The organism is Amycolatopsis sp. NPDC006125 (assembly GCF_040614195.1).
Classification (GTDB): Bacteria; Actinomycetota; Actinomycetes; order Mycobacteriales; family Pseudonocardiaceae; genus Amycolatopsis_E; species Amycolatopsis_E tucumanensis.
In genome coordinates this window covers 1-55,042 of sequence record NZ_JBEXTZ010000018.1, presented here as the reverse complement: position 1 = coordinate 55,042, position 55,042 = coordinate 1, and the positions used below count along the sequence as shown (strand labels likewise).

Genomic DNA, 55,042 nt, shown 5'->3' with positions numbered 1-55,042 from the left:
CAGACCAGGCCGAGCAGCATCAGCCCGAACATCACGATCTTGTAGATCAGGCTGGACGGCCCAGCGGCACGCACCTTGACCGGCGTGCGCCGATCGGCCGGCGGCGTGTAAGCCGTCTTCTTGCGGACCTTGGACTTGGGCATCGGAACCTCGCGGTGTTCGGGTTTGGCCAGGTGGTGCGCATCCACCTCCTACCTCACACGTTAACGTAAGCGTCCCCGAGAGAGGAGCGCGCGTGGCAGTCCTCGACGCCCCGCCACCGCAGAAGTCCGGTGGCGGTTTCGCCAGGACCGTGCGGACGTTCGGCGAACTGCTGATCACCGCCGGACTCGTCGTGCTCCTGTTCGTGGTCTACGAGCTCTACGTCACGGACCTGTTCTCCGCGCGCAAGCAGGCCAGCGCGACGGTGGCGCTGGACCAGGACTGGGCGCAGGGCCGCACGCTGCACGCCGACCTGATCGACGGCGAGGCGTTCGCGAAGATGTACATCCCGAGCTTCGGCGCGGACTACCACTTCACGATCCAGGAGGGCACCGACGCGAAGGCGCTCGAAGTCGGGCCGGGGCACTACAAGGGCACCGCGCTGCCGGGCGAGCCGGGGAACTTCGCCGTCGCCGGGCACCGCGTCGGCAAGGGCGCCCCGTTCAACGACCTCGACCTGCTCGCCTCGTGCGACGCGATCGTGATCGAGACCCAGAGCGACTTCTTCGTCTACCGCGTCCTGCCGCACTCCGACGAGCTCGCGAACTGGAACGCGGACAAGGCGGCGCGGCCGCAGTGCGCGAACGTCGGCACGCTGCGCACCGACGCGGCGGACGGCGGCCCGTACGGCCGCACCTTCGGCCGGGAGATCGTGCGGCCGGACCAGGGCGAGGTGGTCGCGCCGGTGCCGCACCAGACCGCCGACGTGCTGCCGACGGCCCAGCAGGTCGCCCTGCTCACGCTGACCACCTGCCACCCGCGGTTCTCCGACAAGCAGCGGCTGATCGTGCACGCGGTGCTGACCAACCAGTACCCGAAGACCCCGGGTGCCACCTACGAACAGCTGCTGCAGGCGATCGGAGGCGTGTGATGTACGGCTGGATCTGGCGCAAGCTGCCCGGACCGGTCGCGGTCCGGGCCCTGATCGCGCTCGTGCTGGTGCTCGGCGTGATCGCGTTGCTGCTGTTCGTCGTGTTCCCCTGGCTGGAGCCGATGCTCCCGTTCAACCAGGTGTCGGTGAACTAGCCGCGCGAGACGCGGATCATCTCCTCGCGCTCCACGACCTTCACGCGCTCACGGCCCTGCGGCTCGCCCAGGGCGCGTTCGTGCGCGTCCAGCTTGCCCCAGCCTTCCCAGGTGGTGAACGGGACGCCGCGGTCGGCGAGGAACGACGTGATCGCGTCCGGGTCGGCCTGCTTCGGCGCGGTCAGCTGGTCCGCGTCGGCCAGCAGGTTGCGGATCGTCTCGGCCGCGTCGCCCTTGGTGTGGCCGATCAGGCCGACCGGGCCGCGCTTGATCCAGCCGGTCACGTACACGCCCGGCACCTGGTCGCCGTCGATGTCCAGCACCCGGCCGCCCTCGTTGGGGACCGTGCCGCTGTCGTGGTCGAACGGGATCTCCGGCAGCTCGGACGACAGGTAGCCGACCGCGCGGTACACGGCCTGGACGTCCCAGTCGTGGAACTCGCCGGTGCCGCGGACGTTGCCGTCGCCGGTCAGCTCGGTGCGCTCGGTGCGCAGGCCGGTGACCCGGTCGTCGCCGAGGATCTCCGTCGGCGAGTGGAAGAAGTGCAGGTGCAGCCGCTTCGGCCGGTCGCCCTGGTCGCGGATCGCCCACTCCTGGAGCGTCTTGACCACCATGTCGACCTGCTTGGAGGCGCGGATCGCGGCGATCGAGCCGTCGTCGAACTCGATGTCCTCGGGGTAGACGATGACCTCGACGTTCGGCGAGTGGTCCAGCTCGCGCAGTTCCAGCGGGGTGAACTTGGCCTGGGCGGGCCCGCGGCGGCCGAACACGTGCACGTCGGTGACCTTGCTCGACTTCAGGCCCTCGTACACGTTCGGCGGGATGTCGGTGGTCAGCAGCTCGTCCGCGGTCTTCGCGAGCACCCGGGCGACGTCCAGCGCGACGTTGCCGACACCGAGGACGGCGACGCTGGTCGCGTCCAGCGGCCAGGTGCGCGGGACGTCCGGGTGGCCGTCGTACCAGGACACGAAGTCCGCGGCGCCGTAGCTGCCGGGCAGGTCGACGCCCGGGATGTTCAGCGCGCGGTCGCTCATCGCGCCGGTGGCGAAGATGACCGCGTCGTAGAACTCGCGCAGGTCGTCCAGCTTGATGTCGGTGCCGTAGTCGACGTTGCCGAGCAGGCGGATGCCGGGCCGATCGAGCACCTTGTGCAGCGCGGTGACGATGCCCTTGATGCGCGGGTGGTCGGGCGCGACGCCGTACCGGATCAGCCCGAACGGCGCCGGCATGCGTTCGAAGATGTCGATGCTGACGTCGGCGTCGGACTTGTCGAGGATGTCGGCGGCGTAGATGCCGGCGGGGCCGGCGCCCACGATGGCGACGCGAAGAGGACTACGGCTCACCCTTGCCACGGTAAAGATAGGTGACCCTTACTTTCACTGTGATATGAATTGCGGTCCACCATGTGGACGCCGGTACGCTGGGCGGCATGCGCGTATTGGTCGTCGACAACTACGACAGCTTCGTCTACAACCTGGTCCAGTACCTGGCCCAGCTCGGCAACGAATGCACTGTCTGGCGCAACGACGTCGTCGACCTCGACCGCGTGCCGGAGTTCGACGGGGTGCTCGTCTCGCCCGGCCCCGGCACCCCGGAGCGCGCCGGCCAGAGCATCGACGTCGTGCGCAAGTGTGCCGACACTCACACCCCGATGCTCGGCGTCTGCCTCGGCCACCAGGCGATCGGCGTGGCGTGGGGCGCGACGGTGGACCGCGCGCCGGAGCTGCTGCACGGCAAGACCAGCCAGGTGCACCACGAGGGCAGCGGCGTGCTGGCCGGCCTGCCCGACCCGTTCACCGCGACCCGCTACCACTCGCTGACCGTGCTGCCGGAGACGATCCCGGACTCCTTCGAGGTCACCGCGCGCACCGAGTCCGGTGTGGTGATGGGCATGCGGCACCGCGAGCTGCCGGTCGAGGGCGTGCAGTTCCACCCCGAGTCGGTCCTGACGCAGGGCGGGCACCGGATGCTGGCGAACTGGATGGCGACCGCCGGGCACCCGGTCCAGGCGCCGGTGGTCGACGCGCTGGAGCGTGAGGTCGCGGCGTTGCAGAAGGCCGCCGCTGCGTGATCCGGCTGCTGGGGGTCGGCAAGCGCTACGGTGACGCCCCGGTGCTGACCGGGGTCGACCTCGACGTGCGCCCCGGGACCGTGGTCGGCATCGTCGGCGCCAACGGCTCCGGCAAGTCGACACTCCTGCGGATCCTCGCCGGACTGTCCCGGCCCACGTCCGGCACGATCACCGGCCGCCCGCGCGTCGGGTACGTGCCCGACCGGTTCCCGGCGTCGACGCGGATGAGCGCGCTCGCCTACCTGCGGCACCTCGGCCGGATCTCCGGAGCATCCGAAGTGGACCCGCGGGCGCTGCTGGACCGGCTGGCGCTGGCCGGTGGCCCGCGCGCCCCGTTGCGGCAGCTGTCGAAGGGCAACGCGCAGAAAGTCGGGCTGGCCCAGGCGTTGCTGACCGAACCGGACCTGCTCGTGCTGGACGAACCGTGGTCCGGGCTCGACCCGGACGCGCACGGCGTGCTGGCCGAGATCATCGCCGAGACCAGCGCCCGCGGGGCGAGCGTGGTGTTCACCGAGCACCGCGACGAGCGCGCCCACGCCCACGCGACCGAGGTCTTCCGCCTGACCGACGGCGTGCTGCGGGTGGTGGACCGGGCCGCACGCGTGGTGCTGCGCGGCTCCGGCGCGGTGGACCTGCCCGGGGTGCTCGCCACCCACCACGACGGCGACCACGTCGAACTGACCGTCGCCGCGGGGAGTGCGGACGAACTGCTGCTCAAGGCGCTGAGCGGCGGCTGGTCGGTGGTGCGGGTCGACACCCCGGAGGCACGCCGGTGATCCGCTACCAGCTCGCACTGCTCGGGCATTCGCAGCGCTGGCTGCCGCCGTCGCTGGCCTACCTGGTCCTGCTCGCCGTCCTGTACAACGATCCGACGGCGCCGGTTCCGCCGGAGTTCGCCGTCAGCGCGGGCGGTCTCACGGTCGTGGCGTGCTGGCTGACCATCGCGCTGGTGGACGCCGAGGACCCGGTTCAGCGGCTCATCACGCTGGTCCACGCCCGCCGGCTGTCCACTGTGCTCGCCGGGTTCGTGGCCGCGGCCGCGCTCTGCTGCGTGGTGCTCACCGCGGTGTCCCTGGCGTGGGCGGCCCTGGTGCACCACGGTCTGCCCGCCGCCGTCCTGACCGACGGGGTGGTAGCGCACGCGGCCTGCGCGGCGGCCGGAATCGCGCTCGGCTTGCCCTGCTCGCGGCTGCTGCTCCCGCGGATCGGCTACACCGTGCTGGCCGCGCTGGCGCTGCTCGGGGTCGTGCTGCTGGTCCGGTGGGTGCCGGTGGTGAACCCGATGCTGAGGTCCTTGACCGGCGCGGGCTCCCACAGCGGCGCGGTGGCGCTCGGCCTGCTCGGTGGCGCGCTGCTGCTGGTGGTCAGCGCCGCGGCCACGGGCTGGCTCGTGCACCGGCGGGCTTGAGTATCGTGCCGGAACACCGGTTTGGGGGTGTTCGTGGCGTCGGTGATGTTGGTTGAGGACGACGAAGCACTGGCGGAGGCGTTTTCGCTCGCGCTCGGCGGGCTCGGGCACGACGTGGTCGTTGCGGAGTCCGGCGAGAGCGCGCTGGCGGAGTTGTTCGACGGCGCACGCGTGGTCGACCTGATCCTGCTGGACGTCATGCTGCCGGACGTCGACGGTTTCGAGGTCTGCCGTCGCATCCGGGCCCGCAGCCTGGTGCCGGTCATCATGCTGACCGCGCGCGGCGACCCGGTGGACGTCATCGTCGGGCTGGAGGGCGGCGCGGACGACTACGTGGTGAAACCCGTCGAACCGCGGGTCGTCGACGCCCGGATCAAGGCGATCCTGCGGCGCGGTGCCGCGCCGTCCACCCCGAAGTTGCAGGTCGGTCACCTCGAGGTGGACACCGACGGCCTGACGGTGCGGGCCGACGGGGCGGAGCTCAACCTCACCGCCACCGAGCTGAAACTGCTCGTCGAGTTCGCGAACCACCCGGGGCAGGTGCTGAGCAGGCAGATGCTGCTCAAACGGGTCTGGGACTACGGCTACGTGGGCGATTCGCGCATGGTCGACGCCGCCGTGGCCCGGCTGCGGGCGAAGATCGAGAAGGATCCCGCGCATCCCGAGCTGATTCGGACCGTACGCGGCCTCGGGTACCGGCTGACCAGGCCATGAGGCCGCACTTCGGTCTGCGCGCACGCATCGCGGCCGCGGTCGTCGTGGTGACGGTGGCAGCGACGGCGGCGATGGCGCTGGCGGCCTACCAGCTCCAGTCGAACGACACCACGCGGCGCTTCCACTCGGCGTCGCGCGCCGACTTCGCGTCGGATCTCGCCCAGGTGCGGTTCGTCGCTCAGAACTTGTCCACCGACCGGGTGATCGACTACATGTCGCGCGAACACGCGGTCGCGTGGAGCGTGTTCGACTACACCGGCGAGCAGGCGGTACTGCACGGCGCCGAGCCACCGGTGGCGGTGCCGGGATGGCTGCTGTCCGCCGCTCGCGCGGGGGACGAGCCGCTGGGCACCGAGCCCGAGAACTCACCGTTCCTGGTGCTGGCCGGGTCGCCCGTCAAGCACGTTGTGCTCGTCGAGTACTACACCCTGGACGCGCTGCGGGCGGACCTGTCGAAGTTGCGGCGCAACCTCGCCGGTATGGCGTTGCTGGTGACGGTGCTCGGGATCGCGGGCGGGATGGTGGCCGCCAAGCGGATCCAGCGGCCGGTGCGGGCGGTCGCGAACGCCGCGATCCGGCTGGGCGGGGGTGAGCTCGACACGCGCCTGGTCGTTCGGGGAGGCGACGAGCTCGCGGACCTGGCCGGGTCGTTCAACGCCATGGCCGAGCAGGTCGGGCGGTCGATCGCGGAGCTGCGCGCGAAGGAGGAACAGCAGCGCCGTTTCGTCGCCGACGTCGCACACGACCTGCGCACACCGGTGGCGACGGTGGTCGCCGCCGCCGACGGAGTCGACAGCGAGAACCCGGACGCCCGCCAGCGCGCCGCCCGGCTGCTGTCCGTGCAATCGCGGCGCCTCGCGAACCTCGTCGAGGACCTGCTGGAGATGTCGCGGTTCGACGCGGGTGTGGCCGACTTCCATGCCGGCCCCCTGGACCTGGCCGACCTGTGGGCGGAGGCGATCGACCTGGTCGGTGGCGCTGACGGCACCACCCTTCACACGGTCGGCGACGTGACGGTGTGCGCCGATCCGCGGCGGGTGCACACCATCGCCCGCAACCTCTTGACCAACGCGCTCACCCACGGTGCCGCGCCGATCACCGTCACCATCGACGGAACGCGGCCCGGGGTGGTCACGGCCGAAGTGGCCGACTCCGGTCCGGGTGTTCCCGAGGATCTCCGCGAGCTGGTCTTCGACCGCTTCGCCCGCGGCGACCGGGCGCGCACGGCGACCTCCGGCAGCGGACTCGGACTGGCGATCGCCCAGGAGAACGCCCGCATCCACGGCGGCCGCATCACGGTTTCCGAACAGCAGGACGGTGCGGTGTTCACCGTGGTCTTGCCGCGGGGTCAGTGAAGTCCGAGCGTCGTCTGTCCCGGTGCCAGCGTGTCACCGCACTGCCGCAGGCCCCACGCGTTGATCCGGCTCTCCGTCACCGGGATCGTCTCCCGGGCGTACTCCCGTGCCGCGTCGAGCAGCACCGGGTCGCCCGCCACGTCACGGCGCACGAAGTCGCCGCCGTACTCGGCCGGGAGCGGGTACTCGTAGAGCGGCACGTAGTCGCGTGCGAGTCGTGGATCGCCGGCGAGTCCGGTGACTCCGCCCCAGTACAAGCGGAAGTGCACGAACGTCGGCTGGACCGTCTCGAACACGTGGTCGCGCAGTCCCGCCATGTCCCCGTCGTGGTAGAAGTCCGCGATCTTCGCGTCCACGAGACCGGCCAGGTCGACCACGTGCAACCGGCTGGTCAAGGCCGTGCCCCCCAGGTCGGGTTCGAGCACCGAGCCCTCCTGCACGCCCAGGATGTCCGCGTACTGGTTGAACATCCGCCCGAACCGGTCTGCGATGAAGCACATCGGCAGTGTCGGCGTCCGGCTGAACTTCTCGCCCGCCTCCGCGAGCACCACACCGGACGGCAGCAGCGTCGCGACGAGCGCGACTGTGATCAGTGCGCGGCCACGCGCTCGCGCGGCTCGGAAGACCTCCACCGTCGTGAGCGCGGCGATCAACGCCAGCAGCGCCCACACGGGTGTGGCGAACCGGAACTGGCCCATCCAGTCCGGTTCGAGCACCGCGTACGCGAGCGACGCGAGACCGAGCGGCACCAGCAACGCGACCAGGCCGTCTCGCCACGACGAGGAGCGGGCGAGGGCGAGCCCGATCAGGACGACCAGCACGAGCACGGCCGGCGCCCCGAGGTACTGCACCAGGTCACCGGCGCGGGTCAGCTGCTCGATCTCCGGCACGCCCTGCTTCTTCGCCACGGCGGTGTTCGGCACCATCCGCCCGAACTCGGCGTAACGCCACAGGAGGTACCCGCCGTACGGGACCGCGAACGCCGCGACCGAGACGAGGACGTGCCGGACGCTCGACCACAGCACCGGCCCGCGCAGGTGGATCAGCAACACCAACGGGTAAACCGCCGCGTAGACCGCGCCCTCCGGCCGGGTCAGGGCCGCCGCCGCAGCGAGTACCCCGGCCGCCGCCGCGACCCCCCGCGTCCGCAACCGCCCGGCCAGGACGGCTCGGAAGACCGTCACCGCGAGCGCGACGACCACCAGCGCGTACAGCGAGTTCTCCAGACCGGAGAACGACCAGATCACGAACGACGGCACGGACGCGAGCGCAACCCCGGCGACCAGGGTCACCACCCAAGGCCGACGCCCCACGACCGTCGCCGCCGAGTGGACCGCGGCGAGGATGCCCGCACAGCACACCAGCGCCAGCGCCTTCGGGAACAGGACGTAGTCCGGGATGCCGAGGATCGCGCCCCGGTCGAACAAGCCGAGCAGCTTGCCGATCGCCAGCAGCGCGGTCCACGTGGGATTCGAGTACCCCTCCACGGCTTCCGCGCCGGGCTGCACAACCGGCCCCAGACCTTCCGCGAAACCGCGGGCGTAGCCGAACGTGATGGCGGCGTCGTCGACGATCCAGTTGCCGTACCGCGCGGCTTGTGCCGCGATCAGGGCGGTCCCACCGGCCACTGCCACGACCGCCTGCCATCGCTTGCCGCTCTCGATCGGCTCGCGCGAGGCGAGATCGGGTTCCCGAATCCGGGCAGGGGGTATCGGCGGAGCGGAGACCATGTCCGCACGCTATTCGCGTTGTGTGCCAGTTCTGTCACAGCCACTCGCTGATCGTGTGCCAAACGAAAGGGCCCGCCTCCCCTGGGGGAAGCGGGCCCTTCGTCATGCGCGTGGATCAGCCGTTGTTGCGACCGGTCGGGAAGATCCCTCCCGGAGTCGTCGGCGTCGTGCTGTCGTTGCCACCGCCGCCGCCGCCGTCGGAGTCGCCGATCAGCAGCGTGATCGTCTCGTTCTTCTTGATCTGGCTGCCCGCCGTCGGCACGCTGCCGGTGACCTTGCCGTCCATGTCCTCGTCGGACAGCTTGTCGGACTGGTAGTTCACCTGGCCGTCCCAGCCGAGCTGCTGCATCCGCTGCAGCGCCTCGTTCTGGGTCAGGCCACGCAGGTCCGGCATCGAGATCCTCTGCTCCGACCCGTTCGACACCGTCAGGGTCACGGTCGAGCCCTCGCGCTGCTGGCCCGCGTTCGGCTTCTGGTTGAGGACCTGGCCCTCCGGCTGGTCGGAGTCGGCCTCCTGCTTGCTGACCCTGAACCCGAGCGCCTCCAGGCCGGCCTTCGCGACGTCGTACTGCTGGCCGGTGTAGTCGGTGACCTCCACCATGTTCGGCGTCTTGCCGATCTTGATGGACACCGTGCTGCCCTGCGCGATCTGCGTGTTCGCGTTCGGGTTCTGGCTCTGGACCTTGCCGTACTGGTCTTCGTCGTTGACGTCGACCTCCTGGACGTTCGGGTCCAGGAGCAGCCCGACCTGGTTGAGCAGGGCCAGGGCCTCCTCCCGGGTCTTGCCGAGCACGCTCGGCACCGCGACGTTCGCCGGCGCGCGTCCGATGTACAGCGTGATCTTCTGGTCGAGCGCGACGCTCACGCCGGCGGCGGGATCGGTGTTGATCGCCTTGCCGATCGCGTCGGCCGAGCAGGTCTCGACGCCGTTGGGCTGGCGCACGCACGGCTTGTCCGCGAGCACGATGTTGGTGAAACCCTTGTCCCGCAACGTCGCCTCGGCCTGCGCCTGCTGCTGGCCGTTGACCTCGGGGATCATCGCGGTCGCCGGCTTCGACTCGAACGCGCCCGCCAGCCACATGATGAACGCGATCAGCCCGAGGGCGATCAACGTGAAGATCACCGCGGCCGTGACGCGCCTGCGCTTCCGGCGCTTCTCGTCCTCTTCGACCGCGTCGGGGTCGTAGTCGTAGTCGGCCGCGTGGCCCGGCGCCCCGCCGATCACCTGCGTCCGCTCGTCGGCGGTCATGACCATCGGCGCCGACGGCCGCTGCCCGGACAGCGTCCGCACCAGGTCGGCGCGCATCTCGGCGGCCGACTGGTACCGGTTGGCCGGGCCCTTGGCCAGCGCCTTCAGCACGATCGCGTCCAGCTCCGGCGACACCGCGGGGTTGACCGCCGACGGCGCCTTCGGGTCCTCCCGCACGTGCTGGTAGGCCACCGCGACCGGCGAGTCACCGGTGAACGGCGGCTCGCCGGTGATCAGCTCGAACAGGACGCAGCCCGCGGCGTAGACGTCACTGCGGGCGTCCACACCCTCGCCGCGCGCCTGCTCCGGCGACAGGTACTGGGCCGTGCCGATCACCGCGGCCGTCTGGGTCATCGCGGCCTGGCCGTCGTGCATCGCGCGGGCGATGCCGAAGTCCATCACCTTGACCGCGCCCTGGTCGGTGATCATCACGTTGGCCGGCTTCACGTCCCGGTGCACGATTCCGTGCCGGTGCGAGAAGTCGAGCGCGGCGCAGACGTCGGCCATGACCTCCATGGCCCGCTTCTGCGACAGCGGCCCCTCGGTCTTGACGATGTCGCGCAGCGTCCGGCCGCGGACGTACTCCATCACGATGTAGGGCAGCGGACCGTACTCGGTCTGCGCCTCACCGGTGTCGTACACGGCGACGATCGCCGGGTGGTTCAGCGCCGCGGCGTTCTGCGCCTCGCGGCGGAACCGCTCCTGGAACTGGGGGTCGCGGGCGAGGTCGGCACGCAGGATCTTCACGGCGACCTCGCGGCCCAGCCGGACGTCCGTGCCGTGGTGGACCTCGGACATGCCGCCGTAACCGAGCGTGTCGCCCAGTTCATAGCGGTTGGACAGCATCCTGGGTGCAGTCATCGGAGAAAGCCGTTCCGTTCCGTCCAAGGTGTGCTCATCATGCCTCGTAGGTCGTCTCTTCGGGGGGAGGGAGTTGCCGCGTGCCGGGAACCATGTCGGTCGTGCCGACCTGACCGCCCGGGACGCGGCCGGTTCCGCTGTCGCCGCCCCAGTCGGGCAGGAGCACCAGCAGAACCACCACGATCCCGGCCACCAGAACGGCCAGCAGCACCCACACGGCGATCGGCACCCGCCGCCGCGGTGGCACCGGCATCGGCAGCACCCCGCTCGGGTGCGGCATACCGGGTGGGCTCACCGGCTGCATCGCCGGCTGCGAAACCGGGCCGACGGCAGCCACCGGGCCGACGACCGGGGCATAAGTCTGCACCAGTCCGGACGGCGTCGGTAGCGCGTGCCCGTTGCGGACCGCGGCGATGGCGGCCGCGAACTCGCCGCCGCTGTTGTAGCGCTGCCGCGGGTCCTTGACCAGGGTCGCCTCGATGACCGCGCGGGCGTGCGGTGGCACGTCCGGCGGCAGCGGCGGCGGCAGGTCGCGGATGTGCATCATCGCGACCGTGACCGCGTTCTCGGACAGGAACGGCCGGTGCCCGGCCAGGCACTCGTAACCGCACACGGCCAGCGAGTACACGTCGCTCGCCGGCTCCGCGTCGTGGCCGAGCGCCTGTTCCGGCGCGATGTAGTGGGCGGTGCCCATGACCATGCCGGACCTGGTCACCGGTGCCGCGTCGGCCGCCTTCGCGATGCCGAAGTCGGTGACCTTCACCGTGCCGTTCGGGGTGACCAGGATGTTGCCCGGCTTGACGTCCCGGTGCACCAGACCGCGTTCGTGCGCGGCCTGCAGCGCGTTGCCCGCCTGCTCGAGGATGTCCAGCGTCCGGTCGGCCGCCAGCCTGCCCTCGCGCATCAGGATCCCGGCCAGCGGCTCGCCGTCGACGTGCTCCATCACGAGGTAGGCGATCGCGTGCTCGCCCGCCACCGTTTCGCCGTAGTCGTGCACGGCCGCGATGCCGGGGTGGTTCAGCGACGCGGTCGTGCGCGCCTCGGTGCGGAAGCGGTGCAGGAACTCCGCGTCCTGGGACAGCTCGGCCTTGAGCACCTTCACCGCGACGATCCGGTCCAACCGGGTGTCGCTGGCCTGCCAGACCTCGCCCATCCCGCCGACGGCGATGCGGTGGACGAGACGGTAGCGATCGGCCAGCAGCTGACCGGTGGACAGCATGCGCTACCCACCCCCGAGCTGGGCGTTGATCGCGGCGCGGCCGATCTCGGCCGCCACGGTGCCACCGGTGGCCTCCAGGCCGCGGTTGCCGCCGGACTCGACGATGACCGCGACGGCGATCTGCGGGTCGGCGGCCGGCGCGAACGCGGTGTACCAGGCGTGCGGCGGCGTGGCCTTCGGGTCGGTGCCGTGCTCGGCGGTGCCGGTCTTGGACGCGATCTGGATGTTCGCGCGCTTGCCGCCGCCCTTGGTGTTGGCCTCGGAGGCGATCATCATGTCGCGCAGCACGGCCGCGTTCTCCGCGGACAGCGCCGGCGTGCCGGTCAGCTCCTGCGGCGAGAAGGTCTCCAGGTCGGACAGGTCCGGCGCGAGCAGCTTCTTGATCAGCTGCGGCTTCATGGCCATGCCGCCGTTGGCGATCGTGGCGGACAGCATCAGGTCCTGCAGCGGGGTCAGCCGCACGTCGCGCTGGCCGATGCCGCTCTGGTACAGCGCGGCCTGCGAGTCCATCTCACCGAGGCTGGACGGCGCCACGTTCATCGGGATCGACAGCGGCGTGCCGATGCCGAAGTTGACCGCGATCTGGTTCAGCTTGTCGGCGCCCAGCTGGCCGGCGAACGTCGCGAACGGCACGTTGCAGGAGTGCGCCAGTGCTTCCTTGAACGTGGTGCCGGGGCAGGCCGCGCCGCCGTAGTTCTCCAGCGTGACCCGGGTGCCCGGCAGCTGCACGTTCGGCGCGTTGCTCACCGGGGTGTCGGCGGTGGCGCCGTTCTCCAGTTCGGCGGCCGCGACCAGCAGCTTGAACGTCGAGCCCGGTGGGTAGGTCTGCGAGATCGCCCGGTTGAGCATCGGCTCCTTCGGGTCGTCCGTGAACCGCGTCCACGCCTCCTGCTGGGCCGTGCTGTCGTGCGAGGCCAGCGCGTTCGGGTCGTAGGACGGGGTGGAGACCATCGCGAGGATCTCGCCGGTCTTCGGGTTCATCGCGACCGCGGCGCCGGTGTAGCCCTTCGACGTCATCGCGTTGTACAGCGCCGACTGGACGGCCGGGTTGATCGTCAGCTGCACGTTGCCGCCGCGCGGGTCCCGTCCGGTGACCATGTCCGACAGGCGGCGCACGAACAGCCGCGGGTCCTCGCCGTTGAGGATGTCGTCCTCGGCGCGCTCCAGGCCGCCGGAGCCGTAGCGCACCGAGTAGTAGCCGGTGACCGGCGCGTACATCGGGCCGTCGGTGTAGCGGCGCTCGAACTTCAGCTTGTCGTTCGTCGCCACCACGTCGGCGAGCACCTGGCCGTCGTACTGCGACACGATGCTGCCGCGCTGCCGGGAGTACTGGTCCAGCAGCACCCGCTGGTTGCGCGAGTCGGTGCGGTAGTCGTCGGCCTTCACCACCTGGATGTAGGTGATGTTGACCAGCAGCAGCACCACCATGGTGATCATGGCGATGCCGACGCGGCGCATGGGCTTGTTCATGCCGTCGGTTCCCCTGTCGGATTGCCCCCGGCCGGCGGCCGCTGCACCATCACCGTGTGCGCCTCGGCCAGCGGAGCCTGCTGCTGCGGCTGCTTGGGCCGGGGTTTCTGGGCGGGCCGCCGCGCCGCGTCCGAGATGCGGAGCAGCAGGGCGACCAGGATGTAGTTGGCCAGCAGCGACGAGCCGCCGTAGGACAGGAACGGCGTCGTGATGCCGGTCATCGGGATCAGCTTGGTGACCCCGCCGACGATCACGAACACCTGCATGACGATCGCGAACGACAGGCCGCAGCCGAGCAGCTTGCCGAAGGTGTCCCGCACCGCCAGCGCGCTGCGCATGCCGCGGGTGGCCAGCAGCAGGTAGATCATCAGGATCGCGGCGAGCCCGACGAACCCGAGCTCCTCGCCGAGGCCCGCGGTGATGAAGTCGGTGTTGGACTCCGGCACGATCTCCGGGCGCCCGGCGCCGAGGCCGGTGCCGCCGACGCCGCCGGTGCCGAGGCCGAACAGGCCCTGCGCGATCTGGTAGCCGCCGCCAGGGTCGGAGTAGGTCGCCAGCGGGTCGATCCAGTTCGCCACGCGCTGCTCGACGTGCGTGAACAGCTGGTAGGCGATCAGGCAGCCGACGATGAAGAAGCTCAGCCCGGTGACCACCCAGATCGCGCGCTCGGTGGCGACGTAGAGCATCACCAGCACGATGCCGAACAGCAGCAGCGAGGTGCCCAGGTCCTTCTCGAACACCAGGACCAGCAGGCAGACACCGGCCGCGATGAGCAGCGGGCCCAGGTCACGCGCGCGGGGCAGCTCGACGCCGAACACCTTGCGGCCCGCGATCATGAACAGGTCGCGTTTGGCCACCAGGAAGGACGCGAAGAAGATCATCAACAGGATCTTCGAGAACTCCGCCGGCTGGATGGAGAAGCCCGGCAGCTTCAGCCACACCTTCGCGCCGTTGACCTCGGACAGCGAGCTGGGCAGCACCGCGGGCAGCGCCAGCGCGACCATGCCGACCAGGCCGGCGGTGTAGCCGTAGCGGGTCAGCGTCCGGTGGTCCTTGACCAGGATCAGCACGGCGAGGAACAGCACCAGCGCGAGCGCGGTGAACAAGACCTGCTTCGGCGCGTCCGCGGTGAAGTCCTTGCTGGCCTGCGTCGCCTTCTCGGCGTTTGCCAGGTCGATCCGGTAGATCATCACCAGGCCGAGGCCGTTGAGCAGCGCGACGCACGGCAGGATCAGCGGATCCGCGTACGCCGCCCACTTGCGCACGGCGGCGTGGGCGACCGAGAACAGCCCCAGGTAGGCCAGCCCGTACCAGACGATCGACCAGGACAGCTCCTGCTCCTGGTTCGCCTGGACGAGCACGAACGCGCAGGTCACGATGAACGCGGCGAAACCCAGCATGGCCAGTTCCGTGCCACGCCGGGTCGGCATTTCCCGCGGGGGGTTGGTCGCGTAGATGGAGGCTGCCTGGTCCGACAGCGGTGGCTGGCTCATCAGCCACCGCCACCTGGCACCGTCGTCGTCGCGCAGTCCCTCCCCGCCTGCTGGCTCGTCGATTCGCTCGGCAGCGTCGGCACGCCGGGAATGGTGGTCTGGGTGCAGTCCCGCAGCGTCTTGTAGCGCAGGAAGTTGTCGATGTAGTCGCGCGCGTCGGCCAGGCTGTCCTTCTTCACGCCGTTGCGCACCGCGGCCTGCGCGTCCTGCTGCAGCTGCGGCACGGTCAGCTCGTCGCACACCTGGTCGCCGGACGGGCACGAGCCCTCGGCCTGCTGGTGCAGCGGGATGCCGAGGATGCTGCCGGGCACGCCGCGGAAGATCGCGACCTCCGAATTGGCGCCCTCGCCGACGTAGTACTGGCTGAGCACGAAGTAGCGGGTCGCGATCGCGCCCGCGCCCAGCACCACCAGCACCAGCAGGACGCCCACGATCCAGCGCCACTTGCGGCGCTTCTTCGGCTCCTCCGGCGGCGCGATCATCTGCGGCGGCGGAGGCGGCGGCTGGGTCAGCGCGCGTGCCCTGGCCGCGGGGGAGTCGCCCTGGTGGTCGTACTGGTCGCTGCCGTCGCCGGCCGCGCCGCCCACGATCGGGGCATTTTCGCCGTAGTCGACGTCCACCACGTCCGCGACGATGACCGTCACGTTGTCGGTGCCGCCGCCCTTGAGCGCGAGCTCGATCATCCGGTCGGCGCAGTCCTGCGGGTCCGGGATGCGGATCGCCTCGGCCAGCGTCTCGTCGCTGACCATGCCGGACAGGCCGTCCGAGCACAGCAGGTAGCGGTCGCCCGCGCGGGCCTCGCGCACGGTCAGGCTCGGCTCCACCTCGTGCCCGGTGAGCGCCTTGAGCAGCAGCGAGCGCTGCGGGTGGGTCGCGGCCTGGTCCGCGGTGATGCGGCCCTGTTCGAGCAGCTCGTTGACGAAGCTGTCGTCGCGCGTGATCTGGGTGAGCTGCCCGTTGCGGAACAGGTAGGCGCGCGAGTCGCCGACGTGCACCATGCCGAGGCGCGAACCGGAGAACAGCATCGCGGTGAGCGTGGTGCCCATCCCGTCGAGGTCCGGGTCGTTCGCCACCAGTTCGCTGATGGCCGCGTTGCCGCCGGCCACCGCGTCTCTCAGCATGGTCAGCAGGTCGTCGCCGGGCTCGTCGTCGTCGAGCGGGGCGAGCGAGGCGATCACGACCTTGCTGGCCACCTCACCCGCGGCATGGCCACCCATGCCGTCGGCGAGTGCGAGCAGGCGGGGGCCCGCGTACACCGAGTCCTGGTTGCTGGACCGCACCAGGCCACGGTCGCTGCGGGCCGCGTAGCGAAGAACGAGTGTCATGGGCGAAGCTCGATCACCGTCTTGCCGATCCGGATGGGGACACCGAGTGGAACTCGGAGGGGTGCAGTGACCTTAGCCCGGTCCAGATAAGTCCCGTTGGTCGATCCCAGATCTTCCACGTACCAGTCCGTGCCGCGCAGCGACAGCCGGGCGTGCCGGGTCGAGGCGTAGTCGTCGTCCAGCACCAGGGTGGAGTCGTCGGCCCGGCCGAGCGTGATCGGCCTGCCGTCGAGGGTGATCCGCGTGCCGGCCAGCGCCCCGTGGGTGACGAGCAGCTGGCGGGGCGTCTTGGCGTTGCCCCGCGGCTTCTTCTGCTCCTTGGCGCGGCGCAACCCGGGCATCGCGACCTTCAGGCCCGACGCCGCGTACAGGTCCGAGCGCACCACCCGAAGGGCAGCCAGCACGAACAGCCAGAGCAGCACGAGAAAGCCCACTCTGGTGAGTTGAACGACCAGCTCCGGCACGTGTCTCCGCCTTCTGTTCTCCCGACCGTGGCACGCGTGCGCCGCGGCGTCCCGCAGGGGTCATTCTGCGGGACACGGGATTTCGGGTGCGAACCCGGTCAGGCGCAGGTTACCGGCGCGCGTGTCAGCCCTGCGTGCGGAACACCAGCGACGAGTGGCCGACCCGGATCACGTCGCCGTCCGCGAGCTGCCACGTCTGCACCGGCGTGCCGTTGACCGTGGTGCCGTTCGTGGAGCCGATGTCGGCGAGCGTCGCGCTCTGGCCGTCCCAGGTGATCTCCAGGTGGCGGCGGGAGACACCGGTGTCGGGCAGGCGGAAGTCGGCGTCCTGGCCGCGGCCGATGACGTTGCCGCCCTGCTTGAGGGTGTAGTTCCGGTTCGAGCCGTCGTCGAGCTGGAGGACGGCCTGCAGCTGACGGCCCGCGCCCGGCGCGGCGGGCGGCGGAGCGTAGCCCTGCTGCGCGTACGGGTCCGGAGCGCCCTGCGGCGGGCCGTAGCCACCCGGCGGGGTGCCGTAGCCGGGCTGCTGCCCGTAGCCCTGGTCGTAACCGGGCTGCTGGCCGTAGCCCTGGTCATAGCCGGGCTGCTGGCCGTAACCCTGGTCGTAGCCGCCCTGCGGCTGGCCGTAGCCCTGGTCGTAGCCGGGCTGCTGCTGCCCGTAACCCTGGTCGTAACCCGGCTGGCCGCCGTAGCCGGCGCCCTGGTCGTACCCGGGCTGCTGGCCATAGCCCTGGTCGTACCCGGGCTGCTGGCCGTAACCCTGGTCGTAACCCGGCTGGCCATAGCCACCCTGGTCATAACCGGGCTGTCCCTGCTGTCCGTAGCCGTACTGGCCCTGCTGGCCGTACGGGTCACCCTGGTCGTATTGGCCTTGGCCGTAGCCGGGGGGCTGGCTCATTGCTGGGTCTCCTGCGTTGCTGGGTCGTGCTGACCGTCCTGCACCCGCGACGTTACGCGCGCTGACGTCGGGGTCGACGGATGAACGGGTCTTGAATTGTCCAGTATGCAGCGCGTCGTTGCGCTCGAGCGAAACTACGACGTCACCATAGGTGTCCCAACCGTGTTCGGCGAGGTGCTCCTTGACGGCTTCTGTGAGCACCCTGGTGACGCGCAACTCATCGCCGGCCATCCGGTCGTAGTCAGTCGGCCCCAGTGACACGATGTAGTGGTTGGGGGCGAGCAGCCTGCCACCGGCCAGCTCACGAACGTTGTCCTCGCCTTCGCGTTCCAGGGCCTGCGCCACTTCTTGCGTGACGACGTTGCCGCCGAACATGCGTGCGAAGGTGTTTCCCACCAGGGATTCCAGGCGTCGATCGAAGCGCTCAACGCGACCCACGGAACCCCTCACCCTCCTTCGCACCATGTGCTTTCGCATCGATCCTATCGGGATCCGCGCCCTTCGACACGACCCCCGGTGAAGGGCCCCGAAACGGCCTGCTAGAGTTCTCTTCGCTGTCGCAGGCAACTCGGGCGAGTGGCGGAATGGCAGACGCGCACGGTTCAGGTCCGTGTGTCCGAAAGGACGTGAGGGTTCAACTCCCTCCTCGCCCACCCGATGACCCGGGCTCTGGATCCCAGAGCCCGGGTTTTTTCGTTCCACGTATCTCACCCGGCCGCGGTGCGGAGCGCTCCCGCGAGGTGGTGGGCGTTCTGATGCACAACGACGGGGACTGTCACATGCGTGACCGCGTCGACGGGACAACCTGAACGTGGCCGCGGCGGGGCGGCTGGACGAGATCGGCGAGGACCTCGACGGTCTCCGGCGCCTCAGGCGTAGCGGCGGCGGTGGCGATGCTCACCAGGATCGGATCCGGCCCGGCCCCGTGGTGGTCACGGCGTCCAGTCGGCGTTGGCGCCGCAGAGCAGGACGCACGGCACTTCGCCGGGCACGGCGCCGGCCAGCCACGCGGCGAACGGCACCGCGGCCGCCGGTTCGACGGCCAGCCGGAACTCGTCCCACAGCCGGTCCCGCGCCGCGAGGATTTCCGCCTCGCTGACGACCAGCGACCGCACGCCCGGCCCGGACAGCACCTCGAACGGGACCTCCCCGACGCGGGTCGCGCCCAGCGCCGACGCGGCGACCGAGTCCACCTCCGCGTCCACCGGGCGCCCGGCCGCGAGCGCCTGGTGCAGGCAGGAGCACTGCTCCGGCTCGACCGCGACCGTCAGCCGCCCGCCGGAGCCGAGCGCCACCCCGGCCGCGAGCCCGCCGCCGCCGACGGCCACCGCGATCGCATCCACCTCGGGTGCGTCGGCGACGATCTCCGCCGCCACCGTGCCCTGGCCGGCGATCACGACCGGGTCGTTGTAGGCCTCGACGTACCGCGCGCCCGGCGCCTGCGCGGCTTCGTGGGCTGCCGCCGCCGCGTCGGCGTACCGCGCGCCCGCCCGCACCAGCCGCGCGCCGGCCGCCTCGATCCGGCGTGCCTTGCCGGCCGGGACGCCGTCCGGCACGAACACGGTCGCGGGCAGGCCGAGGATCGCCGCGGCGGTTGCCACGCCGATGCCGTGGTTGCCGCCGGACGCGGTGACGACCTGCTCCGGCCGCTCCCCGGCGAGCAGGGCGTTCAGCGCGCCACGCAGCTTGAACGAGCCGGTGCGCTGCAGGTGCTCGAGCTTCAGCACGAGCGGGCGACCGTCGACTTCGGCGCGCAGCACCGGGGTGTGGCGGACGTACGGGCGGATGCGCTCCGCGGCGGCTGTGACGTCGGGGACGACCGTGCTTGTCATGAGTCCACTGTGCGCAGGACGGCCGTAAGCCGCCAGCGCTTTCCCGTTGCCCGGCATTAGCGATACTTACGGCATGCTCGTCGCCGAACGGCTGCGCGTCCTGGTCGAGGTCGCCCACGCCGGGTCCATCGCCACCGCGGCGCGGAACATGGGCTTCACCGCCTCCGCGCTGTCCCAGCAGCTGGCCCGGCTCGAACGCGAGGCGGGCTGCGCGCTGCTGGAGCGCCGCGCGACCGGCACGGTGCTCACCGAGGCCGGACGGCTGCTGGTCCGGCACGGCGAGGCGATCGCGGGGGAGCTGCGGGAGGCGGAGCAAACGCTTGCGGCGCTGCGCGACCAGCCGCCCGCCGCGTTGACGGTGGGCACCTTCGCGACTGCGGGGCAGGTGCTGTTGCCGCAGGTCGTGGGGGAGTTCCGGCGCGCGTACCCGTCGACCCGGCTGCGGCTGGTGGACCTGGAGCCGCCGGAGGGCTACGACCTGGTGGTCTCGGGCGAGCTGGACCTGCTGATCACCCACCGCTACCCGGGGCGGCAGCTGCCGCCGTCACGCGGGCTGACGCGGGTGCCGCTGCTCGCCGACCGGCTGCGGCTGGTGCTGCCCGCCCACCACCCGGCCGCGCGCAAGCCCGAGGTGAAGCTGATCGACCTCGCCGACGACGACTGGATCTCGGCCGACCGCCAGTGCCTGGACCTGCTGGCCGCCAAGGACGGGGTGGAGCCGCGGATCGCCTACGAGACCCGGGACTACGCGGCGATCCTCGCGCTGGTCCGGGCCGGGCTGGGCGCGGCTCTGGTGCCGGCGAGCGTGGTGCGCGGCGCCGACGGGATCGTGGTGCGCGACCTGGCCGGGAGCGCGCTGGACCGCGAGGTGTACGCGGTGCACCGCCCCCGGCCGGCCGCGCACGTCGAGGCCGTGGCCGGCCTGCTGGCGCGGGTGGCGTCCCGGCTCAGCTGACGTCGACCAGGTCCACCACGAAGACGAGGGTCTCGCCCGGCTTGATGACGCCGCCCGCGCCGCGGTCGCCGTAGGCCAGGTGCGGCGGGATGACCAGACGGCGGCGGCCGCCGACCTTCATGCCCTGCACGCCCTGGTCCCAGCCAGGGATGACGTGCCCGGCGCCGAGCGGGAAGCGCAGCGGCTCACCCCGGTTCCAGGACGCGTCGAACTCCGCGCCGGTCGAGTGCGAGACGCCGACGTAGTGCACGGACACGACGTTGCCCGCGGCGGCTTCGGGACCGTCGCCGACGGTGAGGTCGGTGACTTCCAGCTCGGCCGGGGGCGGCCCGGTCGGCTTGTCGACCTCGGGGCGTTCGAGTGCCATGCGTGTTCCTCCCTGTGTTTGCGGTCGCTGCACGGTACCCAGCGGCTCCGGGGGCCGCACGCCCAGCTCGTGGTCGGCTGTTGTAATGAGCAGCGTGAACCTCGACGACCTCACGCCGCGCAGCCGTGCGGTGGCCGCCGGACGACCGGACGAAGCCGGTGAGCCGCTGAACACCCCGCTGGTCCCGGCGAGCACCTACCTCGCCGGCGCGGGCTTCCGGTACGCGCGGGAGGACGGCACGCCGACCTGGGCCGCGCTCGAAGAAGCCGTGGGAGCGCTCGAAGGCGGGCACGCGACGGCGTTCGCCTCCGGCATCGCGACCGCGGCCGCGGTGCTGGACCTGCTGGACGTCGGCGCCGAGGTCGCCGTGCCGGTCTACAGCTACGCGGGCACCCGCGGGCTGCTGGACCACGCCGCGGCCAAGGGGCGGCTGAAGGTGCGCCGCATCGAGCCGTCCGACCGGGAGGGCTGGCTGGCCGCCGCCCGCGAGGCCGACGTGGTGTGGGTCGAGTCGCCGACCAACCCGACCCTCGACCTGATCGACATCGCCGCGCTGACGGGTCAGCGCGCGCGGGTCGTCGTGGACAACACGTTCGCCACGCCGCTGGCCCAGCAGCCGTTGTCGCTGGGCGCGGACATCGTCGTGCACAGCGCGACCAAGCTGATCGGCGGGCACAGCGACCTGCTGCTCGGGCTGACGATCGCCGCGGACGAGGGCGTGGCCGCGGAGCTGCGCGATGCCCGCACCCGCAACGGCGCCACCCCCGGCGCGCTGGAGGCGTGGCTCGCGTTGCGCGGGTTGCGGACGCTTCCGGTCCGGCTGGCCGAACAGTCCCGCACCGCGGCGCTGCTCGCGGAGCGGCTCGGCGCGCACCCGGCGGTGACGAAGGTGCGCTACCCCGGCCAGGGCACGATGATCGCCTTCGACCTCGCCGACGCGGACGCCGCCGACCGCCTGTGCGCGTCGCTGCGGCTGATCCGGCACGCCACCAGCCTCGGCGGGGTGGAGAGCATCGTCGAGCGCCGCGCGATGTGGCCGGGCGACGCGCACGTGCCCGCCGGCCTGGTGCGGTTCAGCGTCGGCCTGGAGGACCCCGAGGACCTCTGGCGGGACCTGGCTCAGGCGCTGACCTGAGCCCGCCGCGTCAGCTGGTCCGGGTCCAGGTGCCAGGCGTGCACGACGCGCGGGTGGATCCGGATCAGCTCGTCGCTGAAGAAGCCGCGCCCGAACTCCGGCGGCTCGACGCCGGTGATCAGTTCGGCGGTGCCGCGGACCTCGACGCCGCGCCCCCAGCCGGGTTTGACGGCGCCCGGCTCGTCCGGGGTGATGTCGTCGACGACGAACGACACCTCGGGGTTGCGTTCGAGGTTGCGCCACTTCTGGCTCTTGCTGAGCGCGGGTCCGCCGATGTCGATCGTGCCGTCGTCGTTGAGCCGGAAGCTCAGCGGCCGGACCTGCGGGCGCCCCTTGGCGTCGACGGTGCCCATGCGGCCGAGCCGCTGGCCGGCCAGGTACGCGCGCTCGCGTTCGGTGAAGATCATGGGATTCACGCTAGAACCTCCAGATAACTGGAGGTCAAGGAAATCCGGATGCCCGCCCGGCGTGATCACGCTAGGGTCGCCGCTGACATGAGCAAGCACATCGCCATGGTCGGGGTCCCGGCCGTCAGCCACGTCCTGCCCAGCCTCGAAGTGATCCGCGAGCTGGTCGCCCGCGGCCACCGCGTGACCTACGCCAACGACCCGGCCGTGGCCCACCTGATCGAGCCCACCGGCGCCGAACTGGTGCCGTGCACCTCGACGCTGCCGGTGGCCGACAACGACTGGCCCGCCGACCCGATCGCGGCGATGGACCTGTTCCTCGACGACGCGATCCAGGCGCTCCCGCAGCTGCGTGCCGTGTACGACGCGGATCCGGCGGACCTCTACCTCTACGACATCGGCGCGTACGGCGCGCGCGTCCTCGCCGAATCGCAGGGGCGCCCGTTGGTGCAGTTGTCGCCGACGTTCGTGGCCTGGAAGGGCTACGAGGAAGAGGTCGCGGCGCAGTTGTGGGCGCTGCCCGGTGCCGACGCGCACCGGGCGAAGTTCGCCGACTGGCTCGCCTCGTCCGGGGCGACCACTTTGGACAGCGACGCGTTCTCCGGCCGGCCGCCGCGCGCGCTGGCGTTGATCCCCCGCGCGATGCAGCCGAACGCCGACCGGGTGGACGACAGCGTGACCTTCGTCGGGCCGTGCCTCGGCGACCGCGGGGATGTCGGCGCGTGGACGCGACCCGCGGACGCCGGGAAGGTCCTGCTGGTCTCGCTCGGCTCGGCCTACACGCGCCAGGCCGCGTTCTACCGGGAATGCCTCGCCGCGTTCGGGAACCTGCCCGGCTGGCACGTGGTGCTGCAGATCGGCAAGTACGTCGACCCGGCCGAGCTGGGGGAGGTCCCGGCCAACGTCGAGGTCCGGTCCTGGGTGCCGCAGCCGGCGATCCTGGCGCAGGCGGACGCGTTCGTCACGCACGCCGGCATGGGCAGCAGCGCGGAAGGACTGCACGCGGGCGTGCCGATGATCGCGGTGCCGCAGGCCGCCGAGCAGTTCATGAACGCCGACCGCCTGGTCGAACTCGGCGTGGCGCGGCGGATCGACACCGCGGACGCGACGGCCGACTTGCTGCGGAGCACCCTGCTGGAACTCGTCGCCGACCCCGAGGTCGCCCGCAGGTCCGCCCGGCTGCGCGACGAGACCCGCGCCGAGGGCGGCTCCACTCGGGCGGCGGACCTCCTGGAGGAGCTGCTCCGCTAAACGCCCGCGGCGGGGTAGGGGAAGTCCGCTGGTGGCTTGGCCTTCGGGTCGACCCACCGGCGCATTCCGGCGTCGCAGATGGCGTAGCCCCAGTTGATCAGCCGCTCCTGCGCGGCGGCCGGGGTGCGCCGCAGCCGGGTGGGTGACTCGGCGAGCGCGCGGGTCCGGCTGAGCGGCGCGGGGAGCGCGTCGTCGACCTCGAAGTTGTCGATGTCGCTGTAGCTGCCCCAGTAGGCGCCCGCGAAAGTGCCGTCCACATAGGACTTGATCAGCGACGACGTGCGCAGCGTGCGGACCTGGTTGTCCATGATGTCCAGCGTGCGCAGCAGCTGGCCCGGCCAGTTCCGGGACACCGACCGCAGCTTGTCCATCCGCTTGCCCGCGTCGCTGACGAGCACCGTGTCGCAGTGCCCGATCACCGGGTCCAGGCCGAGGTTGTCGAACACGCCGGCGTCGCTCAGCTCGATGCGCCGGTCCTCGCCCGGGACCGGCGTGGTCAGCACGACCGGCGACAGGAACGGCGGGAACGCCGACGACGCCGCGACCGCGGTCGCGAGCTGGACCGGCGGGTCCTGCTGCCGTTCCCGGTAGAACCACCACTGGTCGCCGTCCTGCAGGTCGGTCGCGGTGAACACGAAGTGCGGGCCGTGCGCGGGCAGGTCCGGCAGCAGGAGGTCGCCGAACAGGTGCTTCCGGTACGCCGCCGCGAGGACCTCCCCGGTGCTGCGGCCGGGCGTCACCAAGCCGCGCAGGATCACCGGCACGTCGAGCGTCCGCCCGGCGAGCGCGCGCACTGGCCGCACGACCTCGTCGGTGAAGTTGGCCGCCACCCCGCCGGTGAACTCCAGCCGCGGCCACGCGACGGCGAGCGCGCCCGCGGTGATCGAGCCGCCGGAGACGCTGGAGATCCGCGTCAGCTCGGGCAGCCAGCCCAGTTCGTTGATGCGCCACAACGCGCCCAGGTGGAACAGCATCGCGCGATAGCCGCCACCGGACAGGCAAAGCCCGACCCCAGTCATACGGACGGGTGTACTACGGGTGTCCCACCGGGAGCAAGGAGTCACCTCTTGCCAGACGGTCCCGCGACCACTAACGTACAACCATGTGGTTGTAAGTCAACTCGGCGACGCGGAGATCGACCGCATCTTCCACGCACTCGCGGACGCCACCCGGCGCGACATCGTCACCAGGGTGCTCCGCCAGGAGGAGTCGATCTCGCAGCTCGCCCGCAGGTACGACATGAGTTTCGCCGCCGTGCAGAAGCACGTGGCGGTGCTCGCGCGGGCGTCGCTGGTCGTCAAACAGCGGAGCGGAAGGGAGCAGCTCGTGCACGGCAATCCCGAGGTCCTGCGCAAGGCGGCCCGCCTGCTCGACGAATACGAACAGATCTGGCGCCACCGCGCCGACGCGATCGGCGACATCCTGTCCGAGGAGGACGAATGACGGTCATCAGCTCGCACAAGGACACCGAAGCCCTCACCCTCACGATCGTCGCGGAGTACGACGCCGCGCCGGAGCGGGTGTGGCGGGTGTGGGAGGACCCGCGCAAGCTCGAGCGGTGGTGGGGCCCGCCGACCTGGCCCGCCACGTTCGAGCAGCACGACTTCAAGGCAGGCGGCCGCTCCAGCTACTTCATGACCGGGCCGGACGGCACGAAGTCCCACGGCTGGTGGGAGATCACCGCGGTCGAGGCCCCGCACCGGCTGGAGTTCGACGACGGTTTCGCCGACGACAAGGGCGAGCGGAACACGGAGATGCCGGTCATCCACTGCGCGGTCACCATCGAGGCGAACGGCGGCGGCACCCGGATGACCACCGTGAACTCCTTCGACAGCCTGGAGCAGCTGGAAAAGCTGATCGAGATGGGCATGGAGGAGGGCATGAAGCTCGCCGAGGGCCAGATCGACGCGCTACTGGCCGAGGACTAGTTCCGGAACTCCCACAGGATCATCGACGGGACACCGGCGCCGGCGGCCTGCGCGGCCGCCGGCGCCAGTCCGGCCAGCGACCACGGCCACGTCTCCCACGGGCCGGGCTCGGACGCCGGGATCTCCCGCGCCGGCGCCGCCGGTTCCTCGCACCGCACCGGTTCCAGCCCGGCGGCGAGCGCGGCCCGCAGGTAGTCGCCGGTGCGGTGGCAGTGCGAAAGGACCCGGCCGGGCGCACCGTCCGCGCGGCGCACCGCCGGGACGTGACCACGCGCCACCTGCTCCGGGTGCACGTCGGCGATCACCACGCACCCGCCGGGGCGCAACACGCGCGCGAACTCCGCGAACACCGGGCCCAGGTCCGGCACGTGCGTCAGCGCGAGCGAGCAGGTCACCAGGTCGACCGGCCCGGACGGCAGCTCGGTGAGGCTCCCGACGTGGAATTCCCCGTCGGGCAAGCGTTTCCGGGCCAGTTCGAGCATCCCCGGCGAGGAGTCGACGCCCACCACCCGGTGGCCGCACTCCGCGAGCACCGCCGTCACCCGGCCAGTTCCGCAGGCCGCGTCCAATGCCACCCCCGGGGACAGCCGGCCGGCGATCTCGCGCACGAACGGCTCGTCGAAGTCGAACGCCGGGTTCGGGGAGTCGTAGGTCGGCGCCCACAGGTCGTAGCCCTCGACCGGGTCGACGTGCGCGACCTCCACGCCGTCCGGGGACTCCGCCAGCAGCCGGCGGATCTCGGCGAGGCGTTCCGCGACGAACGCGCGGTCGTGCTCGCCGCGGAAGGATCGCAGCAGCGCCAGGCCTTCCAGGCCGAGGACGTAGGCCAGCGGGTGTTCGTACGCCACGCCCGGACGGTAGCGATCAACCATTGCGTGGCACCACGGAATTTTCAGTCCAGCAGGTGTTCCAGCACGATCCGCTCGTCCGCGCCGACGTACTCGGCGTAGTAGTCGAACAGGGCGCGCCGCGCCAGCCGGGCCGCCAGCGGGCCGTCGCCGTCCTCCACCGCGCGCAGCACTTCCTTGTGGTGCGCGACCGACGCCGCCATCAGCGACTGCCGGTCCGTCGAGTTCTCCAGCTTGCCCGCGATCAGGTCCAGCACCACCCCGCGCACGACCTTGCCGCACACCACGATCAGCGTGTTCCGCCCGGCCCGCGCGACCACGTCGTGGAACGCGACGTCCGCGCGGCTGAAGGTCGCGTAGTCGTCCAGGCTCTCGGTCATCGCCGCCAGCGCCGCGCGCAACTCCGACAGGTCCTCTTCGGTCCGCAGCTCGGCGGCCAGCCGGTACGCCGAGCCCTCCAGGATCATCCGGAACTGCAGCAGCTCGGCCAGCCCGAGCGTTTCCGCGCGCGCCAGCCGGTCCAGCGACTTCTGCAGGCTCGCCGGGGACGCGGGCAGGACCTCCGGCCCGCGCGGATCACCAGGGCGCGAGCGGATCACCTCGCCGGCCTGCAGGACCCGCAGCGCCTCGCGGATCGTGGAGCGGCTGACCCCGAACTGGGCCATCAGCTCGCGTTCGCCGGGCAGCCGCTCGCCCGGCCGGAGCCGGCCGGTGAGCACGGCCTGCTCGATCTGTTCCACGATCCGCTCGTAGGCGCGGACCGGGCTGACCGGCTCGAATTCCATCGTGTCTTGACCTTCACCCCGTGTGGTGCAAACCTAGGCTACTGGTCGGACCAGCATACTGACTCGGGGTGAGGATGAAAGTCCGAATTTCCGCGGCACTCGCGCTACTGCTGGTGGTTTCGGCCTGCTCCGCCGGATCCACGGCGACGGTCGGCTCCGGCCCGGACACGCTCGCGGTCGGGTTCACCGCCGAGCCGGCGAACTTCGACTTCACCCGCACCGACGGCACGGCCATCCCGCAGGCCCTGCTCTACAACGTCTACGAGGGCCTGGTGAAGCTCGACAGCAGCGGCAAGATCGTGCCGCTGCTCGCCAGGTCCTGGACCGTGAGCGAGGACAGGCGCACCTACGACTTCCAGCTCCAGCCCGGCGTGACGTTCAGCAACGGCGCGCCGTTCACCGCCGACGACGTGAAGTTCTCGATCGACCGGGTCAAGACCGACTGGACGATCTCCATCAAGTCCAAGATGGACGTCGTGGACCACGTCGAGGTGGTCGACCCGCTGCACGCCCGGGTGGTGCTGAAGAAACCCAGCAACGGCTGGCTGTTCGACATGACCGGCCGCGTCGGCGCGATGTTCAGCCCCACCGGGGTCGCCGACCTGGCGGGCAAGCCCGTCGGCACCGGGCCGTACGAGGTGCAGTCCCGGCGGCGCGGCGATTCGATCGTCCTGGCCGCCAACCCCGGCTACTGGGGCCGGAAACCGGCTTACCGGACCGTGATCCTGAAGTACATCAAGGATCCGACCGCGTTGAACAACGCGCTGCTCAGCAACGGCATCGACGTCATCGCGCAGATCACCGCGCCGGACTCGATCCCGCAGTTCGAGAACGACAACCGGTTCACCGTCCTGCAGGGCACCACGAACGGCGAGGTCGTGCTCTCCTTCAACGGCGCGAAAGCACCCTTCAACGACGTGCGCGTCCGCCGCGCGCTCACCCTGGCCATCGACCGCAAGGCGTTGCTGGACACCGCGTGGGCCGGTCGCGGCACGGTGCTCGGCAGCATGGTCCCGCCCACCGACCCCTGGTACGAGGACCTCGCCGGCTACTACCCGCACGACCCGGTGCAGGCGAAGACGCTGCTCGCCGAGGCGGGGCAGACGAACCTGTCGATCCGGCTGCGCGTCGCGAACCTGCCGTACGCGACGGCCGCCGCGCAGGTGGTCGCCTCGGATCTGGCCGACATCGGCGTGCAGGTCACGATCGAGCCGCTGGACTTCCCGGCCGTGTGGCTCAAGCAGGTCTTCACCGACCACGACTTCGACGCCTCGATCGTCCAGCACGTCGAAGCCCGTGACATCACCACCTTCGGCAACCCCAAGTACTACTGGGGCTACGACAACCCGCGGGTGAAGCAGCTCATCTCGGACGCGGACGCGGGCACGCCGGAGCAGCAGGTCGCGGACATGCGCGAGGCCGCCCGCACCATCACCGCGGACGCGGCCGCCGACTGGCTGTTCCTGTACCCGAACGTCGTGGTGGCGAAGAAGAAGGTGACCGGGCTCGCCGCCAACCAGGTCAGCGAGTCCTTCGACCTGACGGGGCTGGGCTGATGACCGCCGCGATCCTGCGCCGCGTGGCGATCCTGGTGGTCAGCGTGCTGGTCGCCTCCATCGTGGTGTTCGCGTTCATGGCGGTGCTGCCCGGCGATCCGGCGCAGGTCGCGCTCGGCATCAACGCCACCCCGGAGCTGCTCGCCAGGACGCGCGCCGACTTCGGGCTCGACCGGCCGCTGGTCGAGCAGTACCTGAGCTGGATGGGCGGGGTGCTGCAGGGCGACTTCGGCCGCTCCTACGTCACCGGCGAGGCGATCGGGCCGCAGCTGGTGGACCGGCTCGGCGTGACGTTGTGGCTGGTGGGCGCGGGGATGCTGGTCGCGGTCGTGCTCGCGGTGCCGTTCGGCGCGCTGGCCGCGGTGTGGCACCGGCGCTTCGGTGGCACGGCCATCTCCGGCCTGTCGCAGCTCGGGGTGGCGGTGCCGGCGTTCCTCGCCGGGATCCTGCTGGTGCAGGTGTTCGCGGTGCAGCTGCGGTGGCTGCCGTCGGGCGGGTGGACGCCGCCGAACGTCGACACCGGCGAGTTCCTGCGCGGGCTGATCCTGCCCGCGTTGTCGCTCGGGCTCGTGCAGGGCGCGGTGCTCACCCGGTACGTGCGCTCGGCGGTGCTGGACACGCTCGGCCAGGACTACCTGCGCACCGCCCGCTCTAAGGGCCTGCGTCCGTACCCGGCGCTGATGCGGCACGGCATGCGCAACGCCGCCGTCCCGGTGGTGACCGTGCTCGGGCTCCAGCTGACCACGCTGCTGGTCGGCGCGGTCGTGGTGGAGCGGGTGTTCGTGCTGCCCGGTCTGGGCAGCATGCTGCTGGACTCGGTGTCGGCGCGTGACCTGCTGTCGGTGCAGGGCATCGTGCTCGTGCTGGTGGTCGCGGTGCTGGTGGTCAACTTCGTGGTCGATCTGCTGTACGTGGTGATCGACCCCCGGCTGAGGACGGCGCGGTGAAGGGGCGGACATCGCCGGCGTTGATCGCCGGGGCGGTACTGGTCGGGCTCGTGGTGCTGGCGGCGCTGGTGTCGTTCGTGTGGACGCCGCACGATCCGCTGAAGGTCGAATCGACCGCCCGGCTGCTCGGGCCGGCCGGTGAGCACTGGTTCGGCACCGACAAGTTCGGCCGGGACGTGTTCAGCCAGATCCTCGTCGGCGCGCGCACGACGCTGTACGTCGGCGTGCTCGCGGTCGGCGTCGCCGCGCTGGTCGGGACGCCGCTGGGGATCCTGGCCGGGATGTCGAAGCGGTGGCTCGGCGAGTTCGTCATGCGGGTCAACGACCTGGTGCTCGCGTTCCCGGCGCTGCTGCTGGCGATCATGCTCGGCGCGGTCTACGGCGCGAGCACGGTCACCGCGATGATCGCGATCGGAGTCGCGACCATCCCGTCGTTCGCGCGGGTGGCCCGCTCCGGCACGTTGCAGGTGATGAGCACGGAGTACGTGCTGGCGGCGCGCTCGGCGGGCCGGTCGCGGTTCTTCATCGCGCGGCGGCACGTGCTGCCGAACATCGGCGGGCTGGTGATCGTGCAGTGCTCGGTGTCGTTCGGCATCGCGGTGCTGGCCGAGGCGGCGCTGTCGTTCCTCGGGTTCGGCACGCGGCCGCCGACGCCGTCCTGGGGGCGCATGCTGCAGGAGTCCCAGGAACTGCTGACCGTGCAACCGCGGCTCGCGCTGGTGCCGGGTCTGGCGATCGCGATCGCGGTGCTCGGGTTCAACCTGCTCGGCGACGGTCTGCGCGACCGACTCGACCCCCGGCTGGAGCGGCGATGACCCTCGAAGTTTCGGAGTTGTCCGTGCACGCCGGCGCGCACCCGCTGGTGCGCGAGGTGTCGTTCGCGGTCGGCGCCGGTGAGCGGGTCGGGCTGATCGGCGAGTCCGGGTCCGGCAAGTCGCTGACCGCGTCCGCGGTGATGGGCCTGCTGCCGGAGGGGTTGCGGGCGAGCGGTTCCGCGAAGCTGACCGGGACCGAGCTGCTGGGCGCGTCCGAACGCGAGCTGTCGCGTCGGCGGGGACGGGACCTGGCGATGGTGTTCCAGGAGCCGATGACCGCGCTGAACCCGCTGATGCGCGTCGGCCGCCAGGTCGCCGAGGCGATCCGGCTGCACACCCGCAAGTCGCGGCGAGCCGCACACGAGGCCGCGGTGGCGTTGCTGGACGCGGTGAAGCTGCCCGATCCGGAGCAGCTCGCCCGCGCCTACCCGCACCAGCTCTCCGGCGGTCAGCGGCAGCGGGTGGTGCTCGCGATCGCCCTGGCCAACGATCCGGCGCTGCTGATCTGCGACGAGCCGACGACGGCGCTGGACGTCACCGTGCAGGCGCAGGTGCTCGACCTGATCCTGACCGGAGTCGCGGAGCGGGAGACGGCGCTGCTGTTCATCACGCACGACCTCGCGGTGGTGGCGCGGGTGTGCACGCGGGTGCTCGTCATGCTCGAGGGCCGGATCGTCGAAGAGGGGTCCACTTCGGACGTTCTCACCCGGCCGCGGCACGACTACACGAAGAAGCTGCTGGCCGCGTCGGACCTGGAGGCGGCGTGATCGAACTGCGGGACGTCCACCGCCACTACCGGCGGCCACGCGAGGTGCACGCGCTGCGCGGGGTGTCGTTCACCGTCGCGGCCGGGCAGCGCTTCGGCATCGTCGGCGAATCCGGCTCCGGCAAGTCCACCCTGGTGCGCCTGCTGGCCGGGCTGGACCGGCCCACCTCCGGCGAGATCTCCTTCGACGGCAGGCGCATCGACGGCCTGCCCGAGCGGAAGCTGGGGTTCCTGCGCAACGCGTTGCAGGTGGTGTTCCAGGACCCGATGGGCTCGCTCGACCCGCGGATGCGCGTGCGGGACATCATTTCCGAACCGCTGGGCCGCCGCGATCCGGACCGCGTCGCGGAGCTGCTGACCGCGGTCGGGTTGCCGCCGGACGCGGCGAGCCGGTACCCGCACCAGTTCTCCGGCGGGCAGCGGCAGCGAATTTCGATCGCCCGCGCGCTCGCGCCGCGCCCGCGGGTGCTGATCGCGGACGAGCCGGTCAGCGCGCTGGACGTGTCGGTGCGCAAGCAGATCCTCGACCTCCTCGCCGAGCTGACCGAGCGCTTCGAGCTGACGCTGGTGTTCGTTTCGCACGACCTCGCCGTGGTACGCCGGGTCTGCGACACGGTCGCCGTGATGCGTTCCGGGGAGCTCGTCGAGCTGGGCGCGGTGGAACAGGTCTACGGCGATCCGCGACATCCCTACACGAGGGAGCTCGTCGCGGCGGCCCCGAACCTGCGTGCGGAACTGGCCAGGCTGCAGGGAGGACGATGATGTTCGACCCCTATCCCGACGGACTGCCGATCGGGTCCGACTGGGTGTCCACACCGGACACGACGGAGATCAGGTTCCCCTACGACGGCTGCGTGGTCGCGCGGGCGCCGGTCGGCACGCCCGACCTGGCGCACCTCGCGGTCAACGAGGCGGTGCTCGTCGCGCGTGAGGTGGCGAAGCTGCCCTCGCACGTGCGCCGCGAGGTGCTGCTGGGCGTGCACCGGTCGCTGGTGGAGTGGCGGGACGAGCTGGAGGGACTGCTGGTCGTGGAGACCGGCAAGCCGCTCGTCGACTGCCGCGTCGAGGTCGCCCGCACCATGGTGACGTGGCAGGCCGCGGCCGAGGAGGTCGCCCGGCTGCACGGCGAGACCGTGCCGCTGGACCTGCTGCCCGCCGGCGAGGGGCTCACCGGGTTCTGGGTGCGCAAGCCGATCGGCGTGGTCGTCGGCATCGCCGGGTTCAACTACCCGCTGCTGCTCGCCTCGCACAAGATCGCGCCCGCCATCGCGGCGGGGTGCCCGGTGATCGTGAAACCGGCGCCGCAGACGCCGCTGTCGACGTTGTGGCTGGTGCACCTCGTGCGCGAGGCCGCTGCGGCCGTGGACGCGCCGCTGCCGATGGTCCAGCTGGTCACCGGTGATGCCGAGGTCGGATCCGCGCTGGTCACCGACCCGCGGATCGGCGCGGTGTCGTTCACCGGCTCGGCTGCCGTCGGGCACCGGATCGCGAAGGACGCGGCGCCGCGGAAGACCCTGCTGGAACTGGGTTCGAACTCGGCGCTGGTGGTCGCCGAGGACGCCGACCTCGACGCGGCCGTGGACGCGGTGCTGCGCGGCGGGTTCTACGCGTCCGGGCAGGCGTGCATCTCCGTGCAGCGGCTGCTCGTCGTCGACGCGGTGGCGGACGAGTTCACCGAACGCCTGCTGGCCCGGCTGCCCGAGGTCGTCACCGGCGACCCGCGGGACGAGAAGACCCGGGTGTCCGCGTTGATCGACGAACGGTCCACCCGTCGCGTGCTGGACTGGATCTCGGCGGCGGTCGCCGCGGGCGCGAAGGTGGCCGCGGGCGGCGAGGCGGTGGACGGGATCATCCGGCCGACCGTGCTGACGGACGTGCCCGACGGCGTGGACTGCTGGGACGAGGAGATCTTCGGGCCGGTGGTCTGCCTGCGCCGCGTGGCCGACGTGGACACGGCGTTCGCGCAGGTCAACGACTCGCGGTACGGGCTGCACGCGAGCGTGTTCACCCGCTCGCTGCGCACCGCGATGCGGGCGCTCGACGAGCTGGAGGTCGGCGGTGTCGTGGTGAACGAGGTGCCCGGGTTCCGGTCGGACACCATGCCCTACGGCGGCGTGAAGGACTCCGGCATCGGGCGCGAGGGACCGCGGTTCGCGATCGACGAGCTGACCGTGACGCGAATGGCGGTGATCAGGGCGTGAACTACGAGAAGCTGTTCCGGCTCGACGGGAAGCGTGCCGTGGTGCTCGGCGCGGGCAGCGGCATCGGCCGCGAGTCGGCGCTCGCGCTCGCCGCGCACGGCGCGGAGGTGGTCTGCGCGGACCGCAACGCCGCCGCCGCGGCGGAGACCGCGCGCGAGATCCGCGGCGACTCCTACGAGATCGACGTGCTGGACTCCTCCGCCGTCGAGCGGGCGGCGGGCGAGCTCGGTGTGCTGGACGTCGTCGTGCTGACCGCGGCGACGAACGTGCGCAAACGCCTGCTCGACTACCGGCGCGAGGAGTTCGACCGGGTCGTCGCGCTCAACCTCGGCGCGACCTTCGACGTCGTCCGGGCCTTCGGCGCGGGGATGGTCGAGCGTGGGCGCGGCAGCATCATCGGGTTCTCCTCGATCCGCGGCACCACCGTCGAACCCGGTCAGGGGCCGTACGCGGCGACGAAGGCGGGGCTCGTGCAGCTGTTCCGCACCGCGGCCGCCGAGTTCGGGCCGTCCGGCGTGCGGGTCAACGCGATCGCGCCCGGCGTGGTCGAGACGCCGCTGACCGAACAGATCAAGGCCAGCCCCGACTGGTACGCCGCGTACGCGGGCAAGAGCGCGCTCGGCCGCTGGGCCAAGGCGTCCGAGCTGGCCGGGGCCGTCGTCTACCTGGCCTCCGACGCCGCGAGCTTCGTCACCGGGGCGGTGCTGGCCGTCGACGGCGGCTGGACCGCGGTGGACGGCCGCTACACACCGCCGGAATGAGGAGGGACCCGTGGAGCCGACCGATCTGACCGCGACCGAGCTGCTCGCCGCCTACCGCGCCGGGACGTTGTCCCCGGTCGAGGTCACCGAGGCGGTGCTGACCCGCATCGACGCGCTGGAGGCGTCCCTGCACGCGCTCTACGCCTACGACCCGTCGCAGGCGCGGGACGCGGCCAAGGCGTCCGAGCAGCGGTGGGTCGCGGGGGAGGCGGGGCCCCTCGACGGCGTGCCGCTCACGCTGAAGGAGAACATCGCGACCAAGGGCACGCCGGTGCCGCTGGGCACCGCGGCCACCGAACTGGTCCCGGCCCCGGCCGACGCGCCCGCCGCCGCCCGCGTCCGCGAGGCCGGTGCGGTGCTGCTCGGCAAGACCACGATGCCCGACTACGGGATGCTGACCTCGGGGTTGTCCAGCTTCCACACCGCGAGCCGCAACCCGTGGGACCTCTCGCGGACGCCCGGCGGGTCGAGCGCGGGCGCCGCCGCCGCGGCCGCCGCCGGGTACGGGCCGCTGCACGTCGGCACCGACATCGGCGGTTCGATCCGGCTGCCCGCCGGGTGGTGCGGGCTGGTCGGCCTGAAGCCGAGCTTCGGGCGGGTGCCGGTGCACCCGCCGTTCGCCGGGCGGGTCGCCGGGCCCATGACGCGCACGGTGGCGGACGCGGCGTTGCTGATGGGTGTGGTGTCCGCGCCGGACAGCCGGGACCACCTGAGCCTGCCGCCGGCGGAAATCGCCTGGTCACAATTGGAACTCGACGTCACCGGACTGCGCCTGGGCCTGCAGCTGGACGCCGGGGTCGGGCTGCCGGTGGAGGACGACGTGCGGGCCGCGGTGCTCGACGCGGCGAGCCGGTTCGAGGCGGCCGGCGCGATCGTCGAACCGGTCGAACCCTTCCTGACCAGGGAAATGCTGGACGGGCTCGACGACTTCTGGCGCGTGCGGGCGTGGTGCGACATCAGCGCGCTGCCACCGGAACGGCAGGCGCTGGTGCTGCCGTACATCGCCGCCTGGGCGCAGGGCGGCGCGGAGGTCTCCGGTGTCGCGGCGTACCGCGGGTTCGCCCAGATGGACGCGATCAGCGTCGCCGCGCTGCGCGCCGGTGAGCCGTACGACTTCGTCCTGTCGCCGACCTGCCCGGTTTCCGCCCCGCCCGCGGAGTGGGCGTCGCCGACGAACGACCCGGAGCGGCCGTTCGAGCACATCGCGTTCACCGTGCCCTACAACATGTCCGGCCAGCCCGCGGTGTCGTTGAACTGCGGTTATACGAGTGGGGGACAGCCGGTCGGGCTGCAGATCGCCGGACGGCGCTTCGACGACCTCGGTGTGCTGCAGCTGGCTGCGGCGTTCGAAGGAATTCGCGGCCCGCAACGGTCGCCGGGGGTGTGAAGACGCGCCATCTGGGGGACGATCGGACCCATGCGGATGGTGTACACCGGAGCGGACGAGGAAGAGTTCATCGACGCCCGGCAGCGGCTGCTCGTCGAGCTGGACGCCTGGTCGCAGATGCGGCAACGGGTGGTGGACCCGGTGGTCGCCGGGGCGATGCTGGACTTCCGCTTCGAACGGGACGGCCTGCTCGGCCGCTGGACGCGTGACATCCTCCGCAACGCGCTGCTGGTGTGGTTCCCGCGCAAGGTCGTGCTGCTCGACCCGCACTCCTCGGCCGTGCTGTCCACGGTCGAGGCGCTGATGGACTTCTTCGACGACGCCGACCTGCTGGACGAGCGCAGCGAGCAGCCGGCCGTGCTGCGCACGTACCTGACCGCGATCGCCGACCGGTTCGACACGGCGATGAACGAGCCGTCGAACTTCGGGCTGGCCAAGTTCTGGGCCGTCGCGATGGCCGAGCACGGCATCGACCCGCTGAACGAGGTGGCCGCGCAGGCGTTCATCGACCGGGTGCGGCGGGGTGAGGTCGAGGTCGACCAGACGCTGCTGCACGACCTGGCGTACCGCCACTACCAGGGCGACCCGGACGCGGAGGCGGCCGCGCCGTCCCCGGTGTTCCCGCTCGCGTCGCCCGACCGGCTGGCGGCGGAGGCCGAGGTCACGGCGGTGGTGCCGCAGCTGCGCCGGTTCGTCGAGTGGGTCGGCGACGGCCGGGACCTGGCGGAGATCAGCGCGCCTGCCGAGTTCGTCGCGATGGCCAAGCGGGCCGGGGTGGTGCGCGTCTACCGCGGTCGGCTGGTGCCGGTGAAGAAGGCGGCGCGGCGGCTGGCCGACCCGGTCGAGCTGTGGCGGGCGGCGGTGGCCTCGGTCCTGGGCAACCCGGTCGCGGCCGAGATGGTCACCGAACTGGCTTCGGAGCCGGCCACGATCCCGATGCTGGTGGAGATGCTGGGCGGCGACGGCGGCACGATCCTGCGGGTGGTGCACCGGCTGGCCGAGTACGGGCTGGTGGAGATCTTCCCGGCGGGCGAGGAGCACGTCGAGGACCTGCTGGACTTCGCCGGGGTGGACTACCTCGACGAGGTGCCCGAGGAGGAGCGGCAGGTCGTGCAACTGCTGCCGCTCGGCGTGCAGGCGGCCTACGAACTGCGGGTCGCCGAGGGCGAGCCGGTGCTGACGGTGGACGACCTCGCGACCGAGACGGCGGAGGTCCTGTTCGCGCGCCTGGCGCCGCTGGACGCGCAGGTGCTCGACGAGGGCTCGGCGACGTGGCTGCGCGCCCGGGACCCCGAACGCGCGATCGCCGAGCTGTCGGCGCTGGCCCGCCGCACGGACGACTTCGAACACCTGATGCTGACGTTCCGGCTGCTGGCGCGGCTCGGCGGCGACGGCGTCGCGGCGATCGCCGCCCTGCGGGACCACTCGGCAGCAGGCCCAGCCGCGACGACGTGGCTGTTCGACGCCGGCCTGATCGACCGCAGCGAGGTCGCCGGCCGCGAGCGCACGTACAGCAAGGTGGACCTCCTGGCGGCGGACATCCGGACGGAAGGCCGGGAAAAGGCCCTCGCCGACTTCGCCTCACAACCCCGGCCGGACCAACTGCTGTTCCTGGCAGGAGCGACGATCTGCGGCCACCCGAGCGCACGCGAAGTGCTCGAATCGGTCGTCGTGGCACACCCCGACCGCGCCGTGTCCAACGCGGCGCGCAAGGCACTGGACTGGCTGCACGACGAACCGTTCTGAACGAACGAACCAAGGTAGCTGGGTGGTCATCCCGTCGCCTGACACCGGCGCGATCACCTTGAGCCAGGGCCGCAACCCAGGCCGCCAACCGGCGGCCGAACATGCCAACCTTGCGGCCCTGGATCAAGGTGATATGCACAAACCGGAAGGCGACGGGATGACCACCCAGCGACCACTTCGCCGAGGTAAGACGAGGCACCCAACCCCTGGTCATCCCGGAGCCTGCCCGTCCGGCGAGGACTATCTTTTGATCTTTAAACCCGGGCCTTCGCGCGGAAAAAGCGCCTCACGGCGCTCGAAAGGTCACCTTCCGACCACCCCCGCCCCCGATGCCTGATTGTGTTTCAGTCGCCGAGCAGCCGTGTCAAGGCGGGAAAGAGTACCTTGACCCCGCTGATCGGCGACTAAAGATCGGCTGTGGATCGGGGGCGGGGGAGGTCTGGTTGGGGTAGTCGGCTCATTTCCGTTGCCGGCTTGCGGTTGTACTCAAAGAAAAAAGCGCCCTCCCCGATCTGTCGGGAAGGGCGCCTTTTCGTTCTTGTTATTCGAACTTTTCGCCTGCTTCGGCCTTCTTCACCAGCGACTCCGGCGGCTGGAAGTGCTCACCGTACTTCTCGGCCAGCTCCTTCGCCCGCGCCACGAAACCGGGCAGGCCGCCCTCGTACTGGTTGATGTACTGGATGACACCGCCGGTCCACGCCGGGAAACCGATGCCGAAGATCGAGCCGATGTTGGCGTCCTGCACGGACATCAGCACGCCCTCGTCGAAGCAGCGCACCGTCTCCAGCGCCTCGGCGAACAGCATGCGCTCCTGCAGGTCCTTGAACGGCACGTTGCCACTGCCGGACTTGAACGCCTCCCGCAGGCCGGGCCACAGTCCGACGCGCTTGCCGTTCTCGTCGTAGGAGTAGAAGCCCGCGCCGCTGGACCGGCCTTTGCGGTCGAACTCGTCGATCATCCGGTCGATGACCGCCTCGGAGGCGTGCGCCTTCCAGGTGCCACCGGCGGCCTCGATCGCCGACTTCGTCTCCTCACGGATCTTGCGCGGCAGGGTCAGCGTCAGCTCGTCCATCAGCTGCAGCGGCGGCGCCGGGTAGCCTGCCTGCGAACCGGCCTGCTCGATCGACGCCGGCTCGACGCCCTCGCCGAGCGCGGCGACCGCCTCGTTGATGAACGTGCCGATCACCCGGCTGGTGAAGAAGCCGCGGCTGTCGTTGACCACGATCGGCGTCTTCTTGATCTGCAGGGTGTAGTCGAAGACCTTCGCCAGGGTGGCGTCCGAGGTCTTCTCCCCGCGGATGATCTCCACCAGCGGCATCTTGTCGACCGGCGAGAAGAAGTGGATGCCGATGAAGTCCTCCTGCCGCTGCACGCCCTGCGCCAGGCCGGTGATGGGCAGCGTGGAGGTGTTCGACCCGAGCACGGCGTCCGGGTTGACGATGTTCTCGATCTCGCCGAAGACCTTGTGCTTGAGCTCCTGGCTCTCGAACACGGCCTCGATCACGAAGTCCACCCCGGCGAAGTCCGCCGGGTCGGCCGTCGGCTTGATGCGCGCCAGCAGCGCGTCCGACTTCTCCTTCGTGGTCTTGCCGCGGGACAGCGCCTTCTCTTCGAGCTTGACCGCGTAGCCCTTGCCCTTCTCGGCCGCCTCCAGCGAGACGTCCTTGAGCACGACCTCGATCCCGGCCTTCGCCGACACATAGGCGATCGCGGCGCCCATCATGCCCGCGCCGAGTACGCCGACCTTCTGCGCCTGGTACTTCTCGTACCCGTCCGGGCGGGAACCGCCGGAGTTGATGTGCTGCAGGTCGAAGAAGAACGCCTTCGTCATGTTCTTCGCGACCTGGCCGGTGACCAGGCTGACGAAGTAGCGGGTCTCGATCTGCGTCGCGGTCTCGATGTCGACCTGCGCGCCCTCGACCGCGGCGGCCAGGATGGCGCGCGGGGCGGGCATCGGGGCGCCCTTGAGCTGCTTGCGCAGGTTCGCCGGGAACGCGGGCAGGTTCGCCGCGAACTTCGGGTTCGACGGGGAGCCGCCGGGCATCTTGTAGCCCTTGACGTCCCACGGCTGCTGCGCCTCGGGGTTGGCCTTCACCCACTCCTTGGCCTTCGGCAGCAGCTCGTCCACACTGGACACGGCCTCGTGCACGAGGCCCAGCTCCAGCGCCTTCGCCGGCTTGTGCCGCTGACCCTGCACCAGCACGTTCAGCACGGCGCTCTGGATGCCGAGCAGCCGCACGGTGCGCGCCACGCCACCGCCGCCGGGCAGCAGGCCCAGCGTCACCTCGGGCAGGCCGATGACGGTGCCCGGCACGTCCGCGACGATCCGGTGGTGCGTGGCCAGCGCGATCTCCAGGCCACCGCCCAGCGCCGCGCCGTTGATGGCGGCCACGACCGGCTTGCCGAGGGTCTCCAGCTTGCGCAGCTGGGCCTTCATGGCGTTGGTGCTCTCGGTGATCTCGGCCGCGTGCTCCGGCGTGGCCTGGATCAGGTCACGCAGGTCACCGCCCGCGAAGAAGGTCTTCTTCGCCGAGGTGATCACGACACCGGTGATCGAGTCCTTTTCGGACTCCAGCCGCTCGACCGTGTTCTTGAAGGACTCGCGGAAGTCGGCGTTCATCGTGTTGGCCGACTGGTTGGGGTCGTCCAGGGTGAGCACGACGATGCCGTCGGAGTCCTGGTCCCAGCGAATAGTGTTGGTCATGATCACACCCGCTCGATGATCGTCGCGATACCCATTCCGCCGCCGATGCACAGCGACAGCAGCGCGCGCCGCGCCTGGCGCCGCTCCAGCTCGTCGACCATGGTGCCGAGGATCATGGCACCGGTCGCGCCGAGCGGGTGGCCCATCGCGATCGCCCCGCCGTTGACGTTGACCTTCTCGTCCGGCAGCTTCAGGTCCTTCATCCACTTGAGCACGACGGAGGCGAACGCCTCGTTCAGCTCGAACAGGTCGATGTCGTCGACCGTCAGGCCGGCGATGTCGAGGACCTTCTTCGTGGCCGGAGTGGGGCCGGTGAGCATGATCGTCGGGTCGGACCCGGTGATCGCGGCCGCCACGATGCGGGCACGCGGGGTCAGGCCCAGGTCCTTGCCGACCTGCTCGTTGCCGAGCAGCACCAGCGCGGCGCCGTCGACGATGCCCGAGGAGTTGCCGCCGGTGTGGACGTGGTTGATCTTCTCGACCGAGTGGTACTTCTGCAGCGCCACCGCGTCGAAGCCGCCGAACTCGCCGATCGTCTCGAACGCGGGCTTCAGCTTGGCCAGGCTCTCCAGCGTGGTGCCGGGGCGGCGGTGCTCGTCGTGGTCGAGGATCGTGACGCCGTTGATGTCCTTGACCGGCACGACCGACTTCGCGAAGTAGCCGCCGGACCAGGCCGCCTCGGCCTTCTCCTGCGAGCGGACCGCGAACCGGTCGACGTCCTCACGGCTGAAGCCCTCGATGGTGGCGATCAGGTCCGCGCCGATGCCCTGCGGCACGAAGTACGTGTCGTAGTTCGTGGCCGGGTCGGTGAACATCGGGCCGCCGTCGGAGCCCATCGGCACGCGCGACATCGACTCGACGCCACCGGCGATGATCAGGTTCTCCCAGCCGGAGCGCACCCGGGCGGCGGCCTGGTTGACGGCCTCCAGACCCGAGGAGCAGAAGCGGTTGAGCTGGACACCGGCGACGGTGTCGGGCAGGCCGGCGGCCATCGCCGCGGCGCGCGCGATGTCGGCGCCCTGGTCACCGACCGGCGAGACGACGCCGAGGATGATGTCGTTGATCGCGGCCGGGTCCAGGCCCGGGTGCCGCGCCTGGAGTTCGTGAATCAGTCCGGTCACGAGGTCGATCGGCTTCACCCCGTGCAGGGATCCACCCTTGTTCTTGCCACGGGGCGTCCGGATCGCCTCGTAGATGTATGCCTCGTTGCTCACACCGACGGTCCTTCCTGCTTACTGCATCCGTCTGGGTCTGACGCTAATTGCCACTAACATACTCCGCCCGAATCCCCTGGTGTCAACCGTTTGCAGGGGGGCTCACTCAGGCTAGAGTGGAATCACCATGTCGAGCACCTCCCGCCGCCCCGACCGCAAGAGCCAGCTGGCCGGCCTCGCCGCCGAGCTGTTCCGCGCTCGCGGCTACCACGGCGTCGGCATCAACGACATCGCCGCGGCGGCCGGCATCACTGGGCCCGCCCTGTACCGGCACTTCGCGGACAAGCAGGCGATCCTCGCGTACGTGCTGCTCGGCGGGGTGCAGGAGATGGAGGACGCGACCGCGGCCGCGTTGTCCAGCCTGCGGCGGCCGGACGGCGCCCAGGTGGAGCGGCTGTTGCGGGGCATCGCGGAGGCGTCGGTGGAGCGGCGCGACGTGGCGGCGCTGTGGCGGTGGGAGGGGCGGCACCTTTCGCCGGAGGACCAGCGCGAGATCGCCCGGCGGTCGACGGCGCTGCTGTCGTCGTGGGCCAAGGAGCTCATGAACCTGCGCGCCGACCTGGGGCCGGCGGACGCGGAGCTGCTGTGCTGGGCGGCGATGAGCGTGTTTGGCAGCGTTTCGGTCCACCGGACGTCCGTGGCGCGGAAGCGGTTCGCCGAGTTGCTGGCGGAGCTGGCGCGGCGGGTGCTGCACGTGCGGCTGCCGTCGGAGGTCGTCGAGGACGAGCCGGTGCCGGTGGGCGTCGGGGTGCCGTCCCGGCGGGAGCAGATCCTGTCGGCGGCCGCGGAGCTGTTCCACCGCAAGGGTTTCCACGCGGTGAGCATGGAGGACATCGGCGCGGCGGCCGGCATCGCGGGCCCGAGCGTGTACCGGCACTTTTCGAGCAAGGCGGCGCTACTGGGGGCGATCGCGCGGCGGGCGGGCGACCGGTTGCTGCTGGACGCCGAACGGGTGCGCCTGAGCAGCGCCGACGAGACGGAGGCGCTGCGTGGGCTGATCGAATCGTACGTGCGGGTGCTGACCGGTTCGGCGGAGCTGGCGGTCTCGTTCTCGGCCGACGCGGTCAACTACGCGGAGGACGAGGGCCCCGAGCTGCTGCGCATCCAGCGGGACTACGTGGCGCAGTGGGTGAGCCTGCTGGGCGCGGCGCAGCCGGCGCTGAACCCGCGCGAAGCGAAGATCACGGTCCACGCGGCGCTGACGATTGCGAACGACCTGTCCCGCACGCGGCGGGTCAACTCCCGGCCGGGGCTGGCGGCCGAGCTGCGCGTCCTGATGGCGGCGGTGCTGGACCTGGATTAGGGCTTTGGCAGCAGGGGTTCGAGCCGGCCGGCGAGCTCCTGCGCCGCCGTGCAGACCTGATCGCGAACATCGGACCGCGAAATCGAGGCGATGACCAGGGCGCGCGCATGCTCACCGACCGCTAGGCCGACCTCGCACATCCCATCCGCTGGAGAACCCACCTGAAGCGCGCTGCGGCCGTTCACCTGCGTGGACACCGCCCGCGGTTCCTGGGCCTGCAGTTCGGCAAGGCCCTGGACCGGATCAAGCGCGATCGCGAGGGCGCCGTACTCGCTCTTGGAAGCGACACACTCGTTCCGCACCGTCTTCCGCTCACCGGGCTGGAAGCCCTGACCGGCGAGCAGCTGGTCGAGCACAGTGCAGGCATCGAGCGAACGCAGCAGATCGGAAGCGTTCGTCCCGGTCGGCGAGGCGGTCACGGCCGGATCCGGCGCCGGGGCACCGTCCACGGTGGCGGTGCACGCAGCTAACCCCAGGGCGACACCGGCCAGAAGGCTCGCCATACCTGAGCTACCGATCACTGGTCCCCTCAGTCCTTGAAACGCCCGAGATACTGCGTCGCGGCTTCATCGGCGGCGTCATAGTTGCGCATTGCCACCTCCAGCGCCTGCTGAAGATTATCCAGCCCTTCCAACAGCGCCTTGAACACCGGCACCAGGGACTGGGCATCGGAATCCATCGCGGCTCGCATGTGCTCCGCCACCTGCCGCGCGTAAGCATCATTACCGAGCTTCGGCGCCCGTCGAAGCAACTCGATTCGGGCGTTCAGCGCGTCGAGCTGGCCGTGAGCATGCGAAATCGCACTCCGCAGATGAGTTCCGGTCTCTTCGTCGACCGCCCACCGGCCCGCCTGCGCCTCCCCGAGCATGTGCTTCGCGCCGTCAGCGAAGGACTTCGCCTGCTCGGGGCTTCCCACGGCGTTCGTGATCGCGGAAGCCACCGAATGAACAGGTTCGCCGCTCTCGCTCACTTCGCCCCTCGAGTAACAAGTCGCTCACCACGCGCGCCCAGCCGCACCTGGCCGAAACCTGCCAATCCACCCCGGAACCGGCGCCGCCGTCGATACCGTGCTCACTGTGAAGCGCGCCCTCCTGTTCCTCCTCCTTCCGCTGGCCGCGTGCAGCGGGGACGACCAGCCCACCGAAACCCCGGCACCGGCCACCACCTCGTCCGCGCCGCCGGCGCTCGCCGCTGCCGATGGGCGTGACTACGGTGCTTGCCTGGACGGCAACTGCGAGGTCCTGGTGAGCGATCCGGTCGACATCGCGCTCACCGGGCAGGGCGGGGTCGACCGGATCTCCGTCCGCGCCGTCACCGCCGAGGGCATCGATTTCTCCACCGGCGACGGCAGCGGCAGCCTCACCCCCGGCTGCGTCTCCACCCTCTACGAAAACGGCTCCGGCTCGCGCTGCAGCAGCGGCGAACCCGAGAAGCCGAAGCCGGTCGACGGGGTCCTCGCGATGCAGGTCGTCGACGTGCGGGACGGCACCGCCGTGCTCCGGCTCGTGTCCGGCGCCGTCGGTCCGCCGCCCAGCTCGCTCCGGCCCCCGATGCCCGTCCTCCCGACCTGGCGCCCCTGACGTCGGGCGGCTGGCGTTCACCGGCCCCATGCGTTAACCTACTCACGAGTAGGTAACGGCGATGGGAGTGCGACGTGGCAGCGCTCAGGGAGAACAGCGGCCGGAAGCGGGACGTGATGGGCCTCGGCCTGGCCGCCCTCTCCCGGCTCGCGGGCAGCAGGACGCTGGAACGCAGCGGGTTGCGCGAGCCGGTTCAGAACCTGGTTTCGGCGGCGACGAGGAACGGTTTCAAGGTCGCCGGCGCGGCCAGCCGGACGTTCTCCTCGTCGCGAAAGCGGGGCGGTGACGCGACCCGACCGGCGCCGGCCGAGGACAAGGGCCTGTTCGACCTCACGCCGTCCGAAGACCAGCAGATGATCGTCGAGACGGTGAGCGAGTTCGCGGCCGAGCAGCTGCGTCCCGCGGCCGCCGAGGCGGACGAGAAGCTCAGCCCGCCGGACGGCCTGCTCACCAGGGCCGCCGAGCTGGGCGTGACGCTCATCGGCATCCCGGAGGAGCTCGGCGGCGCGGGCGCGGAACGCTCGGTCGTCACCAACGCGCTGGTCGCCGAGGCACTCGCCCACGGCGACCTCGGCCTGGCCGTCGCGGTGCTCGCGCCGTCCGCGGTCAGCAACGCGCTCGTCCTGTGGGGCGACGCCCAGCAGCAGGCCGACTACCTGCCGGAGTTCGTCGGCGAGAACGTGCCCGCCGCGGCGCTGGCCCTGCTGGAGTCCAAGCCGCTGTTCGACCCGTTCAAGCCCGCCACCAAGGCCCGCCGCACCCCCGGCGGCTACCAGCTGGACGGCGTGAAGTCCCTGGTCCCCCGCGCGGGACAGGCCGAACTGTTCGTCGTGTCCGCCGACCTCGAAGGGCGCGGCCCGGCGCTGTTCCTCGTCGAGTCGTCGACCAAGGGCGTGTCGATCGAGGCCGAACCGGCGATGGGCCTGCGGGGCGCGGCGACTGGGAAGCTGCATCTGGAGAAGGTGTCGCTGCCCGCGGGCGCGCTGCTCGGCGGCGGCTCGCCGGACGTGTTCACCGAGGCCGTGCGGCTGTCCCGCCTCGGCTGGGCCGCGCTGGCCACCGGCACCGCGAAGGCCGTGCTGGACTACGTGATCCCGTACGTCAACGAGCGCACCGCGTTCGGCGAGCCGATCAGCCACCGCCAGGCGGTCGCGTTCTCGGTCGCCGACATCGCGATCGAACTGGAAGGCATGCGCCTGGTGATGCTGCGCGCCGCAGCGCGGGCCGAGCAGGGCAAGCCGTTCGCCCGCGAGGTCGCGCTGGCCCGCAAGCTCGCCGCGGACAAGGGAATGCGCATCGGCAGCGCCGGGGTGCAGCTGCTGGGCGGGCACGGGTTCGTGAAGGAGCACCCGGTCGAGCGGTGGTACCGCGACCTGCGTGCGATCGGTGTGCTCGAGGGCGTCGTCCTCCTCTGACAAGCCTGGGAAGGTCATCATGATCAATCTGGAAACCCCGAAGAAGGCCCGGGCGCTGATCAACCAGGCGTACCAGGCGGCGTCGGAAGTGCTGCGGCCGATCTCGCGCAAGTACGACCGCGCCGAGCACGAGTACCCGGTCGAGCTGGACATGTTCGCCGCGGTGCTGGACGGCCTGAACTCCTCCGGCGAGGGCGGCGCGGGCGCGGCCGGCGTGCGGCGCAACGAGAAGGAGAAGGCGACCGGGAACCGCAACGGCGGCAACCTGGCGACGGTGCTCGGCACGATCGAAATGTGCTGGGGCGACGTGGGTCTGCTGCTGTCGATGCCGCGGCAGGGCCTCGGCAACGCCGCGATCGCGTCGGTGGCCAACGACGAGCAGCTGAAGCGGTTCGCGAAGGTGTGGGCCGCGATGGCGATCACCGAACCGGGCACCGGTTCGGACTCCGCGAACATCACCACGACCGCCACCGAGGACGGCGACTGTTATGTGCTGAACGGCGAGAAGATCTTCGTGACCTCCGGTGACCGCGCGGACGCCGTGGTCGTCTGGGCCACTTTGGACAAGTCGCTCGGCCGGGCGGCGATCAAGTCGTTCGTGGTGGAGAAGGGCACGCCGGGCTTCGAGGTCGTGCGGCTGGAGCACAAGCTCGGGATCCGCGCGTCGGACACGGCGGTGCTGCGGTTCGACAACTGCCGCGTGCCGAAGGAGAACCTGCTCGGCTCGCCGGAGATCAACACGTCCAAGGGGTTCGCGGGGGTCATGCAGACCTTCGACAACACGCGCCCCCTGGTCGCGGCGATGGCGGTCGGCCTGGCGCGGGCCGCGCTGGAGGAGACGGCGAAGATCCTGGCCGAGGCGGGTGTCGTGGTGGACTACGACCGCCCCGCGCACCACCAGCACGCCGCGGCGGCCGCGTACCTGGAGCTAGAAGCCGACTACGAAGCGGCGTACCTGCTGACGCTGGAGTCGGCGTGGATGGCCGACAACCGCAAGCCGAACTCGCTGCAGGCATCCATGGCGAAGGCGAAGGCGGGCCGGTCGGTCGTCGACATCACGCTGAAGTGCGTCGAGCTGATCGGGACGCTCGGCTACACGGAAGAGATGCTGCTCGAGAAGTGGGCCCGGGACTCGAAGATCCTGGACATCTTCGAGGGCACGCAGCAGATCCAGCAGCTGATCGTGGCGCGGCGGTTGCTGGGGAAGACTTCGGCGGAGCTGAAGTAGCGCGTCACCGCCCGGCTCCCCGTGTGCGGAGAGCCGGGCGGACTCGGCCGCCGGATGACGGCACTGGTCTTTCCGCTCGTTCGCGCGTTCAATGGGGATCCCGGAGGTGAACCATGGGCGATCGCGACGATTTCCTCACCTGGGTCGGCTCCCGGCTGCGGGACGCCGAAGTCGCGTTGCACAACGGCGACCCGGCGCCACGGCGGGCGATCTGGTCGCGCGCGGAACCGGTCTCCGTGCTGGGCGCCTGGCTGAACGCCACCGGCCAGGCCGAGATCGACGCCCTGTTCAGCCGGCTCGGAGCCACCTTCTCGGACTGCGCCTCCTACGAACACGAGATCGTCGCGGCCGATGTGGTCGGTGACATGGCCTACACGGTGGGCTACGAACACACCCGGGCGTCCGTCGACGGGGAACCGCGCGACTACACCCTGCGCGCGACCCAGATCTACCGCCGCGAAGACGGCGAATGGAAAGTCGCCCACCGGCACGCCGACCTCGTCCAGAACACCTGAGCCATCGCAGCGCCGTTAGGTTTCCCGCGTGCGAGAAGTGCCGGTGAAGATCCGGCCGGACACCGATCCCGCCACCATCGAACCGCGCATCGCCGGGCAAGCGGCTGTGCGGGTCCTCGTCAGCGCGCCCTTGCCCGCCCCTGTCCTCGCCGCCGCCGCGGAGGCGCTCGCCGCGCATCCCGGCGTCGCGCTCCACCTGCTGGACACGCCGACCCCGCGCAGCTGCCGGAGTTCCGCCACGTGCGAGAACTCGCCCTCGACCTGCCGCACGCCACCGCCGGGACCTGACCCCGCTGGCCGTCATCCCGACGCTGCGCGGGCTCGACGACCTCAGCGCCCTGGCCGGCTGTGTCAACCTCGAAGCTGTCTCCCTCGGGGCACTCAAGAACGTCCCCGACCTGCGGGCGCTCGCCGAACACCCCGCCCTGGGGTTCCTCATCCTCGAACTCCTCCGCGGCCTGGACACCCTCGCCCCGCTCGCGACGTGCGCCCGGCCGACCGGCGGCTCGACGTCCTCGTCCCCGCGGCCAGCCTGTGGCACGCCCTGATCGGCGCCCCGTCCCCATCCGCCAGGTCGACGCGCTGCGCGAGCGGTTGCACACCCTCCATTACCGCGGCGAGAACCTCGCGCGGTGACGGCTCCGCCCTCCGCGTCCACTGGCGCACCCCGGTCACGGACCTCCTCTCACCGTCCACAGAAGATCTTCCGGCTCGCCGTAACGCGCAACTCCCGGGTGCGACTCTCCCTACTATCCCGAAGGGAGGCCCGAAGATGACTGGGTACCTGGTCCAGCCCGCCTCGGTGGAAAGGTTCCGCGACGGCTTCGACGGCCGGATCGTCACGCCGGACGACGGCGACTACGAAAGCGTCCGCGGCGTCTTCAACGCCATGATCACCGCCCGCCCGCAGGTCATCGCCCAGTGTGGGACCGTCCGGGACATCACGGCGGCCCTGCGGTTCGCCCGGGAGAACGCCCTGCCGGTCGCCGTGCGGGGTGGGGGTCACAGCGTCGCCGGGGCGTGTCTCGTCGAGGACGGTCTCGTCGTCGACCTGCGCCGCCTCAACGCCGTCACCGTCGACCCCGAGGCGAAGACCGCGACGGCGGGTGGTGGCGCCACCTGGGGCGACTTCGACAGAGCCTGCCAACCCCACGGCCTCGCCACCACCGGCGGCCGCGTGTCGACCACCGGCGTGGCCGGCCTGACCCTGGGCGGCGGCTCCGGCTGGATCGAGCGCAAGTTCGGCCTCGCCTGCGACAACCTCCTCTCCGTCGACCTCGTCACCGCCGACGGCCGCGAGGTCACGGCGAGCGAGCAGGAGAACCCCGACCTCTTCTGGGCCCTGCACGGCGGCGGTGGCAACTTCGGCGTCGCCACCCGGCTCACCTTCCGGCTGCACGACCTGCCGGAGTTCTCGATGGCCCTGATGCTGTGGCCCGGCGACCAGGGACGCGCCGTCGCCGGCGTCTACCGCGACCTCATGCGCACCGCGCCGGAGGAGATCGGCGGCGGCCTGCTCTACCTCACCGGCCCGCCCGAGGAGTTCGTGCCAGGCCACCTCGTCGGCCGGCTCTGCTGCGGCGTCCTGGTCACCTGCACCGGCCCGGAAACCCGGCTGCGCGAAACGATCGGCCCGCTGCTCGCGACCGCGCCGCAGGGCCAGGTCATCACCGACGTCCCCTACGCCGGCCTGCAGTCCATGCTCGACGACCCAGCCGGCTTCCGGAACTACTGGTCCGACGAGAACCTGCGCGAACTGCCCGACGAAGCCCTCGACCGGTTCTGCGAGCGCGCGCTGGACATGGTGGTGCCGTCACCGTCGCAGCACGCGCTGCTGCCGTGGGGCGGCGCCGTCGCCCACGGCCAGGACTGGCCGGGGTTCGACCGCGACAACCAGTGGGCCGTGCACCCGCTGGGCCTGTGGGCCGACCCGGCCGACGACGACCGCGCCATCGCGTGGGCCCGCAACCTGCGCGCCGACATGCGGCCGTGGGCCTCCGGCGACGTCTACCTCAACTTCATCGGCGACGAGGGCGACGACCGCATCGTGGCCGGCTACGGCGAGGAGAACTACCGGCGCCTGCAACGCATCAAGGCCGACTACGACCCGGACAACGTCTTCAACCGCTGGCACGACATCAAGCCGGCCTAACCGAGGAGAGCGCGCAGCGCCGCGGCGAACTGCGTGGGGCGTTCGACGGGTCCGAGGTGGCCGCCCGGCAACTCGGTCAGCGGCAGGCCGAGGCCGGCGGCCAACGCGGCGGCGGCCCGGTACGGCAGCTGGCCCCGCGAGTCGATCCCGGCAGCGGGGACCAGTCGCGGGCCGAGCGCGGCCAGGTCGACGTCCGCGGACGTGAACGGCACCAGGACGTGCTCCAGGAACAACGGCTGGAGTTCGCTCAGGCGGCCGAACAGCTCCAGCAGCTCCGGCGTCGGCGGCTCCGGGCTGGTTTCGGCGTAGCCCTCCAGCCAGTCGCCGGGGTGGCGCAACTCCGGGGTCGCCACGCCGGGTCCGGGCGCCGTCATGGCCTCGGTCATCAGCCGGGACGCCTCCGCCAGGTCCCCGGTGCGCGCCGCCGCCCGCACCGCCTCGATCGCGGCCCGGTGCCGGTCGGCGTCCGGCAGCAGGCCGAACACCGGCGGCTCGTGGACCACCGCGAGGCGCACCCGCTCGGGGTGGCGGGCAAGCAGGTCGAGGGTCGTGATGGCGCCTGCGCTGAACGCGAACACCGCGGGCGGCTCGTCGAAGAGCGCGTCGATCAGGCCGAGCACGTCCTCGGCGTAGGCCTTCGGGCTCTGGTCGCCGTCCGGCCGCGCCGACACCAGGCGACTGGACATGGCGACGACGCGGTAGTCGTCGGCCAGGTGCGCGGCGAGCCCGTCGAAGACGCCGGCGTGGCCCGCCCCGCCGGGCAGGAGCAGCAGCGGCGGGCCGTCGCCGCGCTCGTGGTAGTCGATGGGGGTGCCGTCGAGCGTGATGCGCATGGGTTTCTCCGGTCCGGTCAGTGGATCTTCGTCCAGTTGGTCAGGGTGTGGTGGAGCGCGTCGACGGCCCGGCGCCACGAGACGTCCAGGCTGTGGTCGGCGGTGAAGGCGCCGGTGGCTTCCAGGTCGCTGAAGCCGTGCAGAGTGCTGCGCAGGAACCGGACCGCGTCGGTGGCGTCCGGTTCGGACAGGTCGTACCCGCGCAGCAGCGCGTAGCAGACCTCGATGATGCGCATGACGCCTGGCGTTTCGGCGGCCCGCTCGGGCGGCACCGGGTGCCGGGTGGCGGCGTAGCGGCCCGGGTGCTCCGTCGCCAGGGTGCGGTACGTGTCGGCGAAGGCGGTCAGCGCGTCACGGCCGGCGCGTCCGGCCACGGCCGCGCTCAGCGCCTCAGCCCACTCGGAGAGCGCCCGCAGCGCCACGCGTTCCTGCAGGTCGGCGAGGCCGCGGATGTGGGTGTAGAGGCTGGCGTCGCGAACGCCGAACCGCTTCGCGAGCGCCGCGAGCGTCACGTTCTCGAAGCCGATCTCGTCGGCCAGGTCGGCGGCGGCCGACACCAGCGCGTCCGGCGTGATCCTCCCACGCGGCATGTTTCCTAACCTTCCTAGGACTGATCCTAATGTACACAGGGGAACGTAGAGTTGACAGGCAAGTATTCACTTGCCTATCGTTGCGGGCGTGGGTGACGTCTTCAAAGCCCTGGCCGACCCCACGCGCCGCACGATCCTCGACGAACTGACCGACCGGGACGGGCAGACGCTCTTCGAACTCTGCGCCCGGCTGGTGTCCATCCACGGGCTGAGTTCGTCACGGCAGGCGGTCTCGCAGCACCTCGACGTGCTGGAGTCCGCCGGTCTGGTCGAGTCGAGGCGTGAGGGCCGGTACAAGTTCCACTACATCAACACGGATCCGCTCGAACCGATCGTCGAGCGGTGGCTCAGGAAGAGGGGACGGACATGAGGATCAGCCTGGCGAGCGTGCTCGTCGACGACCAGGAGAAGGCGCTGCGGTTCTACACGGACGTGCTGGGCTTCGTGAAGAAGCACGACATCCCGATGGGCGCGGACCGGTGGCTGACGGTGGTGTCGCCGGAGGACCCGGAGGGCACCGAACTGCTGCTGGAGCCGAGCGGGCACCCGGCGGCGAAGCCGTTCAAGGACGCGCTCGTCGCGGACGGCATCCCGTGGACCATGTTCGCCGTGTCCGACGTGCAGGCCGAGTACGAGCGGATGCGTGAGCTCGGCGTCCGGTTCACGCAGGAGCCGACGGACATGGGCACCGTGATCACCGCGGTGTTCGACGACACCTGCGGCAACCTCATCCAGATCGGCCAGATGAAGTCCTAATCGGACACCTGATCGCCGAGGAACGCGTCGATGTGCCGCCAGGTGGTGTCCCGTGCGCGGCGGCCGGTCAGCACGCCGAGGTGCCCGCCCGGGGCGGTCTCGAACCGCACGTCCGGCGCGTTCTCCAGCAACGGCACCAGCCTCTCCACGGCGCGCCGCGGGGCGATGGTGTCGTTGCGCCCGGCGATCACCAGCGTCGGAACCTTCACGCCGGACAGCGAGATGATCCGCCCGTTCAGGTCGAGCCCGCCCTCGACGAGGTCGTTGGCGCGGAAGAACCGGTGGTACATCTGGCCGAACGTGCGGCCGGGGTAGGCGATCATGTTGTCCATGAAGTGGTCGACCGCCTCGATCTGGGCGAGGTAGTCCCGGTCGCCGAGGTTCTGCAGGATCGCCAGCGGCTTGGTCAGCTGCTTGTTGATGCCCGTCGCCCAGAACACGCGTTCGACCACATAGGACGGTGCACCGCCGAGCATCCGGTACAGCGGGGTGAGCAGGTAGCCGCCGGTGAGGTCCACCAGCGGCCGGAACGGCGCGACCAGCGGGATGGCGGTGAAGTCGACCGGCGAGGCGACCGTGGTGATCGACTGCACCGGCAGGTCGGGGCGGTCGGCCGTGGTCAGCAGGGAGAACAGCCCGCCGAGGCACCACGCGACCAGGTGCACGCCGCGCCCGCCGGAGTCCTCGCTGACCTTGCGGATGGCGCGCGGCAGCACCTCGTCGATCCAGTGCTCGATGCCCAGCCTGCGGTCGGAGAACGCGACGGTGCCGTAGTCCACCAGGTAGGTGCGACGGCCCCGGTCGACCAGGTGCTCGGCGAGGCTGCAACCGCGCCGCAGGTCGAAGCACAGGGCGGGGGCGGCGAGCGGCGGCACGAGCAGCACCGGATCACCCTCGTGCGACGGGCTCATCCGGTACAGCGACCGGTTCGGGCCCTGGTCGACCAGCACGCGCGGCACCGGCCGCAGGTCGGCGAGACCGCCGCGCAGGACGCCGAGCGCGTTGGCCGCCATCGCGGTCACTGCGGGTACCACCATCTACCTCGAAACTCCGTTCACCGCACCGATCCTTCCCCGGGACCGACGCTACTTCAAGGCTGCCTCACCCTCGCTTCGTACTCCGCTCGCGCGCCCGCGTGCGCCTGGGTGAACACCTTGTCGGCGCCGATCGCGCGCATGAACCACTCCGCCGCCGCGCGTGGCAGCAGGCGGCTGACGCGACCGGTCACGTCGAGCGATTTCGGGACGAACACGTCGAACCGCGGCTTCTGCAGCGTCCCGACGATCGCCTTCGCGACGTCCTCCGGCCGCAGGGACGGGAAGAGCCTGGTCTCGGGCAGGCCGTCGGCGAGGTGCGTGCGGACGACCGCGGGCATCACGCACGAGATGTCCACCCCGGACCCGCGCAGCTCCTGCCGCACCGCTTCGGACAGGCCGACGACGGCGTGCTTGGTGGCGCAGTAGGTCGCCGCGCCGGGGAACCCGGCCTTGCCCGCCATCGAGGCGACGTTGACGATGTGGCCGCGGCCGCGCGGGCGCATGCGGCGGACGGCCTCGCGGGTGCCATGGATGACCGCGCGCAGGTTGACGTCGATCTGCTTCGCCGTGGCCGCGTCGTCCTCGTCGGCCAGCGGCGACAGCAGCATGACGCCGGCGTTGTTGATCAGGACGTCGATGGGCCCGAGGCGGCGCTCGACCTCGTCCAGGAACTCGGTGAAGCCGCGGTGGTCGGTCACGTCGAGCGGCAGGGCGAGCGTGTCGCCGCCCAGTTCACCCGCCGTCTTCTCTGCCAGGACCGGGTCGAGGTCGCCGATGACGACCTTCGCACCCAGCCGCACCAGGGCGGCGGCCGTGGTGGCGCCGATCCCCTGCGCGCCTCCGGTGATCACGATGACCTTGCCGAGCAACGTTGCCATGGCGGCCATACTGCCCGGTAACTGACATTCGCGCCAGAGGTGTCACACTCGCTGTTCGAAGATCTGGACCCACACGTCGTCGCGCACGCGCACCCGCTCGGTCGGCGTGAACCCCTGGCCCTCGTAGTAGCGGACGAGCTTGCCGTCGCCGCCGGCCCAGCAGTCGACGCGCAGCAGGCCGATGCCGCGGTCGCGGGCGTCCTGGCGGGCGAACTCCAGCAGCCGGGCGCCGACGCCGCGGTGCTCGCGGGAGGCCAGCAGCAGCGTCACATACACCTCGGGCTCGTCGACCGGCGGCGTGTACGGCAGCGGGTGGTCGAGGATCAGGGCACCGGCCGGCGCACCGTCCGAAGTGGCCAGGAACGGGCGGCCGTCGCGCAGCATCGTGCGGACGCGCTCGACCTTCGCCGGGTCCGCCGACCACGGTTCCCTGCCCCATTGGCCGGCGCTGCCGCGGGCGACGAGCCATTCGACGGCCGCGTCGAACAGTCCCAGGACGATGTGCAGGTCGGCCTCGCCGGACTCGCGGATCTCCATCACGGCGCCGTCAGCACGAGCGGGCCGTCCGAGGTGACGGCGATGGTGTGCTCGACGTGCGCGGCGCGGGAGCCGTCGCTGGTCAGGATCGTCCAGCCGTCGTCGGCGTAGCGGTAGTCGTCGCGGCCGCCCGCGAGGAACATCGGCTCGATCGCGATGACCAGCCCTTCCCGCAGCGGCATCCCCTTGCCCGCGACGGCTTCGTTCGGCACGTGCGGCGCTTCGTGCATCGCGCGGCCCACGCCGTGACCCCCGTGGTCGGCGAGCAACCCGTACCCGGCGCGACGCCCGATCTCGGCGATCGCGTGGCCGATGTCGCCCATCCTGTTCCCGGGGCGGGCCTGCTCGATGCCCGCCCACATGCCCCGCTCGGTGGCGGCGACGAGGTCGAGGTCGGCCTGGTTCGCGCTGCCGACGACGAAGCTGACCGCGGCGTCCCCGTGCCAGCCGTCGACGTGCGCGCCGAAGTCGACGCTCAACAGATCGCCCTCGTGGAGGCGGTAGTCGGTCGGGATGCCGTGCACGACGGCGTCGTTGACGCTGGTGCAGAGCACGGCCGGATAGGGCGACGGCGCGAAGCGCGGGTGGTAGTGCAGGAAGGACGACTTGGCGCCCTCGTCGTTGAGGATGTCCGCGGCGAGCTGGTCCAGCTCACGCAGGCTGGTGCCGACGGCCGCCTGCTCGCGGACGCTCTGGAGCACCTTCGCGACGACCCGCCCGGCGGCGCGCATGGCGTCCAGCTCACCGCGACTCTTCAGCTCGATCATGATCACCTCGCCGGTATAGTTATACCGGAATTTATAGCACCGCGCCCCAGAACCCAAGGTAGCTGGGTGGTCATCCCGTCGCCTGACACTGGACGATCACCTTGAGCCAGGGCCGCAACCTGCGTGCTCGCGTGAGATGGCATGCCAACCTTGCGACCCTGGGTCAAGTGCTCTTCTGGTCATCCCGGGGCCTGCCCGTCCGGCGAGGACTCTTTTGATCTTTAAACCCGCGCTGTCGCGCGGAAAATGCGCCTCACGGCGCTGAATGGTCACCTTCCGACCACCCCCGCCCCCGATGCCTGATTGTGTTTCAGTCGCCGAGCAGGCTTGTCAAGGCGGGAAAGCGTGCCTTGACAAGCCTG

Annotated in this window: 56 protein-coding genes and 1 tRNA gene (1 of these 57 cut by a window edge); 30 read left to right on the top strand and 27 right to left on the bottom strand. The window is 71.1% G+C overall.

Going from position 1 to position 55,042, the window contains the following annotated elements; all coding sequences use genetic code 11:
- Nucleotides 1-143, bottom strand: partial view of a cell division protein CrgA gene (gene crgA / locus ABZ193_RS12030; protein WP_027935586.1) — the 5' portion only. It extends 124 nt beyond the left edge of the window; 143 of the gene's 267 nt are visible here — the first part of the coding sequence; it begins with the start codon at nt 141-143; the stop codon falls past the left edge of the window.
- A gap of 92 nt (nt 144-235) precedes the next feature.
- Here crgA and ABZ193_RS12025 point away from each other — a divergent pair, with 92 nt between their 5' ends.
- Entirely contained in the window at nt 236-1,072 is an 837-nt protein-coding gene (locus ABZ193_RS12025) for a class E sortase (RefSeq protein WP_354709827.1), read from the top strand.
- Complete coding sequence (locus ABZ193_RS12020) at nt 1,072-1,227, top strand: hypothetical protein (protein ID WP_020416260.1); 156 nt, start codon at nt 1,072-1,074, stop codon at nt 1,225-1,227. The genes ABZ193_RS12025 and ABZ193_RS12020 overlap by 1 nt, the downstream gene beginning before the upstream one ends.
- On the opposite strand, the gene ABZ193_RS12015 is transcribed toward ABZ193_RS12020, so the two are convergent.
- Entirely contained in the window at nt 1,224-2,540 is a 1,317-nt protein-coding gene (locus ABZ193_RS12015; RefSeq protein ID WP_354709846.1) for an FAD-dependent oxidoreductase, read from the bottom strand. The genes ABZ193_RS12020 and ABZ193_RS12015 overlap by 4 nt on opposite strands.
- Before the next feature lie 116 nt (nt 2,541-2,656).
- Between ABZ193_RS12015 and ABZ193_RS12010 the strand changes: the two genes are divergently transcribed.
- Genes ABZ193_RS12010 through ABZ193_RS11990 form a run of 5 tightly spaced genes read left to right on the top strand, consistent with a single transcriptional unit; the run spans nt 2,657 to nt 6,775 of the window.
- On the top strand, nt 2,657-3,298 hold the full coding sequence (locus ABZ193_RS12010) for an aminodeoxychorismate/anthranilate synthase component II (protein ID WP_027935587.1): 642 nt from the start codon (nt 2,657-2,659) through the stop codon (nt 3,296-3,298).
- Nucleotides 3,295-4,074: an ABC transporter ATP-binding protein gene (locus ABZ193_RS12005; RefSeq protein ID WP_354709826.1), complete on the top strand. Its 780-nt coding sequence runs from the start codon at nt 3,295-3,297 to the stop codon at nt 4,072-4,074. The genes ABZ193_RS12010 and ABZ193_RS12005 overlap by 4 nt, the downstream gene beginning before the upstream one ends.
- Nucleotides 4,071-4,706 (top strand): hypothetical protein, encoded by a 636-nt coding sequence (locus ABZ193_RS12000; RefSeq protein WP_354709824.1) that lies wholly within the window; start codon nt 4,071-4,073, stop codon nt 4,704-4,706. The genes ABZ193_RS12005 and ABZ193_RS12000 overlap by 4 nt, the downstream gene beginning before the upstream one ends.
- 33 nt (nt 4,707-4,739) lie before the next feature.
- Nucleotides 4,740-5,420, top strand: coding sequence for a response regulator transcription factor (locus tag ABZ193_RS11995; protein WP_157358391.1), 681 nt, complete (start codon nt 4,740-4,742; stop codon nt 5,418-5,420).
- Nucleotides 5,417-6,775, top strand: a complete 1,359-nt coding sequence (locus ABZ193_RS11990; RefSeq protein ID WP_354709822.1) for a HAMP domain-containing sensor histidine kinase — start codon at nt 5,417-5,419, stop codon at nt 6,773-6,775. The genes ABZ193_RS11995 and ABZ193_RS11990 overlap by 4 nt, the downstream gene beginning before the upstream one ends.
- On the opposite strand, the gene ABZ193_RS11985 is transcribed toward ABZ193_RS11990, so the two are convergent.
- From ABZ193_RS11985 to ABZ193_RS11950, 8 genes are all read right to left on the bottom strand, one after another.
- A complete protein-coding gene (locus ABZ193_RS11985; RefSeq protein WP_237335817.1) occupies nt 6,769-8,409 on the bottom strand; it encodes a hypothetical protein in 1,641 nt (546 codons plus the stop codon). The two genes, ABZ193_RS11990 and ABZ193_RS11985, sit on opposite strands and share 7 nt — an antisense overlap.
- A gap of 211 nt (nt 8,410-8,620) precedes the next feature.
- Nucleotides 8,621-10,615: a Stk1 family PASTA domain-containing Ser/Thr kinase gene (gene pknB / locus ABZ193_RS11980; RefSeq protein WP_237335816.1), complete on the bottom strand. Its 1,995-nt coding sequence runs from the start codon at nt 10,613-10,615 to the stop codon at nt 8,621-8,623.
- Nucleotides 10,616-10,652: 37 nt separating this feature from the next.
- Entirely contained in the window at nt 10,653-11,834 is a 1,182-nt protein-coding gene (locus tag ABZ193_RS11975) for a serine/threonine-protein kinase (protein ID WP_020416269.1), read from the bottom strand.
- A gap of 3 nt (nt 11,835-11,837) precedes the next feature.
- Nucleotides 11,838-13,304 carry a penicillin-binding protein 2 gene (locus tag ABZ193_RS11970; RefSeq protein ID WP_020416270.1) on the bottom strand — a complete coding sequence of 489 codons (1,467 nt, stop codon included), beginning with the start codon at nt 13,302-13,304 and terminating at the stop codon, nt 11,838-11,840.
- Nucleotides 13,301-14,797, bottom strand: coding sequence for an FtsW/RodA/SpoVE family cell cycle protein (locus ABZ193_RS11965; RefSeq protein ID WP_020416271.1), 1,497 nt, complete (start codon nt 14,795-14,797; stop codon nt 13,301-13,303). Before ABZ193_RS11965 ends, ABZ193_RS11970 begins: the two co-directional genes overlap by 4 nt.
- Complete coding sequence (locus ABZ193_RS11960; protein ID WP_020416272.1) at nt 14,797-16,122, bottom strand: PP2C family serine/threonine-protein phosphatase; 1,326 nt, start codon at nt 16,120-16,122, stop codon at nt 14,797-14,799. The genes ABZ193_RS11965 and ABZ193_RS11960 overlap by 1 nt, the downstream gene beginning before the upstream one ends.
- Nucleotides 16,119-16,586: an FHA domain-containing protein gene (locus ABZ193_RS11955; RefSeq protein ID WP_026153666.1), complete on the bottom strand. Its 468-nt coding sequence runs from the start codon at nt 16,584-16,586 to the stop codon at nt 16,119-16,121. The genes ABZ193_RS11960 and ABZ193_RS11955 overlap by 4 nt, the downstream gene beginning before the upstream one ends.
- A 124-nt stretch (nt 16,587-16,710) precedes the next feature.
- Nucleotides 16,711-17,922 (bottom strand): FhaA domain-containing protein, encoded by a 1,212-nt coding sequence (locus ABZ193_RS11950; RefSeq protein ID WP_027935589.1) that lies wholly within the window; start codon nt 17,920-17,922, stop codon nt 16,711-16,713.
- Between the two features lie 132 nt (nt 17,923-18,054).
- Here ABZ193_RS11950 and ABZ193_RS11945 point away from each other — a divergent pair.
- Nucleotides 18,055-18,137: transfer RNA gene (locus ABZ193_RS11945), tRNA-Leu, on the top strand.
- Between the two features lie 279 nt (nt 18,138-18,416).
- On the opposite strand, the gene ABZ193_RS11940 is transcribed toward ABZ193_RS11945, so the two are convergent.
- Nucleotides 18,417-19,316, bottom strand: coding sequence for a serine/threonine dehydratase (locus ABZ193_RS11940; RefSeq protein WP_354709820.1), 900 nt, complete (start codon nt 19,314-19,316; stop codon nt 18,417-18,419).
- A gap of 73 nt (nt 19,317-19,389) precedes the next feature.
- Between ABZ193_RS11940 and ABZ193_RS11935 the strand changes: the two genes are divergently transcribed.
- A complete protein-coding gene (locus tag ABZ193_RS11935) occupies nt 19,390-20,271 on the top strand; it encodes a LysR substrate-binding domain-containing protein (protein ID WP_237335814.1) in 882 nt (293 codons plus the stop codon).
- Here ABZ193_RS11935 and ABZ193_RS11930 read toward each other — a convergent pair.
- Nucleotides 20,264-20,638: an FKBP-type peptidyl-prolyl cis-trans isomerase gene (locus ABZ193_RS11930; protein WP_020416278.1), complete on the bottom strand. Its 375-nt coding sequence runs from the start codon at nt 20,636-20,638 to the stop codon at nt 20,264-20,266. The two genes, ABZ193_RS11935 and ABZ193_RS11930, sit on opposite strands and share 8 nt — an antisense overlap.
- 85 nt (nt 20,639-20,723) lie before the next feature.
- Here ABZ193_RS11930 and ABZ193_RS11925 point away from each other — a divergent pair, with 85 nt between their 5' ends.
- Entirely contained in the window at nt 20,724-21,773 is a 1,050-nt protein-coding gene (locus tag ABZ193_RS11925) for a PLP-dependent transferase (RefSeq protein WP_237335813.1), read from the top strand.
- On the opposite strand, the gene ABZ193_RS11920 is transcribed toward ABZ193_RS11925, so the two are convergent.
- A complete protein-coding gene (locus ABZ193_RS11920) occupies nt 21,758-22,180 on the bottom strand; it encodes a PPOX class F420-dependent oxidoreductase (RefSeq protein WP_020416280.1) in 423 nt (140 codons plus the stop codon). The two genes, ABZ193_RS11925 and ABZ193_RS11920, sit on opposite strands and share 16 nt — an antisense overlap.
- Before the next feature lie 87 nt (nt 22,181-22,267).
- Here ABZ193_RS11920 and ABZ193_RS11915 point away from each other — a divergent pair, with 87 nt between their 5' ends.
- The gene (locus ABZ193_RS11915; protein ID WP_354709817.1) at nt 22,268-23,431 is read left to right on the top strand and encodes a macrolide family glycosyltransferase; all 1,164 of its coding nucleotides are present in this window, start codon (nt 22,268-22,270) and stop codon (nt 23,429-23,431) included.
- Here the strand turns inward: ABZ193_RS11915 and ABZ193_RS11910 are convergent.
- A complete protein-coding gene (locus ABZ193_RS11910) occupies nt 23,428-24,450 on the bottom strand; it encodes a patatin-like phospholipase family protein (RefSeq protein ID WP_354709816.1) in 1,023 nt (340 codons plus the stop codon). The two genes, ABZ193_RS11915 and ABZ193_RS11910, sit on opposite strands and share 4 nt — an antisense overlap.
- An 85-nt stretch (nt 24,451-24,535) precedes the next feature.
- On the opposite strand from ABZ193_RS11910, the gene ABZ193_RS11905 reads away from it, so the two are divergent.
- Both ABZ193_RS11905 and ABZ193_RS11900 read left to right on the top strand, forming a co-directional pair.
- A complete protein-coding gene (locus ABZ193_RS11905; protein ID WP_354709815.1) occupies nt 24,536-24,874 on the top strand; it encodes a helix-turn-helix domain-containing protein in 339 nt (112 codons plus the stop codon).
- Nucleotides 24,871-25,359, top strand: coding sequence for an SRPBCC domain-containing protein (locus ABZ193_RS11900; RefSeq protein ID WP_237335809.1), 489 nt, complete (start codon nt 24,871-24,873; stop codon nt 25,357-25,359). Before ABZ193_RS11905 ends, ABZ193_RS11900 begins: the two co-directional genes overlap by 4 nt.
- Here the strand turns inward: ABZ193_RS11900 and ABZ193_RS11895 are convergent.
- On the bottom strand, nt 25,356-26,207 hold the full coding sequence (locus tag ABZ193_RS11895; RefSeq protein ID WP_237335808.1) for a class I SAM-dependent methyltransferase: 852 nt from the start codon (nt 26,205-26,207) through the stop codon (nt 25,356-25,358). The genes ABZ193_RS11900 and ABZ193_RS11895 overlap by 4 nt on opposite strands.
- Before the next feature lie 44 nt (nt 26,208-26,251).
- A complete protein-coding gene (locus ABZ193_RS11890) occupies nt 26,252-26,992 on the bottom strand; it encodes a FadR/GntR family transcriptional regulator (protein WP_354709814.1) in 741 nt (246 codons plus the stop codon).
- 74 nt (nt 26,993-27,066) lie between these two features.
- On the opposite strand from ABZ193_RS11890, the gene ABZ193_RS11885 reads away from it, so the two are divergent.
- The 9 genes from ABZ193_RS11885 to ABZ193_RS11845 are packed head-to-tail and all read left to right on the top strand — an operon-like array spanning nt 27,067 to nt 37,171.
- Nucleotides 27,067-28,548 carry an ABC transporter substrate-binding protein gene (locus tag ABZ193_RS11885; protein ID WP_027935592.1) on the top strand — a complete coding sequence of 494 codons (1,482 nt, stop codon included), beginning with the start codon at nt 27,067-27,069 and terminating at the stop codon, nt 28,546-28,548.
- Entirely contained in the window at nt 28,548-29,495 is a 948-nt protein-coding gene (locus tag ABZ193_RS11880; protein ID WP_020416288.1) for an ABC transporter permease, read from the top strand. Before ABZ193_RS11885 ends, ABZ193_RS11880 begins: the two co-directional genes overlap by 1 nt.
- Nucleotides 29,492-30,310, top strand: coding sequence for an ABC transporter permease (locus ABZ193_RS11875; protein WP_354709812.1), 819 nt, complete (start codon nt 29,492-29,494; stop codon nt 30,308-30,310). The genes ABZ193_RS11880 and ABZ193_RS11875 overlap by 4 nt, the downstream gene beginning before the upstream one ends.
- On the top strand, nt 30,307-31,077 hold the full coding sequence (locus ABZ193_RS11870) for an ABC transporter ATP-binding protein (protein ID WP_354709811.1): 771 nt from the start codon (nt 30,307-30,309) through the stop codon (nt 31,075-31,077). The genes ABZ193_RS11875 and ABZ193_RS11870 overlap by 4 nt, the downstream gene beginning before the upstream one ends.
- Nucleotides 31,074-31,838 carry an ATP-binding cassette domain-containing protein gene (locus ABZ193_RS11865; protein ID WP_020416291.1) on the top strand — a complete coding sequence of 255 codons (765 nt, stop codon included), beginning with the start codon at nt 31,074-31,076 and terminating at the stop codon, nt 31,836-31,838. The genes ABZ193_RS11870 and ABZ193_RS11865 overlap by 4 nt, the downstream gene beginning before the upstream one ends.
- A complete protein-coding gene (locus tag ABZ193_RS11860; RefSeq protein ID WP_354709844.1) occupies nt 31,838-33,277 on the top strand; it encodes an aldehyde dehydrogenase family protein in 1,440 nt (479 codons plus the stop codon). Before ABZ193_RS11865 ends, ABZ193_RS11860 begins: the two co-directional genes overlap by 1 nt.
- Nucleotides 33,274-34,038 (top strand): SDR family NAD(P)-dependent oxidoreductase, encoded by a 765-nt coding sequence (locus ABZ193_RS11855; protein ID WP_354709809.1) that lies wholly within the window; start codon nt 33,274-33,276, stop codon nt 34,036-34,038. The genes ABZ193_RS11860 and ABZ193_RS11855 overlap by 4 nt, the downstream gene beginning before the upstream one ends.
- A 10-nt stretch (nt 34,039-34,048) precedes the next feature.
- The gene (locus tag ABZ193_RS11850) at nt 34,049-35,425 is read left to right on the top strand and encodes an amidase (protein ID WP_354709808.1); all 1,377 of its coding nucleotides are present in this window, start codon (nt 34,049-34,051) and stop codon (nt 35,423-35,425) included.
- Nucleotides 35,426-35,455: 30 nt separating this feature from the next.
- Nucleotides 35,456-37,171, top strand: coding sequence for a hypothetical protein (locus tag ABZ193_RS11845; protein WP_020416295.1), 1,716 nt, complete (start codon nt 35,456-35,458; stop codon nt 37,169-37,171).
- Between the two features lie 541 nt (nt 37,172-37,712).
- On the opposite strand, the gene ABZ193_RS11840 is transcribed toward ABZ193_RS11845, so the two are convergent.
- Both ABZ193_RS11840 and ABZ193_RS11835 read right to left on the bottom strand, forming a co-directional pair.
- Nucleotides 37,713-39,875 carry a 3-hydroxyacyl-CoA dehydrogenase NAD-binding domain-containing protein gene (locus ABZ193_RS11840; RefSeq protein ID WP_354709806.1) on the bottom strand — a complete coding sequence of 721 codons (2,163 nt, stop codon included), beginning with the start codon at nt 39,873-39,875 and terminating at the stop codon, nt 37,713-37,715.
- A gap of 2 nt (nt 39,876-39,877) precedes the next feature.
- Complete coding sequence (locus ABZ193_RS11835) at nt 39,878-41,089, bottom strand: acetyl-CoA C-acetyltransferase (RefSeq protein WP_027934221.1); 1,212 nt, start codon at nt 41,087-41,089, stop codon at nt 39,878-39,880.
- A gap of 127 nt (nt 41,090-41,216) precedes the next feature.
- Between ABZ193_RS11835 and ABZ193_RS11830 the strand changes: the two genes are divergently transcribed.
- Nucleotides 41,217-42,392 (top strand): TetR/AcrR family transcriptional regulator, encoded by a 1,176-nt coding sequence (locus tag ABZ193_RS11830; protein ID WP_354709804.1) that lies wholly within the window; start codon nt 41,217-41,219, stop codon nt 42,390-42,392.
- On the opposite strand, the gene ABZ193_RS11825 is transcribed toward ABZ193_RS11830, so the two are convergent.
- Both ABZ193_RS11825 and ABZ193_RS11820 read right to left on the bottom strand, forming a co-directional pair.
- Complete coding sequence (locus ABZ193_RS11825) at nt 42,389-42,895, bottom strand: DUF3558 domain-containing protein (RefSeq protein ID WP_354709803.1); 507 nt, start codon at nt 42,893-42,895, stop codon at nt 42,389-42,391. The two genes, ABZ193_RS11830 and ABZ193_RS11825, sit on opposite strands and share 4 nt — an antisense overlap.
- 26 nt (nt 42,896-42,921) lie before the next feature.
- Complete coding sequence (locus ABZ193_RS11820) at nt 42,922-43,362, bottom strand: hypothetical protein (RefSeq protein ID WP_354709802.1); 441 nt, start codon at nt 43,360-43,362, stop codon at nt 42,922-42,924.
- A 106-nt stretch (nt 43,363-43,468) separates the two neighbouring features.
- Here ABZ193_RS11820 and ABZ193_RS11815 point away from each other — a divergent pair, with 106 nt between their 5' ends.
- The 4 genes from ABZ193_RS11815 (at nt 43,469) to ABZ193_RS11800 (ending at nt 47,130) form a co-directional block, all read left to right on the top strand.
- Entirely contained in the window at nt 43,469-43,972 is a 504-nt protein-coding gene (locus ABZ193_RS11815; protein WP_354709801.1) for a hypothetical protein, read from the top strand.
- Nucleotides 43,973-44,088: 116 nt separating this feature from the next.
- On the top strand, nt 44,089-45,387 hold the full coding sequence (locus ABZ193_RS11810; RefSeq protein ID WP_354709843.1) for an acyl-CoA dehydrogenase family protein: 1,299 nt from the start codon (nt 44,089-44,091) through the stop codon (nt 45,385-45,387).
- Nucleotides 45,388-45,406: 19 nt separating this feature from the next.
- A complete protein-coding gene (locus ABZ193_RS11805; protein WP_237340101.1) occupies nt 45,407-46,615 on the top strand; it encodes an acyl-CoA dehydrogenase family protein in 1,209 nt (402 codons plus the stop codon).
- A 113-nt stretch (nt 46,616-46,728) separates the two neighbouring features.
- Nucleotides 46,729-47,130, top strand: coding sequence for a nuclear transport factor 2 family protein (locus tag ABZ193_RS11800; RefSeq protein ID WP_020420446.1), 402 nt, complete (start codon nt 46,729-46,731; stop codon nt 47,128-47,130).
- Nucleotides 47,131-47,145: 15 nt separating this feature from the next.
- On the opposite strand, the gene ABZ193_RS11795 is transcribed toward ABZ193_RS11800, so the two are convergent.
- Nucleotides 47,146-47,400 carry a hypothetical protein gene (locus tag ABZ193_RS11795; protein WP_354709800.1) on the bottom strand — a complete coding sequence of 85 codons (255 nt, stop codon included), beginning with the start codon at nt 47,398-47,400 and terminating at the stop codon, nt 47,146-47,148.
- A 502-nt stretch (nt 47,401-47,902) separates the two neighbouring features.
- Here ABZ193_RS11795 and ABZ193_RS11790 point away from each other — a divergent pair.
- Nucleotides 47,903-49,282 (top strand): FAD-binding oxidoreductase, encoded by a 1,380-nt coding sequence (locus tag ABZ193_RS11790; protein WP_020420449.1) that lies wholly within the window; start codon nt 47,903-47,905, stop codon nt 49,280-49,282.
- Here the strand turns inward: ABZ193_RS11790 and ABZ193_RS11785 are convergent.
- On the bottom strand, nt 49,279-50,115 hold the full coding sequence (locus ABZ193_RS11785; protein WP_020420450.1) for an alpha/beta hydrolase: 837 nt from the start codon (nt 50,113-50,115) through the stop codon (nt 49,279-49,281). The genes ABZ193_RS11790 and ABZ193_RS11785 overlap by 4 nt on opposite strands.
- 17 nt (nt 50,116-50,132) lie before the next feature.
- Complete coding sequence (locus ABZ193_RS11780) at nt 50,133-50,705, bottom strand: TetR/AcrR family transcriptional regulator (protein WP_020420451.1); 573 nt, start codon at nt 50,703-50,705, stop codon at nt 50,133-50,135.
- Nucleotides 50,706-50,793: 88 nt separating this feature from the next.
- On the opposite strand from ABZ193_RS11780, the gene ABZ193_RS11775 reads away from it, so the two are divergent.
- Both ABZ193_RS11775 and ABZ193_RS11770 read left to right on the top strand, forming a co-directional pair.
- Nucleotides 50,794-51,075: a metalloregulator ArsR/SmtB family transcription factor gene (locus tag ABZ193_RS11775; protein ID WP_237340097.1), complete on the top strand. Its 282-nt coding sequence runs from the start codon at nt 50,794-50,796 to the stop codon at nt 51,073-51,075.
- Nucleotides 51,072-51,461 carry a VOC family protein gene (locus tag ABZ193_RS11770; protein ID WP_354709799.1) on the top strand — a complete coding sequence of 130 codons (390 nt, stop codon included), beginning with the start codon at nt 51,072-51,074 and terminating at the stop codon, nt 51,459-51,461. The genes ABZ193_RS11775 and ABZ193_RS11770 overlap by 4 nt, the downstream gene beginning before the upstream one ends.
- On the opposite strand, the gene ABZ193_RS11765 is transcribed toward ABZ193_RS11770, so the two are convergent.
- Genes ABZ193_RS11765 through map form a run of 4 tightly spaced genes read right to left on the bottom strand, consistent with a single transcriptional unit; the run spans nt 51,458 to nt 54,680 of the window.
- Nucleotides 51,458-52,498: an alpha/beta fold hydrolase gene (locus tag ABZ193_RS11765; RefSeq protein ID WP_027936220.1), complete on the bottom strand. Its 1,041-nt coding sequence runs from the start codon at nt 52,496-52,498 to the stop codon at nt 51,458-51,460. The genes ABZ193_RS11770 and ABZ193_RS11765 overlap by 4 nt on opposite strands.
- Before the next feature lie 53 nt (nt 52,499-52,551).
- On the bottom strand, nt 52,552-53,385 hold the full coding sequence (locus tag ABZ193_RS11760) for an SDR family oxidoreductase (RefSeq protein ID WP_237340094.1): 834 nt from the start codon (nt 53,383-53,385) through the stop codon (nt 52,552-52,554).
- A gap of 33 nt (nt 53,386-53,418) precedes the next feature.
- Nucleotides 53,419-53,913, bottom strand: a complete 495-nt coding sequence (locus ABZ193_RS11755) for a GNAT family N-acetyltransferase (RefSeq protein ID WP_354709798.1) — start codon at nt 53,911-53,913, stop codon at nt 53,419-53,421.
- Nucleotides 53,913-54,680 (bottom strand): type I methionyl aminopeptidase, encoded by a 768-nt coding sequence (gene map, locus ABZ193_RS11750; RefSeq protein ID WP_354709797.1) that lies wholly within the window; start codon nt 54,678-54,680, stop codon nt 53,913-53,915. Before map ends, ABZ193_RS11755 begins: the two co-directional genes overlap by 1 nt.
- Between the last annotated feature and the right edge of the window lie 362 nt (nt 54,681-55,042).

Excerpts from the sequence above, each read along its gene's own strand:
- ABZ193_RS11805 (WP_237340101.1), top strand. The coding sequence starts at position 45,407 with ATGATCAATCTGGAAACCCCGAAGAAGGCCCGGGCGCTGATCAACCAG.
- ABZ193_RS11810 (WP_354709843.1), top strand. The coding sequence starts at position 44,089 with ATGGGCCTCGGCCTGGCCGCCCTCTCCCGGCTCGCGGGCAGCAGGACG.
- ABZ193_RS11930 (WP_020416278.1), bottom strand. The coding sequence starts at position 20,638 with ATGGCACTCGAACGCCCCGAGGTCGACAAGCCGACCGGGCCGCCCCCG.
- ABZ193_RS11840 (WP_354709806.1), bottom strand. The coding sequence starts at position 39,875 with ATGACCAACACTATTCGCTGGGACCAGGACTCCGACGGCATCGTCGTG.
- ABZ193_RS11975 (WP_020416269.1), bottom strand. The coding sequence starts at position 11,834 with ATGCTGTCCACCGGTCAGCTGCTGGCCGATCGCTACCGTCTCGTCCAC.
- ABZ193_RS11965 (WP_020416271.1), bottom strand. The coding sequence starts at position 14,797 with ATGAGCCAGCCACCGCTGTCGGACCAGGCAGCCTCCATCTACGCGACC.
- ABZ193_RS11940 (WP_354709820.1), bottom strand. The coding sequence starts at position 19,316 with ATGACAAGCACGGTCGTCCCCGACGTCACAGCCGCCGCGGAGCGCATC.
- ABZ193_RS11915 (WP_354709817.1), top strand. The coding sequence starts at position 22,268 with ATGAGCAAGCACATCGCCATGGTCGGGGTCCCGGCCGTCAGCCACGTC.
- ABZ193_RS11825 (WP_354709803.1), bottom strand. The coding sequence starts at position 42,895 with ATGGCGAGCCTTCTGGCCGGTGTCGCCCTGGGGTTAGCTGCGTGCACC.
- ABZ193_RS11830 (WP_354709804.1), top strand. The coding sequence starts at position 41,217 with ATGTCGAGCACCTCCCGCCGCCCCGACCGCAAGAGCCAGCTGGCCGGC.
- ABZ193_RS11925 (WP_237335813.1), top strand. The coding sequence starts at position 20,724 with ATGAGCAGCGTGAACCTCGACGACCTCACGCCGCGCAGCCGTGCGGTG.
- ABZ193_RS11880 (WP_020416288.1), top strand. The coding sequence starts at position 28,548 with ATGACCGCCGCGATCCTGCGCCGCGTGGCGATCCTGGTGGTCAGCGTG.
- ABZ193_RS12010 (WP_027935587.1), top strand. The coding sequence starts at position 2,657 with ATGCGCGTATTGGTCGTCGACAACTACGACAGCTTCGTCTACAACCTG.
- pknB (WP_237335816.1), bottom strand. The coding sequence starts at position 10,615 with ATGACTGCACCCAGGATGCTGTCCAACCGCTATGAACTGGGCGACACG.
- ABZ193_RS12020 (WP_020416260.1), top strand. The coding sequence starts at position 1,072 with ATGTACGGCTGGATCTGGCGCAAGCTGCCCGGACCGGTCGCGGTCCGG.
- ABZ193_RS11785 (WP_020420450.1), bottom strand. The coding sequence starts at position 50,115 with ATGCGCATCACGCTCGACGGCACCCCCATCGACTACCACGAGCGCGGC.
- ABZ193_RS11900 (WP_237335809.1), top strand. The coding sequence starts at position 24,871 with ATGACGGTCATCAGCTCGCACAAGGACACCGAAGCCCTCACCCTCACG.
- ABZ193_RS11920 (WP_020416280.1), bottom strand. The coding sequence starts at position 22,180 with ATGATCTTCACCGAACGCGAGCGCGCGTACCTGGCCGGCCAGCGGCTC.
- ABZ193_RS11970 (WP_020416270.1), bottom strand. The coding sequence starts at position 13,304 with ATGAACAAGCCCATGCGCCGCGTCGGCATCGCCATGATCACCATGGTG.
- ABZ193_RS11770 (WP_354709799.1), top strand. The coding sequence starts at position 51,072 with ATGAGGATCAGCCTGGCGAGCGTGCTCGTCGACGACCAGGAGAAGGCG.
- map (WP_354709797.1), bottom strand. The coding sequence starts at position 54,680 with ATGATCGAGCTGAAGAGTCGCGGTGAGCTGGACGCCATGCGCGCCGCC.
- ABZ193_RS11870 (WP_354709811.1), top strand. The coding sequence starts at position 30,307 with ATGACCCTCGAAGTTTCGGAGTTGTCCGTGCACGCCGGCGCGCACCCG.
- ABZ193_RS11935 (WP_237335814.1), top strand. The coding sequence starts at position 19,390 with ATGCTCGTCGCCGAACGGCTGCGCGTCCTGGTCGAGGTCGCCCACGCC.
- ABZ193_RS11780 (WP_020420451.1), bottom strand. The coding sequence starts at position 50,705 with ATGCCGCGTGGGAGGATCACGCCGGACGCGCTGGTGTCGGCCGCCGCC.
- ABZ193_RS11765 (WP_027936220.1), bottom strand. The coding sequence starts at position 52,498 with ATGGTGGTACCCGCAGTGACCGCGATGGCGGCCAACGCGCTCGGCGTC.
- ABZ193_RS11885 (WP_027935592.1), top strand. The coding sequence starts at position 27,067 with ATGAAAGTCCGAATTTCCGCGGCACTCGCGCTACTGCTGGTGGTTTCG.
- ABZ193_RS11800 (WP_020420446.1), top strand. The coding sequence starts at position 46,729 with ATGGGCGATCGCGACGATTTCCTCACCTGGGTCGGCTCCCGGCTGCGG.
- ABZ193_RS11755 (WP_354709798.1), bottom strand. The coding sequence starts at position 53,913 with ATGGAGATCCGCGAGTCCGGCGAGGCCGACCTGCACATCGTCCTGGGA.
- ABZ193_RS11760 (WP_237340094.1), bottom strand. The coding sequence starts at position 53,385 with ATGGCCGCCATGGCAACGTTGCTCGGCAAGGTCATCGTGATCACCGGA.
- ABZ193_RS11910 (WP_354709816.1), bottom strand. The coding sequence starts at position 24,450 with ATGACTGGGGTCGGGCTTTGCCTGTCCGGTGGCGGCTATCGCGCGATG.
- ABZ193_RS11990 (WP_354709822.1), top strand. The coding sequence starts at position 5,417 with ATGAGGCCGCACTTCGGTCTGCGCGCACGCATCGCGGCCGCGGTCGTC.
- ABZ193_RS11960 (WP_020416272.1), bottom strand. The coding sequence starts at position 16,122 with ATGACACTCGTTCTTCGCTACGCGGCCCGCAGCGACCGTGGCCTGGTG.
- ABZ193_RS11860 (WP_354709844.1), top strand. The coding sequence starts at position 31,838 with ATGTTCGACCCCTATCCCGACGGACTGCCGATCGGGTCCGACTGGGTG.
- ABZ193_RS11790 (WP_020420449.1), top strand. The coding sequence starts at position 47,903 with ATGACTGGGTACCTGGTCCAGCCCGCCTCGGTGGAAAGGTTCCGCGAC.
- ABZ193_RS11845 (WP_020416295.1), top strand. The coding sequence starts at position 35,456 with ATGCGGATGGTGTACACCGGAGCGGACGAGGAAGAGTTCATCGACGCC.
- ABZ193_RS11890 (WP_354709814.1), bottom strand. The coding sequence starts at position 26,992 with ATGGAATTCGAGCCGGTCAGCCCGGTCCGCGCCTACGAGCGGATCGTG.